The sequence below is a fragment of the Pseudomonadota bacterium genome (genome assembly GCA_026388255.1).
GTDB lineage: Bacteria > Desulfobacterota > Syntrophorhabdia > Syntrophorhabdales > Syntrophorhabdaceae > JAPLKB01.
Window position 1 is genome coordinate 1 of record JAPLKC010000096.1, and the last position, 51,852, is coordinate 51,852.

The window sequence follows — 51,852 nt, forward strand, 5'->3', positions numbered from 1 at the left end:
TTCTCCTTATCTATACCCACGGTTCAGTCTCTGCCCTTATCATCATGTACTCGATCAATGTCTTTCTCACCTTTTCTCTGTCCCAGTTTGGAATGGTCCGTTTCTTTATAAAAAACAAAGGGGTTGATCGGGGCTGGAAGAAACATATAGCTATTCATATTATAGGTCTCATCCTTTGCTTAACTATCCTTATAATAACCATCTATGAGAAATTCGGAGAAGGCGGATGGGTTACGCTCTTTGTTACATCACTGGTAATAGGCTTATGTTACATAATTCGTAACCACTACAAGAGAGTGCAGGTGGCTATGCGCAAACTCGGAGATATATTGACGGATATACCACCTTCCGGCCCGTTCAATAATGACCCAGTAAACCCGAAAGACATGACAGCCATTCTGCTTGTAAGCGGATTCAGCGGGTTTGGCCTCCATACGCTGCTTTCTATAGTCCGGAATTTTCCCAACGTATACAAAAACTATATCTTTGTCTCTGTTGCAGAGGTTGATTCCGGCACATTTAAAGGCATCGCCGAGATAGAAGCCTTAAAGAAGTCAGTTGAACAAGATCTGATTAAATATGTTAAAACAACCCGTCAACATGGATTTCCTGCTGACTACGCTACTGATTTAGGAGCTGACGTAATAGAAACCGTAACTGATCTCGTTGAAGCTACAGTTAATAAATTTCCGAGGTCGACGGTTTTTACCGGAAAACTCGTATTCCAACATGAGCATCCATTTCAAAAGCTGCTGCACAATGAAACTGCGCATGCTATTCAGAGGCGTCTGCAATGGGATGGGATCACTACCGTCATACTGCCGATTCGGGTAACCATTTAACATAACTTCTTTCGGAATGATAAATAATGGCGGGTTTTTACGAGAGGTATATCGGGTATGGTGATACGGGCGGACATGCAGAGAACTAACTATCAAGGTGACCCCGTATCCACATACCATGCCATATATAATCTGATCAATCCAAGTTGATCAGCGATCAAGCATTAACGGTCAGGGGCATCGTGTCACGGTCATCTGCATTCCAATCCGGAAAGGGTTCTCTATTGATTCTCCTTATATCCTTGCCAATCTCAAGTTTTATTGCGTTGCCATCCACCAGAGAGCTGCATCCGAATATTTCTATAAGCATAGTCTCCATGGCATTTCCGGCCAGGTAAAATTCTGTTTCGATCCCTTTTATCCGGCTGATTGAATGGATTTTGGCTACCCTCTTATCGGGAGAGGTGCAACCGAATATTTCTATAAGCACTTCTTCCATTGTTTTGTTGTTTATATCAGATTCCAGATTCCATTTCATAGCCATGGCACCCTCCTTATATTCTGACTTCATTATCATACATTACTCAATAAGCAAGGATTGTGCCAAATACCAATTAACTGTATGATCAATACGTTATGGATATAGAGACTATATATCTATCATATTTAACAGATGTTAACTGACACATATCTCAGTACTGATAATATCTGTTAAATATGATAGAATATTATTTACATAGTTATATGAAATCCTGTAAAATGCTAAATATGACAAGGTTCTTCTGGTAAAAGTTCTATGAAGATAGATGAAAACCTGTTTTTCAGAGAAACTACATTACGTATATGCGGGAGCCTCGAGATTGAAAAGGCACTCTGGCATTGTTTCCTTTACGTCCGTAACATCATACCCACTGACGAACTTATTCTGACCGAATATAACCACAGCACGGGAACATTAGATGTAGTTGCAACCGCGTATGAGGATGGCGGCATTTCAAGTACGGATAAAATCCCCATGCCCCCGCATCTTCAGAGACAACTGGAAGACCCCTTCAAATTCCCGCGGGTAAGGACATCGGACGATGTATACAAGGATGAAATACTTGCAATCGTTGCCGGAAAGTACCGTTGGACTGACTCCTCCATTATCGTTGGACGGCTTATTGTTGAAAATAAATTTGTCGGGTCTTTAATTGGCAGGGCAACCGGGAAAGGACGATACACGGAAGATGATGCAAAACTATGGTCACTTATAAATGAGCCTGCGGCAGTTGCCCTTGCCAATAGTCGTCGCTATATGGAATTGATGAAGCTTAAAGAGATGCTTGCAGACGACAGTAAATATTTTCAGAACGAATTACGACGTGGTTTCAGCGAAGAGATCATAGGCGCTGAATTCGGCCTGAAAGGGGTAATGGAACAAATCTTGAAAGTGGCGCCTCAGTCGAGTCCCGTATTACTTTATGGTGAGACAGGCACCGGTAAGGAACTTATTGCCAATGCAATTCACAATTATTCAACTATAAACAATGGACCTCTTATAAAGGTCAACTGCGGGGCCATACCCGAATCTCTTATCGACAGCGAGCTTTTCGGTCATGAAAAAGGCGCCTTCACCGGCGCCCTATCCCAACAAAGAGGCAGATTTGAACGTGCCGATGGAGGCACCATCTTTCTCGATGAAGTCAGCGAACTGCCTTTTCATGCCCAGGTTCGCCTGCTCAGAGTCCTTCAGGAGAAAGAAATAGAGCGCGTTGGCGGAACCCATTCCATAAAAGTCGAAATACGGATTATCTCTGCTACCAATAAGGACCTCAAGACACTTGTAAAAGAAAACCTTTTCAGGGACGATCTGTACTACCGCTTATGTGTGTTTCCCATATATATCCCGCCCCTCAGGGAACGCAAGGTTGATATCCCGGGCCTTATTGATTATTTCATGCGAAAAAAGGCAATTGAAATCGGCTTGCATTTTAAACCGGCCCTTTTGCCCGGCACCATGGAACTACTTGTTGATTATGACTGGCCGGGCAACGTAAGGGAGTTGAGCAATGTCCTCGAGCGCGCGATTATTATTCACGGCGGGAGACCACTGAGCTTCGAAGACATTGTCGGCATACAGATACACAGCAATGAGCAGTCGGAATACATGGGGTACAGCCAGGAAAACAATGATCTGTCACTCAACAACATTGAAACACAGCATATCAGAATGGCTTTGAAAATGGCCGGGGGAAGGGTGGAGGGACAAAAAGGGGCAGCCGCCATCCTGGGGATAAATCCCGGTACCTTGCGGCACAGGATGAGGAAGTTGAGTATCCCATTCGGCAGGGCAGCAAAAACATAGTCCGGAAAACCTCATCGCAATCAATGAAGAAAAACGGGATATCGTATGATCCCGATAAATAATGGGGGTGAATTATGGATATGGAATTTCATTATTACATTACTTGCATCATCGCACGCAGGGCTGGTTTCAAGCCGGAAGATGCCCGGATAATCGCATACTCATCACAGTACACCGATGACAATGATACAATATATAAAATTCACAAAGGCCACCCGGATGAATATTTAAACTATATCAGCCAAACAATGGATATCTTTAATCCGCAGAAAGAATATATGAGGATCTACCCGGTTTTTCATTTCATGCCGGGAACATTAACAGAGATTACCGGCAATACTGCCCATCGACGCGACGGCAAGCTTCATATAATGAATACCATACCCGATAATCTTAACAGCAAACAACTGCTTCAAGCTGCCCTTTATTCTCGTAACCCTTACAGCATAGGTATAGCCACACATATGTATGCAGACACCTTTGCTCATCAGAATTTTGTCGGATTTAATGAAGGCTTCAATGAAATGAAAGGCATTATTGAAAACCTTATTCCCAATATCGGACACGCCGATGCCAAACATAAACCGGATGTGCCGGGCTTAATTTGGGAAGATGAACGCCTTGTTCCAAGTCACTCGGAAATAGACAACAAGAAACGTTTCCTTGACGCAGCTCGATGCATCTATGAAAAATACACCAATTTTCTCAACACTCCTGATGATAGCAGCTATTTAATAGCCCAGATAGATGAAGCAATCGGCACATATGACAACAGCAAGGAAGATCGTATTAATCAATATAAGGCCTTGATCGGCAACGATTTTATTGAATACGATAAAAAACAATGGTTTAAAGAGGCAATTGATTTTGTGAATGATGAAATCCTGTATTCAGGTGGTGAATATAATGTTCCTACAAGTGAAACAGGGTGGGTCTGGAAGGGAAATTACAAAGAAACAGACTGGTACAGATTTCAGGAAGCCGTAAAAACTTACCAATGGTTGGCAATGGATACAGTGATCGGCCCGATTTTCGCTAAAATGGAATTTAAGGGAATATAAATAGACCATCCAGTTGCAAGCAGCGGGTTGTTCTTACGGGCATAATGAGGTAACAGATTATGAAAAAGTTGCTCAGGTTGTTTTTATATTTATTGTGTTTCTCTATGCTGTTTGCCGGCTGTGCGGGACATTCAAACGAGGTCAGCAAAATAGCCGCTGATATTTACTCCGGAAGCAACATAAAGGAACCGCTTCCTTCTCATGCCTTTAAATCCGACGGCTGCTCATGTTTCCCTGACGGCAACTGGGTGGAATGTTGTATCAAGCACGATCTGGCATACTGGGCAGGCGGCACCCGTGAGGAAAGATTGAATGCCGATGGAGAGTTGAAAAAGTGCGTATCGGAGAAAGGCCATCCAATAACAGCTTTTTTTATGTACTACGGTGTCAGGGCAGGCGGCGTATGGTGGCTGCCGACTCCTTTCCGGTGGGGTTTCGGCTGGGATTACCCGCAGTCAGGACCTCCGAACAAGCCATACTGAGATCAATGGGCTTCAACTTAAATTCCCGTCTCTCATTTATACTGTATATCCCCAAGCCTCGGATGCATCCTGTATTGAAACCCGAACTCGACAGGAACATCCCCCGATAATTTCTTGACAATTTCTTCGATATTTTTCTTGTCGTCTATGTTGTGCACGACACCACCTGCAACCAACCCGTATTCCACAAGACCTTCTTCTTTAAATCCTACCTCAAGTGTTGATACGGACAGGTCAGAGTTTATTGCGATTTCCGCCCTTATTTTTGCTGCAAGGGCCTTTAACTGTAGCACTTTGCCTGTCTTTTCCGTATATACTTTATCTCTTTTTTCAAGCTCTTCTTTTACAATATTGATAATTTCATCATATGTTTTAGTGCTTGTATCAAAAACAAAATCGTATTGTTCAGGGTCATCCCAGGCACTTCCATAAATCAGATAGACAGCGCCTGCCATCTCTTTATCAGCCTTTTCTATGAGAAATCGGGCGTCTTCACTGTTATTGATTTCCTGCCATCGCATTACATTTTCAATCCTCTTTTTAATTGGCGCTGTCGTCCGTATCCTCAAAGCATGTGGCATCCCGTTCAAAAGGAAATTGCCGCCTCTTCCCATAATCACAACCCTGTCATGCAAAGCATAATTAAGAATGTGACTTTGATTTAAAGCCACAAAACCCCTGTAAGACCATTCATATCTCTCGATAACAGTCGGTTGATTTTCGTCAAGATATTTTGTCAGCTCCTCCCAACTGGCGCCCACCTTCTTCATATCCTCAAGAATCAGTTTTCTGTCAACATATCCATAATCCAAGAGCCCGGCTATGCTTTTGCCGATCTCTTTGCCACCGCTTCCGTATTCCCTTGCTATCGTCAGTATGGCCATAGCCCCTCCTTGTAAATGTCTTTTTTGGAAGAATCTATTTCTGAAATGGGATCACCCAGACCAGCATTGCCGGGATATAACAAAAAATCAGCGATATAATAACATAGGGCACTGTAATGCCCAGAAATTCTTTTAAACCGACCTTTCTCTGGTCTTCTTTCTCACCCATGCTTTTGGCTACAAATAATGCAGGGGCACCTGCAACAGTCAGGTTACTGCCCAACGTACCGGCCCATAATAACATCCAGTACAACGGCCAGGGGTTCATCCCCGTATCTTTTGCGAGGTCTCTGATGACATAGAGCATGGTAAGGATATAGGCATCATGCTCCACAATACCCACGATTGGGGCCGTTACCCAGTAGAGAGCTGTTGCGCCCCCTATCAGGCTTTTCTGGATCAATGGAGTAATTGCATTGGATACGAGTTTTATCACCCCGGCATGTTCCAGACCGCCAACCAAAGCAAAAAGAGAAACGTAAAAGAATATGGCCCTCCAGTCCAACTCTGAAAATACCTGTTCAACATTGGGAATTTCCAGGGTAAAACGGTCCTTAAAAACTTCAAATATAAGCATGATTGCCATAGCGCCCCACATGGCAATAAACCCGAGGGTATAACCGAATATTGGTCTTAAGGCCATAGCAACGATTGTGAGCACAAAGATGCTGCAAGTGATTATGGCAAAGGGTTTATCCTTTATATGGTCAAGGGGTTTTTCCTCAGACATGGATGCAACATCCATGCGTATATCCTTGTACTTTTTTGAAAATATCCAGTAAAAAGATCCGCATGTAATAATGTATGAGATACAGAGGATAAAAAATGATGAGGGCCGCCCCAGATACCACAGGAAACCGCTGAATTCTATGCCTGAAACACTGTGGAGCATCTGTGGAGGCAAATCACCCAACAGCATTGCCGTACCCATGAAGTTTGCGCATAAACCGACGAACATGACAGGCGCAAAAGCAGGAAAATTGAATCGTCGACATGCATGAAACACAACAGGCGCGAACATGAGGACAACTACTACATTGTCGATCAGCATTGATACAAATCCGGCAAGCATACCAAGGACTGTTACAAAAATTGCCACGTTTCCCTTGGACATCTTTAAGATAATAGCAGCCAGAAAGTCCGGCACACCGGATTTACCGAAATAGCCCGATATAATCCATATGCTCAGGAGTATGGCTATGACATTCCAGTCAACAATCTTAAAGGCATCAATATCGCTGTAAATGCCGACAAAGATCATCAGAATGATCCCTGAGAGCGCAGCGATGACGCTGTCAATCCAACCGGTGATTACAAGGATGATACTGGCGAGGAAGATAACGCTTGCTGCAATTTGTATAAAATCCATGTCTCATTACCCCCTGTTAATTGTGATACAAAAAAGGCGGGAAATAAACCCGCCTTTATTTGTATCAAATATTTTAATTAATGTATACAATTTTTTTTAAATCAAATTACTCCCATGGCTTTCAGTACGGACAGCATAACCGCTGCTGCCATAACAGAACCGACCTGGCCGCCTGCATTGGCGCCCATGGCATGCATAAGAAGATAATTCTTTCTGTTGTACTTCTGACCTTCTTTCTGGACTACACGGGCAGACATGGGGAATGCCGAGATGCCGGCTGCGCCGATCAAGGGGTTAACCTTTCCGCCTGTCACGTAATAGAGTATCTTTCCGAAGAGTACGCCGCCAACCGTATCAAGGCATATAGCCAAAAGACCCAGTGCAAGAATAATTAAGGTTGTAGGTTTAACAAATAACGGTCCGTTCATTGTAGCACCGATTGATAATCCGAGAAATAAGGTAACGATGTTGGCTATCTCATTTTCAGATGCTTTGGTAAGTCTGGCAACTGCGCCTGACTCCTTCATGAAATTGCCGAGCATAATCGTTGCAAGAAGCGGTAATCCCATTGGTGCAATAAGACCACCAACTATTGTGATGACAATCGGGAAAAGCAGCGCTGTGGTATCCGACACTGTCTTCTTGTGTGTCTTCATGATAGTCACACGTTCTTTCTTTGTGGTAAGCATCCTCATAATCGGCGGCTGAAGCACCGGTACTAATGACATATATGAATATGCCGCAACCGTGCAGGGACCAAGCAGCTCCTTTGCATATTTGGATGCAACAAAGATAACTGTCGGCCCGTCGCAGGCGCCTATAATACCGATAGTAACAGCTTCGTTATAGGGAAAACCCATCCAAAGGGCAAGAAGAAGTACCAGAAATATACCGAGCTGCCCTGCTGCCCCGAGAAGAAAAGTATAGGGGCTTTCCAGTACAGGCCTGAAATCTGTCATAGCCCCGATACCGACAAAGATGAGTAAGGGGAACAATTCCGTTATAACGCCCATATCATAGAGGGTCCTGAGAAAGCCTTCTTTTTCCATAAGATCTGCAAGGGGAATATTCACGATAATACAACCGAAACCAATGGGAACAAGAAGCAACGGCTCAAAATCCTTTTTAATTCCCAGATAAAGGAGGATTCCACCTATTATCATCATCACCACATTTGACCAGTGCAGGGCTGAAAAACCTGCTATAAGTCCTGATAAACCACCTAATATTGCTTCAGTCATCTAATTTTCCTCCTTTCCTATTCTTCATCTTTTCTGTACGGAAATATCTTTTTCAAAGCACTCATTATAAAACTGAATAAAATGAGTGTAGCAATTGTTCCGCCCATGCCTACTACAAGCAAGGTTAAACCGAATGTCCATTTATCCATCATAAGCCTGCCTCCTCGGGGTTTGATATTTTGTCTTGTTATTCATAAATAATTAACTAATATATTGTCAAGAGAATTATTTCACAAATCGCCACATGTCTATAATCTTTATCTTTTGTCGGTCTGCAGTTTAACACTGCATCCGTTCCCTGACAATCAGGGTATTCCTGATTTTATGATTCGAAAAACCTGATTTTCCTGGTTCTAAAACTCGCAGACCATGGGCCTCATCGTTACGTACATAGCGCACAGACAGGCAACGCCTTCCCATTGCATCACTATGTGCAGAGGCCGGGTAGGAAAAACTCAGGAAACTCCGGGCCCCTCCCCTCTTGTTTTTTTGTTTAATCTATAATAAGATTTCAAACGGGCAATTATGGAGAAGCTTTTCCCCAAGGGTAAAATACAAAAACTGATGTTCTGGTGTTTGCTGCTGGCTACCCTATTCAGCTTTTTTCTCTCTATTTTTCTTATCTATAATCATATTTCCTATAAAAACACCATTGCAAAAAAAGTTAAAAACCAGGTGGTTCACCATACCATGGAGGGCGCAAGAGCAATAGACAATATTCTTAAAAAACGTATGTCTATTGCTCAAAATATTGCTGATGATTTAACAGCCAACAAACTCAGCATGAAAGAGATTTTAAAGAAAATCAGGGATATTGTTGATGAGAACCTGCACATTCACGGTATTGCCATTGCTTATAGGCCTTATGCATACAATCCAAAGGTCAGGCTCCATGCGTCTTACTATGCGAGAAAATACGGGAAACCGCAATTAATTCAGGTAGAATCAGTCTATGACTATACTAAATCGGAACACGAGTGGTATACCCTTCCAATGGAAAAAGGGGCCATGTGGGTCGGGCCTTATTCCGGACAGGCAGGCGGTGTCCTGATGACCACATATTCTGTCCCCTTTTACAAGGTTGACTCTGCAACAAAGGAAAAAATCGCTCTTGGCGTGGTAGCCCTTGATATTTCCCTGGATTGGGTGAAAAATATAGTGGACTCCCTTGATTTTGGCCATAGCGGTTACGGCGCGGTCATATCAAAAAAAGGTGTGTATCTTTATCACCCCAACAGGGAGTATGTTCAAAAATCAAAAACAATCTTTGACGTGGCAGGGGAATCGAAAGATACGGGGAGGGAAATAGCAGGCATAAAATCATTGAGAGGCGAAAAAGGGGTTGTAGAACATACCGGTGTTACCACGGGACTCCCTTCGTGGCTTATTTTTGAGCCAATACCTTCCGCTGGATGGTCATTACATCTCACATTTATCAAAGATGATATTCCGGTAAACCTTGATATTCTCAGGCGACAACTTATGGTGATTGTCCTTGTCTTAACAATTTTTGGTCTGTCGTTCTCATCGCTTGTTTTCCGCGCTTATGAAGGTGACAACGGGAATCTCTGGAGGATTTGCACCATTGTTTTCATTGTGCTTCTATCAGGGATAGGTATTCTCTGGCACATTGCATTGTCATTTGATACAGACTTGAAAAGTAGAGGTGTAAAGATTATCGGAAAGGCCGGTCTGGATAGTTTTATGCATTCATATAGCAAGGAATTTATTCAAAGAGGTGCCGGCGAACCGAAATATGTACCAACCGGAATCTTTATACGGTCGGCTGAGTTCTCCGGGGCAAATAAGATATTAATGAGCGGATATATCTGGCAGAAATATAACAACAAGACCCACAAAGATATTTCCCGGGGGTTTATCCTTCCCGATGCCATAGGTGATATAAAAATCAGCGAAGCCTATTCCTTTATGCAAAAAGACATGAGGGTAATTGGCTGGTATTTTCAGGCTACGCTGTATGGACGTCTTGATTATTCCAGATACCCTGTTGATTACGAAAGACTTGGGATACAGATTCGTCATCAGGATCTCGGTAAAAATGTGATTCTTATTCCTGACCTCGAGGCATATAAATTTATCAATCCGAGTACCTTGCCGGGCCTGGGGAAAGATTTTGTTATTCCTGACTGGGAAGTAAAAAATACCTTTTTCGAATTTATAATGAAAAATTATGACACAAATTTCGGGATTCAAGATTACTCAGGCCAGGATAATTTTCCTGAACTATATTTTAACATAATGATAAAAAGGAATCTGGTTGATGCATTCATTCGAAATATGACCCCCCTTATCATTGTGGCGTTGCTCTTGTTTGCCGTTATGTTTATTATGGCTGAAGAGAAAATGTCAAAAAAGTTTGCCATGGACATTGGGGAAAATCTGGTTTTTATAGGGTCAATGTGTTTTGTTATTATTTTTTCACATATCAACACCAGGGGTAGAATCCCTACACAGGAAATATTCTATCTTGAGTATTTTTATTTCGTTATCTACATTGCCCTTTTATGGGTTCCGATAAGCGCCATCCTGTTTGTAGGCGGAAACAAGTCATCTTTTATTCAATATAAGGGGAATCTTTTTTCAAAGTTACTATACTGGCCGGTAATACTGGGGGCGTTATTTACAATTACCATGATCACTTTCTATTAACGTCTTCAATACTTGCTGTTGCTATAACAAAAAAAAGTGTGCGACTGAAACAGACTATTTACAAGACAATACCAAACACTAAACAAGGGGGGTCAAGATGGCAACAAAGAAAACAGTTGAAAGTCCGGAATTTTTGTATTTGCCTCTGGAAAATATTATCGTGGAAGAACAGATTCGGTCAGGCATAGATACAGAAAGCGAGTCTTTTAAATCCCTCATGGAGTCGATTAAAGATCGGGGTGTTCTTGAACCTGTGCTTGTGACGCCTAAAGACGGCAAATACCTGCTGCTCTGCGGAGAACGCCGATATCTGGCTGTACAAAAGCTTGATCTGGAATCCATTCCGGCGCGTGTTGTTAATACAATGACCCAGAAAGATGAGATACTTGCTTATCAGTTGACTGAAAACCTCCAGCGGGAAGACCTGAATCCTATTGATCAGGCAAAGGGGATATTGGCGTATATCCAAGCAAAACTTCCCGATAAAAATTATGATGTGGATGGGGTGATGAACGATTTGGTCAGCGTAATGAGATCGTCCGACTACATTGCAGAGGGGTTCTCAGCAAATGTTGCTGAGATATTAGAAATCACCGGAAAATCAATAAAGACGGTGTATAACGGGCTATCACTTTTAAAACTTCCTCCTGAGATTCAGGCCGAAATCAGGTCGGGAAACCTCCCTGTTTCCCAGGGGTACCTATTCGCTGCCAACCTTGAATGTCCCGATCGTATGAAGATATTTACCGATATTTTGAAAACGCCGGTTACTTATATTATTCTGGAAAGAATGCTCACCGCATACAAAAAAGTTAAACCTGACCCTGCCGATACAAAGCCCATAACCGTGAAAAAACAGGTTAAGGGTATTTTATCCATAAAAACAGTCTTTGAGAAGGGTCTTGCAACCTATATACGGGAAGACGTTGAAAAACTCCTCTATGAACTACAGGTTTTCTGTGATTATGTCCAACAACATGCGCCTATGATCCCATACGGAAAGAAAAGACCGCCACAGGTGTGAGAAGGGCAGTGAATAGTGAATAGTAGAAAAGATAGGCGGACTTGTGAAGCTGGTAAAGCCATGAAGCGAGATGAAGGCAGTGAAATAGGTAAAAAGGCAGAAAATGTGATGAAGGAAGTTAGAAGTTAATAGTAAATATGTTTTTAACTATTCACTAACGACTATTCACTGGAGTTATCTAAGGTTTTTCGAAGGGGAAAATCAGGATTGCCCTGATTGACAGGAAAGAGACCTGTGGGTTATAAAATAGCACGATTATTATTTTGACCTTTAAAATCAAATAAGTATATCGTATAATGTTTAATTAAGAGGTGAATATCATGGATTTCGGAAGTTTTGGTTATTTTAATTTTACGTGGGAATTTATCAGTGGTTTTTTAATGATTATACTTATCGACCTTGTCCTGGCAGGAGACAATGCGGTTGTTATTGCAATGGCTGTCCGTAATCTGGCGCCCAAACAAAGGGTTAGAGGCATTATGTTAGGCGCAGGCGGAGCGATTATATTAAGGATTTTACTGACAATCGTAGTTGCCCAGCTTCTCGGTATAAAGGGACTGAAGTTCTGTGGCGGCGCCCTTATTATGTGGATAGCGTTGAAACTTTTTATAGAGGGAGCGCCGGAAGAGGGCGTCAAAAAGGAGCCGAAGACCATATGGCAGGCCATGATAACCGTCATAATTGCCGATATTGTCATGAGTCTCGATAACATGCTTGCCGTAGCAGGCGCGTCCCACGGCAATAATTTTCTGATTATCTTCGGATTGGTGTTAAGTATCCCCTTTATAGTATTTACGAGCAACCTTCTTGCCATGTTGATGGATAAATATCCCATTATTGTGTATCTTGGGGCCATGGTACTTGGAAAGGTTTCAGGAGAGATGATAATCACAGATCCCTTTGTACAGTCATTCCTCCACACAGGCAAGACCACCCAGTATATTGTAGAGGTTGTAGGCGCAATTGCTGTGGTTGTGGTAGGCAAACTCTGGATGAAGTGGAAGATAAGTAAGCAAAACAAAGAGGGGAACGAAACCCAAACTAACTGAAAAAAGGAGGTTTTATCATGGCAACCTTAACCATATCAAGGCAGCACGGAAGCAGCGGCAGACAGATAGGACAGGAAATAGCCCACGAAATCGGGTATGAATACATCGACAGAGAACAAATTCTCACAGATATCAGGGAAAAAGGTCAGGAATGGGAAAAATGGGAAAAGGAATTTGAAGAACATCACCCCACAATATGGGAAAGATATGACTGGTCTTTTAGAGGGTTTGTGGCGCTGCAACAGAGCCTTATATTTGATTACGCATTGAAGGATAATGTGGTAATCATGGGCAGAGGCGCAAATTTTCTCCTTAAGGACATTTCTTATGTTCTAAAAGTCCGTTTTGAAGCACCTCTTGATAAGCGAATCGAGATGGTCCAGAATCGTGAGAATACAGACAGGGCAACAGCTCAGTGGATGATAAAGAAACTTGACAAAGAGAGCAAAGGCTTTATCGGCACGGTATACGGCGCAGATTGGAATGTCCACACCTACTACGATATTATCTTCAATACAGCCGTTCAGTCTACAGATATGATCATGGCCTCTCTAAAGACTACTCTTGCAGAAAAAGATCAGCTCAAAACTGAGGACGCAAAAAATATACTCAGGATGAAGGCTGCTGCATTTCGTGTAAAAGCCGGCATTTTGACAAATTCAAAATTCTTTGTCCCGACCCTTAATATATTCCCGAGCAATGACACGATTGTCCTTAAGGGGGTAGTCCATAATCCTAAAGAGTATAAGAATCTTGAGGATGAAGCAAGGCGTCTTGCCGGCAACATACCGGTAAAATGTGAACTGAATTACCGTTGAAAACCTGTAATAATAGAGTATGGGATAAGCATAACGGCCAGACTAACTCTGGCCGTTATGCTATGAGACTCAGCCGGAGGTCATAACTTATAGCGAGGTAAGCCCTTCCCTTATTGCATATTTTGTCAATTCGGCGATACTATGCATGTTTAACTTCTCCATAACCTGCTGCCGATGGGTTTCGATAGTCTTAACACTGATATTTAAATGAGCTGCTATCTGCCTGGTCGTTTTGCCTTCTGCAAGAAGCTGAAGCACTTCCCGTTCCCTTGCGGTTAACGGTGTAAAGGCTGTAGCCTCATTTGCCGGTATATTATGAATATATTCCTTTATCACCACATCCGTTATCTTCGGGCTCAGATAGGGCTGGCCGGACATAACGGTCATGATGTCCAGTTCAAGCTCTTCAAAGGCGCTGTCCTTCAAAAGATATCCTGATGCGCCGGCTTTTAACATCTGTAGTACAAACCTCCTGTCCGAATGCATTGAAAGGGCAATTACCCTGATACCTTTTGTCTCTGAAATAATCTGGCCGGTTGCATTAATCCCGTTCATATCCGGCATGCCGATATCCATAATCACGATATCCGGCAAAAGTTTTTTGGCAAGACGCACCGCTGTTAATCCATCCTGTGCTTCTGCAACAACCTCCATGTTCGGATTCTTTTCGAGCAGGGCGTGTAATCCTTCCCTTATAATTTTATGGTCATCTGCCAGAAGAATTTTTATACCCATGGCAATCTCTCCTTTTACCTATTCGCTAACTCTTCAACGGTGCATTAAGGACAATCCTTGTCCCTCGCCCCTTTTGCGACCTTATTTCCACCTGGCCTCCAAGATGATGTAAACGCTCCCGGATACTGAAAAGTCCGAACCCCTTATTTTCATCAAAATAAAAATTCATCTTTGCTGCATTAAACCCGACACCGTCATCCACAACATGAATGGATATATTGTTTTCAATTTTTCGTACAGTCACTTTTACCTTCCATGCCCGGGCATGTTTTGCCACATTTACCAGAAGCTCGCGTACTGCCATAAAAAGAAAAATACGGATTTCATCGTTAACAGGCTTTAAATAGTTATCATTTTCGAATTCATAATCAAGGCCATGCTGTTCATGAATCTGCTCAGTCAGCCATTCAAGCGCCGCCTCAAGACCAAGATCGTAAAGAATGGGCGGGCTCAGTTCAAAGGTCAATGAACGGGTATAACGGATTGCCTGTTCTATGTATTCCCTGATTTCCTCTAATTTGTCACCGGGTGCATTCGTTTTTGCATATTCCATCAAGGCGCCCAGCTTGATCTTGGAAACGGCAAGTACCTGGCCGATATGGTCATGAAGCATGGTGGCTATGCGCCGTCTCTCCTTCTCCTCTGCCAGCGAGAGATCTGAGGCCAGAGACCTGAGCTGTTTCTGGTAAGATTGTATCTTTTCTTCTGCCTTTTTCTGCTCGGTTATATCTTCTACGGTTCCTTCATAGTAAAGAATTGTGCCATCTGTTCCACGGACAACCTTGGCGTTTTCACGAACAAAAATTAAAGGACTGCCGCGCCTGACCCATTTAGTCTCAAACCCTCTCACCTTTTCTTCTTTTTCAAGGCGCTTCTTGAGTCTCTTTTTCAGATACGTAGGTTCGTAATCCCCTCTTTTCAATTGACTCGATGCCATCTCATTAATGGAGTTATATCCGAGCATCCTTAACAGGGTAGGATTGGCCATAAATATCCTTCCATCGGGATTCGTCCGGTAAATGCCTATAGGGGAATTTTCAAAAAGATTTCTGTAACGCTCCGCGCCTTTGTGAAGCATGTCTACAATACTTTTACGCCTGTTAAGTTCAAGGGTGAGACGTTCGTTTGCATCCATCAATTCTGCCGTACGTTCCTTTACCCGTTGCTCAAGCTCATCTTTTGCCATCTGGATTGTCTCTTCGACCTGTTTATGCTTTGTAATATCGTTGTTTATCTCCACTATTCCGACGGGGTTGCCCTTGTTGTCCCTCCTTAAAGCCCACCTGCTCTCTACAATGATTCGCCCTCCGTCCCGCTTTGTATGGATAAGCTCGCCGTCCCATCGTCCATTGCCGAATACATCCGCCTTGATCTCTTCAAACGGTTTAGAAAATTCAGTACGCAGGAGCTTATGTATGTTTTTGCCTATAGCTTCTTCCTTTGTCCATCCGTAACGCTCTATCGCCCCGTTGTTCCAGAATGTAATCTCTCCATCAAGATTGCCGACAATGATTGCATCCTCTGCAATTTCAAGAAGTTCTGCCTGGTCTCTCAATTTATCAGATTGTCGCTGCAATTCTTTTTCAGTATTTTCCCGCGAGGATTGCTTCATTAAAGACCGGCATTGTTTCTCGCTTTCCTTTAGAACTTTTTGAATATGCTTTAACTTTGGTTGTAAATGCTCAAGCCGGGCAACTTTATTCCGTAGCATAACAAGTTCTTTTTCCATACTGTTGCAGCTTTCTTTTTTATCCATTTGCTTCTCCATTCTACAACCCGTGATAATTTATAATATATCCGGTCTTATTGTCTATTAATTAAGAAAATAACTTTTTTTAAGAATATTCTGTCATTGACAAAAACCGGAGGCAAGGTATAATATTGGTCAAACATTTAAAAATAAAATGAGTAAATGACTATCAGAAACGGTCATCAACTCTTCGACGGGTCAGAGATGAAAAGGAAAATAACAAGAAAAATAAAAATCGGTAATATTCCTATTGGCGGCGGTAGTCCGATTATTGTTCAATCAATGCTCAAAACTCATCCCGAAAATCCTCAGGAAACATTAAATCAGGCAATGGCCCTTAAAAAAGCGGGGTGCGAGCTGATAAGGATAGCATTACCCCAGGAAGATACCTGTAATATTATCCCCTTTCTAAAAAATGGAATTGATACGCCCATTATAGGAGATGTTCACTTTAATCATAAAATTGCCATAAAGGCCATGGAACTCGGAATTGACGCGATACGGATAAATCCCGGAACTATCAATAATGTCCGAAAAGTAAAGGAGGTTGTTCTTGTTGCCAAAGAGACAAAAACTCCAATACGTATCGGCTTGAATACCGGCTCGATTGAGAAAAGAATACTTAAAAAATACTCCCGGCCATGCGCGGACGCAATGGTTGAAAGCGCGCTTTACTATGTAAAATTCTTCGAAGATCTCGGCTGGAGGGAGTTGAAGGTTTCTCTGAAGGCTTCAGATATATACCAGACAGTTGACGCATATAAAAAATTTTCAGAACAGTGCGATTATCCCCTTCACGTTGGCATCACAGAAGCCGGTCCGATATTTTCGGGCGCGATAAAATCTGCTATAGGCATCGGTATACTGCTTTATGAGGGTATCGGGGACACCATCAGGGTATCTCTGACAGGCAACCCGGTTTATGAAGTTACCGCTGCTTACCATATTCTCAGGGACCTCGGCCTTAGAAAAAGAGGCATCAACATCATATCGTGTCCTACCTGCGGAAGATGTAAAACCAATATATTCGATATTGTTGCAGATTTTGAAAAAGAAGTCGATCACTTCGAGACAAACCTGAATGTTGCCATAATGGGCTGTGAAGTTAACGGCCCCGGAGAAGCAAAAGAAGCTGATATCGGCATAGCATTCGGCGCCAACAAAGCTGTTCTATTTTCAAAAGGGGCTATTATTAAAACAGGCATACCTAAAGAAATTGCAAAGGGCATCCTCATGGAAGCAATCTATAATATGACAACTTGAATGCTGCCTGCCCTATAGCCTTCCATAATCATCTTCAATTCTCACTATATCATCTTCTCCAAAATATTCGCCCATTTGAACTTCTATAAATATGAGCGTTTCCTTCCCGATATTCTCGATCCTGTGAAATGCTTCTTTCCCTATATTAATACAATCACCGGGTACTAAAAGATATTCTCTTCCGTCTATTGTGACCTTCCCTTCGCCTCTAACAATCTGCCAGTGCTCCCCTCTCTTAAGATGTTTCTGATAACTCAGCCTTTTACCCGGAAACACTTCAATCCTTTTTACCTTAAAATCCATCTCATCCTGAATAACAAACCATCTCCCCCAGGGAGGCATGCCTTTATGCCCGTCGTCCATTTCCATGGGTGTCTCCTCATTAAAATTATTTGGACTTATTATCTTTTTATACTTCTTCATGTAAGTATAGTCAACTGTCATCAGATATGGAGCGGCAGTTTTAAAAGTTTTTTTGAACTATACTCGATTGAGTACCGGATAAAAATATTGTATAGTTAGACAATTGCTTATGAAAAAAATAGTAGTCGGCACAGCCGGACATATAGATCACGGTAAAACCACCCTTATCAAAGCCATTACAGGCATCGACTGCGACAGGTTGAAAGAGGAAAAAGACAGGGGTATTACCACGGAACTCGGCTTTGCACATTACAAGTTCGGCAACGATTTACTCCTCGGCATAGTTGATGTACCAGGGCATGAAAAGTTTATCAGACACATGGTTGCAGGGGCCTGGGGTATTGACATGGTGCTCCTTATAGTTGCAGCAGATGAAGGAGTAATGCCCCAGACAAGAGAACACATAGATATTTGCGAACTCCTCGGATTGTCGAAGGGCATCGTCGTAATTACCAAAAAAGACCTTGTTGATGATGTTATGGTGGAGCTTGTTACCGAAGATGTGCAGGACCTGCTTAAAGGGAGACTGCTCGAAGGCGCAACTGTTATACCCGTATCTTCAACTACAGGTGAAAACCTGGAACAGCTAAAAAACGCAATTAAAGAAATTGCCGTTGAAATACAGGAACGGTCCGGCAGAGGCATATTCAGATTACCTGTGGACAGGGTTTTTACTTTAAAAGGGCTCGGCACAATAGTAACGGGAACATGCATCTCAGGCTCCATCAAAACAGGTGAAGAGATTGAGATATATCCTCTAAACAAACGGGCAAAAATAAGGAATATCCAGACATACCATGAAGATACAGCAGAGGCAATTGCAGGGGAAAGGGTCGCTTTAAACTTGCAGGGTGTTGAGAAACAGGACATAGACAGAGGAACCATCATCGGCAGGCCGGGCACCTTAGCATTATCCAACAGGATAGATGTATCATTAAAATATTTGAAACTCCCCTTCAACCCCATAAAAACCGACACAATTTTAAGGTTCCATATAGCCACAACCCAGGAAGAAGGAAGGCTGATCTTATTAGACAAAGATACTATTGAACCGGGCGAGGAGGCTTTTGCCCAGTTTGTTTTTTCAAATCCGGTCGTTTCTCTGCCTGATGACAGGTTTATTATCCGTGGTTCATACATGATTCAGACCATCGGCGGCGGAAAGATTCTTGATATTGCACCGACAAAACATAAACGGAAGGCCGCAGAACTGGATTCCCTGTACAGTCTCTTGAAAGAAGGCACTTACAATGACAAAGCCGAATACCATATTCTGAAAGGCGGGTATAAAGGCATTGACAGATCATTGCTTCCCGTATTTATAGGCAAAGATGCACCTTATGCTGTAAATATAGTGGAAACGTTAACACAACTCGGCAAAATAAAATCTATCGGAAAAACAATAGTACATATGGATTATTTCACAGGCTACAAAAAAAGCCTCAAACAGATACTCGCCGATTTTCACGAAAAGAACCCTTTAAAAATAGGTATATCAAAAGAAGAATTGCGTATGAGACTGCCTGCTGTTGAACCCCAGGTATTTCAGACAGCCCTGGATGAATGTATTAATGAAGGGGTAGTTGAAACCGAAAAAGATAAAGTAAGGGCAAAAAATACCGGAAAATCGATTGACACAGAAGTTGAACGCCTTGAAAACAACATATTAAAAATGCTTTTTAGCGCAGGCCCTACACCTCCTGCATTAAAAGAACTCTCCATTGAACTGAAGAAAAGTGAAAATCAGATAAAAGACATCATGGAAAAATTGACATACAGGGGTAAGGTAATAAAAGTAAAAGGAGAACTCTACTTCCACAATGATGTTATGGAGACTATAAAGGTAAAGGTAGTCACACATTTAAAAGAAAAAAAAGAGATGACGCCTGTAGATTTCAGATCATTTTTTGATATATCAAGAAAATATATGATACCGATACTTGAATATCTTGACGAAATCAAACTGACAATAAGGGTGGGTGATAAGAGGGTTTTGCGGAACTGACCCGCTACCGGCTAAAGCCGGTGGTTGCCCGCTGGGCTTATCCGTTAAAATCTATCTGACTGACACCACAGCTTCCGATATCCAGCCATCTTTATTGCCGTATAAATGAAAACTGTACCATCTCTTTCCGGCACTATCCGTTTTTTCGTCAATAATCTTTACCGTTTCGCCTTCAAAAATCAAACCTATTCTTGCAGCATTAATATCAGGCGCGCTTCTTACATTCGCACTGCTTGCTTTGATTGAGGCCTCTCTTTCATGTTTCCTTGGACTTTCAACCTGCGGCGACTCTTCACGCTTTGCCGGCTCTGCCTGTTGTGCCTTGTTTTCCTGTGTTTCCTGTGCCGGTTTATCATCAGCCTTAATCGTAACTTCCTTTTTTACCGGCGCCATGCTGCCGGCCTCTTTCCCACCAAAAGTAAAATAATAACCTGCAGCAAAACCGGCGATTATTACGAATAGAACAGCCAGCACAGCAAAAAATGGTCTTACATGGTCTATTTTTGTCTCATATTTCACATCTTCCTTCAGGCTTACAGGGGCGACGTTGGGTATCTTTTTTTCTACAATTTCCTTTCTCTCATTAAGTCCGGCAGAACTATCCGATACAGGTTCCTTTTTTGTCTCTCCCTCATTAATATACGCGAGGCTTTCTCCCTTGCCTGACATTGCATTTATAACCTTTGACATCTCCTTAAAACCAATCTTGCTTGAACGGTCGGTAAAACCTATCAACAAAGAAAGATCCGACATGGCAATGATCGTTCTCGGAGAGCCCATGGAATATCTCTGAATAATTTCCAGGGCATCATCGGTAAAAATTTCCCTTTCATCGTTGAGGCCGGCTCTCATAAGCCTGTGTTTAATAAGATCCCTTGTTTCTTTAAGCTGCAAAGGAACAAAGTAATATCTCACAGGTAATCTTTGCCAGAATTCCGGTATGGATTTAACTTCGTTCCACAGCGGTCTCTGCCCGGAAAGAATGAATGTATGCAGATATTCGTTGTTGTATGTAAGGTTTATAAGAATCCTCAGTTCCTGTAATATATCCTGCGCCCCGCATAACATCTGACCCTCATCAACAATTATGATGCTTTTACCGCCTTGTTGCTTTATCTCAATGAGAGCTTCTTTTAAGATCATAAGATTCTTCAGCTTATCCTGGTTATGACTTAAATCGGAAACAATCTGCATTCTGTTATGGATAAAATCAATCGTCAGGTTTCTTGGCTTGTTCTCTTCGTCAGGCGTGGAATCGGTGAAACATCCTGCTATATAGGCTATTAATTGATTAGATGTTAAGGTCGGGTGGTCAACAAAGGCATATTTAAATGCATCGCCATATAATCCTTTCATTTCGTTAATAAGTTTTAAAAGAATGGTCGTCTTTCCAAGCCCGGCATCCTCCGATACTACGAGCGCACCGCCCTTGTTTGTGTTTACTGCATATTTCAACCGTTCAAGGCATTCGTAATACTGTCCGGCCATATGCATCATATTGCTGTCAGGCGCTAAAAGGAATGGATGCTGTTTCAGTCCCCAATACTCTATGTAATTTTCACTCATGGCTGGCATTGCTTGCAGGGAGAATACCCTATTTTTATTGCATCAAAACGGCTTCGGAAAACAATTTTATTTTTGGCGGACATTTTGTCCGCTAATGTGCATGAAGGCCTGTGCAGAGAATATGTCCTTTTATTTCCTACATAGGAAGCTTCTGTCTCCCTCTTTTTCTCCTGCCACAGTCCTCTTTCCTCATTCATTGCTTTCTTCTGGTGATTTAAAAGCAGATCACTATATTTTGTATTGGGCGGCTTAATCATTACTTTTGCATAACCGAGTCTTACAAGCTCGGCATTTACAAATAAATTCTTTACAAAAACATAAGCAAGCAGTCTTCCGTAATGATCTTTTCTTTCAGCATCAAATTCAAGCTTTATTTTCTTCATAAAAACAAGCTTTTTATTGTACCTTGCAGCCTCTCTTGCATAAAATTCAGCTCCGCCTCCCTTTATAAACAACTCAGGCGTATCTATCCCCAAATACCTGACGATTTCGCCTGTATCCAACTGAACCGTATCTCCGTCAATAATTTTATTTACCACATATTCCTTGGCAAAGGAATATCCTGCTAAAACCATTATCAAGCAAAGTAGTATTGCAAGGGCTCCAATTTTTTTCATAAAAACGATTCTACAATATTTTGCTTTCATGTTAAACAACAAAAGTCTGCTCAAAACCGGTTTTCACCTGAAAATCCCTTCATCTTTGTTAATATTGCTGTAAAACATTTATTTGCGGTTCACTACAAAAATATCTTGCAAAAAATAGTTATTTGCCGGAAAATGATGCATGTCGGCTTTTCAAACAACCATGTATGTTGCGATGAGAAATAAATAGATCTTTCTTTTTATACTTGCTTTTGTCCCTGGTATAAATACAAACATAGAGGGGATAAATGATAATTTACGGACTAATAACACGATTCGGCATTGCAAAAAGTGCATTTTTTATGAGCGTTCTTTGCGTCCTCGTTTCTCTTCTTTTATTCTTTATCATCGCCTTTTTTGCTGGTGGCTACACTGTCCGCCCTGTTGACATTTTCGCATCCCTTATTATTCCTGCCTTTATTGCGCCCCCTGTTTGCATTATTCTTTTGAGGATAGTTAATTTACTCTATCAGGCAAGAGCAGACCTCTTAAAGGCACAGGAGGAACTTGAAAAAAAAGTGGCGGAGCGGACAAGGGAACTTACAAATACAAACGAACTGTTGAGAGAGGAGATAGAAGAGCGAAAGAGAATGGAAGAGGAGCGAAACCAGATGGAAGCATTGCTTATACGTGCAAAGAAAATGGAAGTCGTAGGCATGCTTGCTGGCGGTGTGGCGCACGATCTCAACAATATCCTTGGCGGCCTTGTGACCTATCCGGATTTCCTCATAATGCAGTTGCCTCCGGACAGCCCCATGCGCAAGCCTCTCCTGACGATTAAAAACTCGGGAGAGAGGGCTGCCGCAATTGTACAGGACCTTCTCGCCCTGACAAGAAGAGGGGTCGTTACTAAAGAGCCATTGAATCTGAATGAAATCATTTCTGAATACCTGGCAACCCCGGAACATCAAAATATGCTTAAACAACATCCGGATATACAGGTTGAGGAACATCTCGATAAGCATCTCCTGAATATTCTGGGCTCACCGGGTCATCTTCTGAAAACATTAACAAACCTCCTGTCAAATGCTGTTGAAAGTATGCCTGCCGGTGGAGTTATCTCCATCGCTACCGGCAACCGGCACATGGACAGGCCTGTTAAAGGCTACGACTACATAAAACAAGGGGATTATGTAACTTTAATTGTCTCCGATACCGGGACAGGAATCCCTCCTGAACACAGTGAAAGGATATTTGAACCATTTTTTACAAAAAAAGTTATGGGAATAAGCGGAACAGGACTCGGGTTAACTCTGGTGTGGGGAACAGTTAAAGACCACGAAGGATATATCAGTGTAGATAGCGTTATGGAAAAAGGAACAACTTTTACCCTCTACTTCCCTGTTACCCGCCAGGCACAGGAAGGCAAAGATCATGCGATATCTATTCAAGAACTCATTGGTCAGGGAGAAAAGATTCTGGTTATCGACGATATGGAAGACCAGAGAGAGATTGCCGCAAAAATACTCACCAGTCTTGGCTACTCTCCCGCAACTGTTCCAAGCGGTGAAGAAGCGATAGAATACCTGAAAGGTCATTCCGTGGACCTGATATTGATCGATATGATTATGTATCCGGGTATGGACGGACTTGAAACCTATAAGGAAATACTAAAAATTCATCCTGGCCAGAAAGCCATTATTGTAAGCGGTTTCTCTGAAACAGACCACGTGAAGGATGCCCTACGGCTGGGAGTCGGGGAATATGTCAAAAAACCCTATCAAATTGATAAAATCGGCCTTGCAATAAAGACTGAGTTGAAAAAACCCCCGACAAACTGATACGGAAACAAGAGAAAAGTTTTGATAACCGTATAGATTTGTGGGCAACAACCCTTTAATCAATCGTTATCTTTATGTAAACATGTTCCCCATCAGCCGGTTCAGCATGTGAGTCCCTTTTACCTCGGTTTCAAATAACGGCACAACCGCCCTTACCCTGTCTCCGAATATATTCCAGATTGTAGCCATATGCTCATCCTGCATCTTAACACGGTTACGCACAAACTCTGCAGCATTTGCTGCTACCTGATCTTTCTGGATAATACCATTAACCAGCACACCGCCGACAGGGATGCCGAACTCGTAGAACCAGTTGATAAACCTCGTAATAACAGCTATTGGAAGGGCTTCAGGCAGAGTAGCAAAAAAGAAGGCGGTGAGGTTATTGTCTGTCAGGAGACTTTGCGCCTTTGCCATCCGTTCTTTAAAACTTAAGAGATAATCCATAAGCGGATCTTTCTCTTTTTTCTTTGAAAATGAAAGGGCTTCCCTCAATGTTGTTGCTTCATCCCTGCTTTTCAGCATCTTTTCAACCCATAGAGAATAGACCTTCGACATGCCAAGTAGTCGCCTTGCATTTGCAGTAGGCGCGGTATCAAAGACATAGAAATCATATTCGTCTTTAAACATAATATCCGTCATATTTTCAAACATGGCAGATTCTTCGAAGGCAGGGTTCATAGTGGCAGACTCTACAAATTCATCTGCCTTTGTCGAAAGGTCTGCAAATCTTAAAAACCAGTTGATTTTTTCACGGATTTCATTTTTTGACCGTTCAATCGTATCGTGTGTGTCAATCTCAAAGGCATAGCAGAGTTTCTCGTCGCATACGTTCACAGCCTTCCCGAAAACGTCCTGTCCAAATAAGTTTGAGAGACTATGGACAGGATTGGTAGAGGCAAGAAGCGTCTTTTTCCCCTGTTTAGCTGCCCAAAGCGCAGCAGCCCCTGCCATAACCGTCTTCCCTACCCCTCCTTTGCCGCCAAAAAATATATACTTCAAGTTCGGGTGGTCCTTCATATATTTGGTCATGCTCGTTGTTATTTGATCCATTTTGAGGCTCCTTATTGCCTGTTTTCGGGCTTAGTCAAACATGCGTTCTGCCAGCTTTTCAATCATCTGCAAACCTGTCACATCACGCTCCATCTCAGGCACATAGGCAAGAATCTGGTTTTTAAAGGTATCGTCAATAACCTTCAGGTAATGTTCCTGCATGGTGAGACGATTTTTCAGATACTCAGGAATCTGTTGATTTTTCAGTTCCTCCGGCAAAACACGGTTCACAATGTAACCGCTTAAAGGCACATCGAATTTCGCGAAAAGACCCGCGGCCTTCAAGGTATCATTAATTACCATCTCCTCGGCAGTTACCACGAAAAAAAACGCTGTCCGCTCTTTATCGGTAAGTATCCCCGATGATTTGTTAATACGGTCTTTGATATATAGCAGTTCATTCAATATGGCATCTTCCTCTGCATTTTTCTCGTGACGCATTACGGCAGCTACCTGGTCATATTCACGCATCTCCTGGCGGAGGCCGGTAATCTTATCAATCCATTCGTCATAAACAGATGCCATACTGAGATAATATAATGCATGACCCAAGGGCACAAGGTCATATATGTAGTAGTCAAAACCGCCCTTTACTACAATATCCACAACCTCGTCGAAAATGGCGCTCTCTTCCATAGCCGGTTCTGCCGCTGCCGCCTGTATATAGCTTTCAATCTCTTCAGGGATCTTGTCCATACCGTACATATCGAGTATTTTCTGCCTGATTTCCTGCTGATATTCCTTTACACGCTGGTCTGCGTCTATTTCCTGCGCATAGAGGTTCGGCATGATCTCTGTGGGGCCTTTTCCAAAAATGTCCTTCTGGAAAATATCACTTAACGAAGCTTGAGGATCAACAGAAAAAACAAGAACGCGCTTACCCTGTTTTGCCAGATAATAGGCAGTTGCAGCAGAAAATGTTGTCTTGCCGAGGCCGCCCTTGCCGCCGAACATAATGTAACGTCTGTCCGGGTACTGTTCAAATATCTTTGTTAGCGAAATGGGAACCACCCCCTTTATTAATTTAGGATTTAGAATGTAAAAATTAGAATTTCAGATTTATCAACTGAAACTCTTCACTTCAAACATGGAGCCACTATTTTAAGCCAGTGCGTCGGTTAAATCTTTTTCCCTCAACATTCTTCTCTTCCAGGTTGAAATCTGGGGAACAACATAGGGAAGCAGTCTCAGAGAATAATATGGCGGCAGAATAGGAACACCAAGCATATCGCCCATGGTAATAAGTATGAAAAGATGCTCCATGCTTGCCCGTGTTTTCAGTGCAAATCTCGCCGAGTCATGTGCAGCCACCCCGTATACAAATTCTTTAACAGCCTGAAAGAAACCGCCTTTCTTTTTTTCATCATCGCTCATGGTGCCATCTCCTCTATTAATTTTTAGAATCCATAATTGATACTATGCCTTTGCTGATATTGCCCGGGCTTTTATTAGCCTGTACCGGTTCAACGCTTTAATGCCTTCCACACCAAGAATCAGGGCTGCAACAACAAGAAAAAGACCGACAAGCCCCATGAGGGTGTTGCCTACAAGAGCCTCTCCCGTTACCTTCCCTGAAATAACCTTCTGCAGCAGGCTGTAAGATGTGTAAAGAAGTGCTGCAATGGTTGTAATAAACATAAAGATCATCGGATAGAATGTCCATGCGGCAGGTTTGCCTTCAGACATTAACCAGGCCGTTACCAGTAAAAGCGCAAGGGAAGCCATAAGCTGGTTTGCCCCTCCAAAGAGAACCCATAAATATTGCCACCACCCTGTTAAGACAAGTATCATGCCGAGGGCACATGCTATGAAGGTTCCCACATGGGCATTTCTGAATACAGGACTTATGTCGCTTAACAATTCCGAAGTTGCCACTCTCATAAAGCGAATAACAAGCTGCATAATAGTAACGGCCAGAACAACCATCATAACGCTGCCATAGGAATTGCCCAGATTTAAAGGCATCCCGAGGGCGCCCATGAATTTCGCGACCCCTCCCGCAAAGATGACTCCAGGTCCCTTTGAAATTGCAGCCCCGTATTCAGCAGGGGACGCATAAATAGTTCCGGCAATAATAAGTGCAAATAATGCAAGCATCATTTCGACAAACATAACCCCGGCAGTGACAGGCCGTGCATCCAACTCGTTTTCAAGTTGCCTCGCAGTCCCGGAACTTGATACGATGCTGTGCCATCCGGAAACAGCTCCGCAGGCGATGGTAACAAACATAATGGGCCAAAGAGGACCGATCTTTATCGAAAAATCCGTATATGCAGGCAGGGTGAAATTAGGATGAATGATAAAAACACCGATGATCCCGAAAAATAATCCGAGAAAAACAATGTATGACGCAACATAATTAACAGGGAGTGCGAACCTCCAAATGGGAAGCACTGCTGCAAAATAGCAAAAAACAAAGGCTGCAATCGCCCATAAGACCCTGCTGTTAGAGAGGTCCGTACCGAGTATCCTGTCGGAAGGAGCGATTGTACCAAGCCATATTCCAAGAAGGGCAATAACTACCGTAACAACGGTTGTCAGGATAATATCGCTCCTCCACCGGTAAATCATCTGGCCTGCAAGGACGCCGGCAATAGTTAAAAACAGCCATGCCATAGGAGCTGCCTTAAGCCCGATGGCAGTACTCACCACAACATTGCCGAATGCCCCGGCGATGAGAAGCAGATAGAAATAAATGAATGCGAGAAGGATAACCCGTGCTCTCGGTGAAATAAGTTTATGGCTTAGCCCTCCGAAAGAAGCACCTTCATTTCGCATTGATATTGCTGCGCTTGAATAATCCTGAACCCAGCCGATAAAGAATGCTCCGGCAAGTATCCATATCAACGCGGGAAGCCAACCCCACTGGATTGCGATAATGGGCCCGATAATCGGAGCTGCGCCGGCAATAGACTTGAACTGATATCCGAAAAGAATATTTTTGCTGGTAGGCATAAATTCCACGCCATCCATGTACATTTTTGCAGGGGTCGTCCTTTTCGGATCAGCTTTGATAATCTTTGAATCAATATACTTTGCATAATAACGATAGCCGACAAAGGCAACAACAAAACCCATAACAAGAACAGTAACTGCGTTCATGCTTACCTCCCCTTTTAAGCTTCACGTCAATGTTTCTTCAGAAACAATCATGCCTTAATGACATTATAAGTAAAGTGAAGCAGTTTCAAGTTATTCTATAGATTATAGTTATATTTTTATAATCCGGAAGACCACAAAGTCAAATAAAAAATATATTATCAGCAACCAGATAAAAACAATCACAGAACCGGCAATCCATCCGATTCTTTTTGCGATTTTCCGTTGAGATCCGGCCCTTTCGCGGCATTCATCCATTACTTCTTTCGGGATCATTTTCGTGAGCAGTATGATTCCGGCAGGGATCAATACAAGATCGTCAAGATAACCTATAATAGGTACAAAATCCGGGATAAGATCAACAGGGCTTAAGGCATAGGCAATAATAATGAGGGCGAAAGCTTTAGCATACCACGGAACCCTGGGGTCTTTTGAAGCCAGGAAGAGTGCATGCACCTCGCTTCGTAATCTTTTTGCCTTCTTCTTCCATGACTTTATGTCCACATTATACCTTAAGAACTCTAAGAAGAGATTGTACCCCTTTCAGACCTACATTACCGGCCTGTCCTAAAAGATATTGTATTATTTATTCCATTGTCAGAAACAGGTTTTTTACTCTGCATCGAGCTTCTTTCTGATATCGTTCCAGAAATTCATAATCTCTCTTTTGGAAGGGGGTTTCTTCATATCAAACCCTTTTTCTCCAATATAGCTATCAAAGTGTTTTGTGATGAATGTATCGGGGATACTATCAATAATCGTGTACAGATCCTTTTTGCCTGCTGACTGAATTTTTATTATTGCGGCAGACCTGTCCATTTTCTCATCTATCCCGTAAGCGGTCTTCACGTCCTGTGGCAACCCCTTCATGTCACTGTAAATGGCTGTATACTTGTTTGCGAATTCCTGATCATCCATCTTTTTGAGCTTAGCTATATTGGTCTCCTTTATTTTGTCAATATCAGTTACCGCAATGTAGCCCTTTGCAAAGAGCTTAACCACTGTACCGACAATAAATTCTTTTGTCTTCTGTACATCAAAGTCATTATCATCTTTCCCTTCCGTAGTACAGAATGCTTCACATATCAGGAATAGTCCGAGGATGATTGCCGTAAAACCGATAATGCATACCTTTGTCCTGTTCATATCGGATAAGTTTACGCTGCTGTTGAACCACTGTCAATGCCTTTGATCCCTGTTAATTTTATCGTTTTAGGCAATGGTTTTGTAAAGTCATCCACTGGAAAATATATTGCAAACTTTTTTCAAAAAGTTTACTGTTTACCAAGGAGCTGCTGAATATGAAAATGATAACTTTGATATTCGCTATATTACTTATGATAACCGGCAATGGATATGCCTCGAATGGCGCATTCGACAAAGCTGATGTAAACAAAGACGGCAAAATTGATGAAAAGGAATTTGATACGGCTGTTAATAATAAATTTAAGCAATATGATAAAAATAATGACGGTGTTATTGACTATAAAGAGCTTAATATTGCGAAAGATGCTGATGCAGCCAAAGAATTCAAGTTTATGGACAAAAATAAAGATGGAAAAGTAAACAAAGAAGAATTCAAGGCTGCTGCATTTGAGAGATTCAAACTTTTTGATAAGAGTAAAGACGGTACACTCAGCACGCCTGAGTATAAAGCTGAACGGGCGCTTCCTATTCTAAAATTCTATTTTTAATCAACAGCCGCATGAGGTTTTCAGGAATACGTCAGCCAAACCCCTGAAGCCAACCCGGCAAAGTCGGGTGGTTACGGGCAACAAGCCCCAAGTTATATTGCAGGAACGCACATACAATCCCCTCTTGACATGGCATAGAGTATAAAGCATAATTTACCCGATGAAAAAATACACCCTGCATAGGGATACTGCACCGAAAACACCCCTTATTGAATATGAAAAAGAACTGAATGAGGAACAATTAAATGTAGTAATGTGCGGAAATGGGCCTATTCTTGTCATAGCAGGCGCCGGAAGCGGCAAGACACGGGTTGTCACATACCGGGTTGCAAGACTTCTCGAACAGGGAGCGTCACCAAACAGCATACTGCTCCTCACATTTACCAACAAGGCTGCACGGGAAATGCTCCACCGCGTGGAACACCTGATAAAAATAGACACCAGGTATATATGGGGCGGTACGTTCCACCACATCGGGAATATGATATTAAGACAACATTGCGAACTGCTCGGTTTCAAAAAAAACTTCACGATCCTCGACAATGAAGATGCAAAAGACATGATCGAGCTTGCAGTGAAAGACCTGAAGATAGACAAAAAGGAAAGGAGATTCCCGAAAAGCACATTGATAAAAAAGATACTGAGTTATTCCGTAAATACAATGGATAATGTAGAAGCATGCATTAAAGAAAGATATCCCTTCTTCATTGACATAATCGATGAAATATCGGCAGTAGAAAAAAAATATACTGAAAAGAAAAAGGTTACGAATTCAATGGATTTCGATGATCTGCTTTTTTTCTGGCACAAGATACTATTGGAAAATGAACATTTGAGGGCGCATTATGCCCAGGTTTTTTCTCACATTCTCGTAGATGAGTATCAGGATACAAACAGGATACAGGCACAGACCGTTGACTTCATGGGGCTTATAAACAGAAACGTAATGGTTGTAGGTGACGACGCCCAGAGTATTTACTCTTTCAGGGGCGCAAACTTTCAAAACATCCTTGAATTTCCGAAAAAATATGAAGAAACCAGGATGTTTAAGCTTGAGACTAATTACAGGAGCACCCCTGAGATACTGGAGCTTGCAAATGACTCCATATCGCAAAATAAAAAGCAATTTTTAAAAAACCTGAAGAGCATAAGGGGCAGCGGCGTAATTCCGGTTGTAACGCATTTAAGAGATGTTATGCAGCAGGCGGAATTTGTTGCGCAGAGAGTACTCGAATTGAGAGACGAGGGCGTGCCTCTGAATCAAATAGCTGTCCTCTACAGGGCACACTACCATGCCATGGAGCTGCAGATGGAGCTTACCCGCAGAGACATCCCCTTTGAAATAAGAAGCGGACTGCGTTTCTTTGAACAGGCCCACATAAAAGATGTTGTTTCGTTTTTAAGGATTATGAACAACATATATGATGAAGTCTCATGGAAAAGGATGTTGAAGCTATTCCCCAGGGTAGGCAACAGAACTGCAGATCACATCTATGAATATATCAAAACCTGTCCTGATCCGGTTCATTCATTTATCTCAAAGGATATTGTTGAACATTTTAAGGGTATACAAAAGGAAAACATTGAAATATGGTCAAAACTATTCAATGAACTTTCCGTACTGTTGGAAGAAGAAGCATTATCCGACATGATCTCCGCTGTCCTGAAGCATGGCTATTCGGAATATCTTAAATATAACTACCCCAACTCTGATTCAAGGCTTGAAGATATCGGACAACTGATGAACTTTTCCACCCAGTATCAGTCTCTTGAAGCCTTTTTAAGCGAGTTATCCCTGTTAAGCGGCGTCAGTGGTGAAGAGGTTGTAAGCGCCGCCATGGATGATGAAAAAATGATCTTAAGCACCATTCATCAGGCAAAGGGGCTTGAGTGGAAAGCAGTATTCCTCATATGGTGTGCTGAAGGGAGATTCCCGAACCCGAAGGCCATAGAAGAAGGCAACGATGAGGAAGAAAGAAGGCTTTTCTATGTGGCTTCTACACGGGCTATGGACGAATTGTATCTGTGTTATCCACTTCTGACTTTCGATAAACAGGCAGGCCATATCATCCTTAAACCTTCAAGATTTATCTCGGAATTAAAAGGCAGCACATACGACGAATGGCATGTATCGGAGTAACAACGCCTCTTTCTGGCTCTCCCTGTTTGTCTCCAGGAATAAGAGATTTCTGGGATATTTATCGTCTTCTTTATCCTGAATTTCATACCATCATCCAAGACTTTTACAAAACTTCATAAACACCGTCATATCAGTAAAACCGGTAGCGAAAGTAATTGAACCTCCCCGCAGCAGAGCTGCGAGGTATCAGAGGAATGGGGAACATGACTCTTCCCCCTCACCCTGCCCTCTCCCTCAAGGGGCGAGGGAATATGGTTACCCCTAAGCAGAGCTTCGAGGAATCAATTGATTGAATATACCGGATATCTCACCTCCCTGGGATTACTGCCTGCTTCATTTTACTTATTCATTTACGCGGGAATAACAATAAAGAACATCATAGTGTTTTTGCAAAGGTCTCTTCTGTATAATGCTCCGATACAAAATATATTATTCATTTCTTTACTTATGGATTTGTATTATATAATTAAAAGTCATGGGCAGGATCCTCCTTATATCTACTCTGATTATAGTTACACTTCAGGCATGGACCACAACATCAGCAATATCCTTAGAAGACGCAAAAAAATTAACCGCTTCTATGACAGACGAAGAGGTCTTTGTACCCCCGCCACGGCGCATTGACGATATAACCAATATACTGAACCAGCCCGGCAAGTTTAATAAAAGCGCCACTATGAAATTTAAAAGTAAAGCTGACTCGGTTCCGCCGGCAGGAGAAAGCAAACAAGGTCTGGCAGCCTTTTATAGAGATAGAGCTATTGCCGCATGGCAATTAGGCCGCTACAATCAGACAATAGAAGATAGTGCCATGGCAGAGCAATATGCCGAAGAGGCAGGGATCATGGATCCGGATTTGAAACATCGACTTGCAGTTGCAGAGATGGATACCGGTAAATATCGGCGTGCCATACAGTTACTGGAAGAAAACATTAAAAAATCAAACTACATTGCCAGTTATCAGATGCTTGTATCTGCCTATACCCTCACAGGAGACATTGATGCTGCAAAAAAAACAAAACAGGACGCCATCAAAAGCTGTGAGACAAAACAGACTGGCAGAGGGGGTGCAAAAAGGGCTAGAAGGTCAGAACTATGTGAAATTATGAAAGTCGATATAGAAGCAAGAATACTCGAATCCCAGGGCAAATATGCCGAGGCAGAGCAGTACATTCATGAAACAATTAGAAGAACTATGGCGCTTCAATTTGAAGATACTTCTCCTGGAACCATACTTCGCCGGAAATTATGGCTTGCACGAAATCTGTTTTTGCAGGAACGATTCTTCGAATCCGAGATAGCAACCCGTGATGTTCTCAATGCATCGCTCGGTCATGGCGGACAAGAATCTTCACAGACACTCAGTTCGCTTCTCTCACTATCTTCCTGTCTTGCCGTACAGGGAAGAATAGAGGAGGCGGAGAAATTGTTCTCCTTAGCCGTTAATATCCTTGAATCATCCGGATTTTCAAACGATTCACGGATAGCGGGTCAGATAAGGAGTAATTACGGGGTATTGCTTACCGCTAAAAGTGATTTTAAAGGCGCAATGGAACAGTTTAACCTTATAAAATCAGGTTTGCAGGAAAATCATTACATTTACGAGAAAATTTTTGCAAAAAATCCGTCGCTCCTCCTTTCTCTCTTGATGACCGGCCATGCCGAAGAGGCAATGAGTTTAATAAAGCGCAGATATGAGAATCTAAAAACAGTTCTTGGTGAAAGAAACTTCAATACCGCCCTGATGCTGGCTCTTCGCGGAATGGCATATTCCCGCATGGGAAATATAGAACAGGCCGTAAAAGACCTCTCAGGTTCTGTTGATACCTTGATGGAGTATAGCACTGAAAAGGGCAGTTATCTAAAAAACCAGCAGGTAAAGATTATCATCCAGGACTATATGCAGCTTCTTGAAAAGATTTACGGAACCCATTTTGAGACGGAACTTCAGCTTGATGCTGCCGGATTAATGTTTAAGCTCTCTGAGATGATGCGCGGTCAAACTGTACAGAACGCTCTTTTGGCAAGCAGTGCAAGGGGGGCAGAAACAGATCCTGAAATTATCAATATGATCCGCCAGGAACAGGACTCTTTGAAACAGATAGACGTTATAGAGGCGGCAATACTTGAAAATATCGCGGCGCCTTCTGACCAGCAGAATCCGCAATTAATCAAGAGCCTCCATGCAAAGCTGAATACCCTCCGGCAGGCAAGGATTGCCATACTGGAGGAGCTTAAAAAGCGTTCTAAAAAATATGCATATTTTGTCAGTCCTCAGTTTCCTCTCCCCTCTTCAATACAAAAGCATCTCCATCATCGTGAAGCATTGGTCTCGATCTATACTACAGATAATCGAACCTATATATGGGCAATTCCCCAGACAGGCCATGTACGGTATGCTTCTGTGCCAGTATCTCAAAAGGGACTTGAGAAGATTGTTGCTTCGCTGAGGGAATCCCTTGACTCGAATCCTCTCACACTAAAAGATATTCCATTATTCAACACTGACTCTGCATATGAATTATATCGTACACTTCTTCTCCCGGTAAAGGATGGGTGGAAAGATGCCCAAAATGTGCTCTTTATTGTAAATGAACCGCTTAGCCGGATACCCCTTGCTGTCATCACCACAGAGCCTTTTAAATCCACAGAACAGGAAAAAATTCCCTTCGAACAATACAAAAAAACCCCCTGGTTCATTCGCCATGCATCGATAACCATGGCGCCCTCTGCATCCTCATTCATCGCCCTTCGCATTTTGCCCATGGGTAAACCACACAAGAAGATGTTTGTCGGATTTGGCGACCCCATTTTTAGCCTTGATCAGTTTGCAATGTCTGAGAAAGAAAGCAGTGCAGTACAAGTACGGAGCGTACGCCTCACAAACAGGGGTGGGCTTGATAACGCTGCGATCAACTCAAGCCGGCTCGAAAACCTTCAGCGCCTTCCTGATACCGCTGAAGAGCTCAAAGCTATTGCCGCAATATTAAAAGCCGATGCTCTCCATGATGTCTTTTTAGGTAAAAATGCATCGAGAAGCACGGTGAAGACAATGGACCTTTCTGACCGCCAGATTGTTGCATTTGCCACCCATGCACTTGTCCCCGGCGAGCTGGATGGACTGGACCAGCCGGCCCTTGCCCTCTCATCTCCTGCCGTTACCGGAAAGAAAGAGGATGGCTTACTTACTATGGGCGACATTATGAAGCTTAAGCTAAATGCTGATTGGATCGTTCTATCTGCCTGTAACACAGGCGCCGCAGAAGGTTCCGGCGCCGAGGCTCTCTCCGGGCTTGGAAAGGCATTCTTTTATGCAGGAACGCGGGCTGTCCTTGCAACAATGTATCCTGTTGAAACAACATCGGCGAAGAAACTCACCATAGATCTCTTCCGTAATCGGATTAACCACAAAGAACATACCCGTGCACAGGCACTCCAGAAGGCGATGCTTGACCTCATTAATGACCCTGGATATATCGACCCTGGCTCCAAAAAAATTGGAGCAAGTTATGCCCATCCGCTATTCTGGGCGCCTTTTGTCCTGTACGGCGAAGGGGGAGATTGATGGATTATCAACTTTATGCTGTTACAGATAATAATCCGACCTTGTCTTATTTTTCTTCACATTTGTATTTTCACCTGACATTTTCCCCTGATTGTGCAGATTCCTTTGTTTTCTTTTGTGGCGTATGCTACTTTTTGTGAGCGTTACAGATAACTTTTCCGATTTTTATCCTTCAGGACTTAACGGAGCAGCAACAAATGGATGGAGAAAATATTTATAAAAAACTGCTCAGTGCTATATCTCTTTTTTTAGCTAAGATAAGACTTTTCCCCCACTATTTAGACTGGCGGTGGTGGGAGAGGGAGCAAAAACTATCTTTTCTTATCAATATATGTATCGGATTTGCCTTGGGAATCGCTTTCTTTTTTATGACTCACTTACAGTACATGGAAAATGTCTTCAATTCCACAGTAGACAAACTTATAAAGAAGGAAGCCGCTGCATTTTTAAAAACATCCGAAAAATGCTTTAAGCAACCGTCTCAATATAAAGAATGCAAAAATATACGTAACAAGATATCAAACCATATAGTATTCATCGATATCGACAGCGATACATATAGTAGATGGGGAGAGCCCTTATTCATCCCAAGAAAACAAATAGCAAAATTCTTAAGATTAGCAGACAAGAATAGAGCTAAGGTTGTGTACCTTGATACCATATTTGACTACCCTTCGAATTATCCGGAGGAAGACGCTGAACTAAGAAAATGCTTAGAGAACATAACAAAAAGAAAATCAGAACTCAAAATTATATTCCCGACAATTAAAGGCATCATCAATAATAAAATTAAAAAAAATATTTTTGATGATGTGATAAACAAAAATCCTAATTTTTATCGGGGGTTTCCATATGCATCTTTTTCAAAATCCGACAGGGTTGTTCGCTATATACGCTATTATGATATAGCGAAGGGCACTGATGGTGAGAATACTGTTTTATGGGGAGTGCCCGTTTTATCTGTTGCCCTGTTTACCAACGATTTCCCCAGATTAAAGGCATTAGAATCAAAAATTCTCGACGACTTTAAGTATGAGAGGACAAAAAAACATATTGTTGGATTATCAAATAATGGTCTTATAGAAATAGGAAACAATGAGCTTTTTTCAAACAGGATACGATTTGCTTTTTTACCGCCAGGTACATTAAATAGTGAAGGGAATCTGTTCGCTGAAAGGATCCTGCCGGATGAAGTTGAGGCATTGCAGCAGGACTTAAATGACAAAATAGTCATCATCGGTACATCAAGTCCGGATAAAGAGGGTTGGTATCGAACACCTGTTGGAGATATGGCGGGAATATATATTATCGGAAATGCAATGAATGTCTTACTGGGGAATTGGCAGGTTCGTGATGCACCGTTATGGGTTGGCTTTTTAATCAATTTATTGGTTGTCATATTTGCATGCTATATGTTCGTGCATTTTCCTCCATCGACTGCCAGAATAATTACCGTACTTTTTGCTTCTATACTATTGACACCGATAACATACTATTTTTATGTGGAATACGGGATTTTTATAAATACAATTTTTCTTTTTATGAATTTGGTTATTCCTGTTATGGCTATGGGATGGTACAGGATTCAGAAAACTATAAAGAAAATTGTTCCAAACACAATATTAAGGTTCTTATCTCGATATTAATGCAATATAAAATGGAATGTCTCGTTTATTATTATTTTCTGTAATGATTGTAATATCGCTTTTCCAATTCTCGAATTATATCCCCCTGATCTTTTGTAAATTGTGAGGTGTTTTCTTTTAATAATTGATGACTCAACCAATACAGGTCTATTTTATCGGGGTTCGCATCACTGATAAGCTGAAAATACACCGCTTTCCTGATCAAGCTGTCAGGTATAGCAATATTCTCATTATCAATAACCATTAATCCTTTGAGGACTTCCTCTTGAGTAGCTTCATCCATCAAAACAATATCGAGCCTTCGTTTTACGGTATCCTTATTTATGTAGACTGTGTAGCTTTCAAGTGGCTCAACCCCTATCTCTGATGGAACAAGGGATATCGCCTCCTTGCTTTTAATCGGTTTTTCATAGACCTTTTGGCCTTTTGTGTTGATAATTGCAATTGATTTGACGTCTTCATTTGCGCCGGAGATTATTATCGGGTAATTCCGCATTAAAGTTGCCTGTAATGGAAATTGTTCTTTTTGTTTCCGACCTCTTGTTACCAGCGGAACTGCCACATGTTCTACGGGTTTGACAAAATCGTTAATATATTGTTTCAAACCAGCCGTATATGTACTGGCTTTAAATTTCTCAGTCTGGCTTGACACAATCTCCATTGATGTTTCACTCCTGGGTACTCCGTTCGCATATGGCGCCCATTTTATCTTCAACATGTTTACTGATGGTTTTTTATTTATAATATCGCCAATGTATAACTGCTTCCTATCACCACACAGATATGTCTTGCCTGTATGAGTAAGCTGACAATCTTTCTCGTATCCACTAAGTATAATGCCTACATGGTTTTGGGCATAGATTGTTCCCATTGGGAAGAATATGATACAGCCAAAGATAAAAATGATAAATTTTTTCATTTTAACTTCTCCAATTATTATATATTCTAATCATAGATGATATTATTAAAACGTTTTGTTTTCAACTATATTCAGAGATAAACGGTTACATTTAAAAGTAAAAGTTTGGTATGCCTCATCCTGCTTACTTTATGGGTCACTGCATCCATTTGCATTGCATCTGATTCACCGGTGGGCGTTGTGATAATATATGGAAAGGGTGGATCCCCCAGTCATTTGTCTCTAATGTGTCTTACAGGGAAACTCAGAGGTAATGGTTTCAATATAATAGCCCCGGAAATGCCCTATTCTAAAAGTCGGGCCCCTTGAGGGGGACATAGTTCAGTTGATTCCGTTGACATCCTTTTTTAATCGGGTAGAATTTATCCATGCCACGAGGGCCGGGATTCGACATGGAATGAGCACTCCGTCATGTCATGGTAAGGGGAAAAACAGGACAGGCTGCTTTTCGGGTCGGCAAAACATCCATCTCGTGAGTTTAATATTCATTATTTACAACCTGGGACCGCCACTTCAAGACATTTGCGTTCACATTGGACGCAACTTCTTAAATCGTCTCAAATCCATTACAGAAGCCATTTTGCACGAATTAACTTTTAACGGCAAAGACTATGGGGTCAAATCTTTATTCTTGACAGTGCCCTTTTATCGATATCGTCGCCTTACCGGGAGAGGTGGTGCTGCGCCTCCGGTTTTGGCAGCGGCTCCATGTGACGGCTGGGTGGGGCGTGTCTTGGGCCGGGTGCCCGCATCCGTGCGTGCACCGGTCTGCGTCGCTTTCGGCTGTGTCCGGTGGCGCTGCGGCTCGCGTGGTTGGCGTGCAAATTCGGCATCGCGTGACGGCGCTGATTTCTTATAATCAAAATCCTTCAGTATGCGGCGTTCGATTTTTTCGCCGAGCACACGCTCAATACTCTTGACCAGAGGCTCGTCCTCACGGCTGACGAAAGTGAAGGCGTCGCCGGTCTTTGCAACGCGGCCAGTACGGCCGATGCGGTGCGTATAAGCATCCGTTGTATCCGGGATGTCATAGTTGATTACATGGGATATGCTCAAGACATCAATGCCACGGGCCGCGATATCGGTGGCCACCAAAATCTGGTACGAGCCGTTGCGGAAGCCGTCAAGCGCGTCCTGGCGTTTGTTCTGCGACAGGTTCCCCTGGAGTGAGGCAGCCTTATACCCTGCCTTCACAAGCTCTTGTCCGATGCGTTTGGCCCGGTGCTTGGTGCGTGTAAAAATAAGGATGGATTCCGTATCAGTTTGCTTCAGTATCTCCATGAGGAGTCCGGTTTTCAGATGCTGCTCGACCGGGTAAAGGGCATGGGACACGGTGTTTGCCGGGCCTGTATGACCGACCTTCACTGTGACCGGATCATGCAGCACTTCGTCCGTCAGTTTTCGGATATTATCGGCCATGGTGGCAGAGAACATCAGCGTCTGGCGCTTTAAGGGCAATTGTTTGACGATACGCCGGATATCGGGCAGGAAGCCCATGTCGAACATACGATCCGCCTCATCAAGAACAAGGACCTCCAAGCCGGCAAGGTTGATCGTCCTCTGGTTAAGGTGATCGAGTAACCGGCCAGGACAGGCGACGACGATATCGACGCCGGCGCGCAGTTTCTGGATCTGCGGGTTCACACCCACACCGCCGTAAATTGTGCAGCTCCTCAGGTGTGTGTTACGTCCCAGTTCTCCAATCGATACGTGGATTTGCTCCGCCAGTTCGCGCGTGGGCGCGATAATCAGGGTGCGGACCTTGCCTCGTGGACCCCGCAGCAAACGATCCAAAATCGGCAGCACAAAAGCCGCTGTTTTGCCGGTTCCGGTCTGGGCAAGGCCCATAACGTCTTTACCTGCAAGGACCGGCGGGATTGCCTGCACCTGGATAGGAGTCGGAATTTCGTAGCCGAGCGCCTTGACGCCTGCCGTTATTTGCGGATGAAGCTTAAACGAACTAAAACTCATAGTTATCTTCCTTATAAAGAGAAATTAGTAGCTGAAGCAGGGTATGACCGAAGATTATCGTTTTACAGGAAAGTTTTTTGGACGAACTTTAAAATGACTCTCTAACACGGCTTTTAGTCAGTACTTCATTACTTAACCCATAGTATAAGCTTATTCGGCAGCCCCGTCAAGCGACTTCCAACAACCTTCCGGGAATGAGTGTTATGCGCCCCCGGCAGAGCCAGAGGTTTTCCTGATAAATACACCAATTCGGATTCATACATAGCACCCAGAGGGTACCCGGGTAACGAAGTTACCTGTCCGTCATAGCCAAGGGACAGGCGGGAATGAACCTCCCCGCAGTAGAGCTGCGAGGTATCAGCGGATTGGGGAACATGATTACTCCCCCCTCACCCTACCCTCTCCCGCAAGAAGCGAGGGAATGTGGTTGCCTCAAAGCAGAGCTTCGAGGAATCTATTGATTGAAGGCAAATTGGTATTATCCCCCGCCAAGCAGGATTAGAGAAACTGTTATTGTATCCCCGTCCTGGAGTCCGGTATCCAGGCCTTGTGGAAGGGTATAATAAAGTACATCGTTCAGGCGTACCTCGAAAAGGTCGTCAAGCCTTAGTTCCCCTGTACGGGAGTCGATGATTTCCTTAACAAAATGGGTATCCGCGAGGACCTTATTAAGGAAATCCCTCAACGTGCCGGTTTCCATTTTCACTTCATCCGGTATTTCAGGGATATTTATCATCTTCTTTACTTTTAGCTTCATGCCGGCATCCGGAACTTATACCAATTCGGATTCATACATAGCACCCAGAGGGTACCCGGGCAACGAGGAACACCCGCAAGCGGGTACCCGGGCGGGGCATACAAGGGTTTATTTAGCTCACACAGTGAGCGAGAAGGGAAGGCTCCGACAGCTTTGCTGCGGGAGGGGGCGACGTAAGCCCCAGAAATAGCGGAGCACGACGACGAGGTAACGAAGTTATATGATTGAAGGCGAATTGGTATTATATTTTCCTCTCGTATCTCTGCCAGTATTTTTCCCTTATCTGCCGCTTAAGTATCTTCCCCTGGGGGTTCTTGGGCAGAGATTCGACAAATTCCACTGATCTCGGGGCTTTGTACCGGGCAAGGTGTTCCTTGCAGAAAGCGATGATTTCATCGCTCCCCACCTCTTGCCCTTCTTTCAAAGTCACCACTGCATGTACCCGCTCCACCCATCTCTCGTCGGGTACACCAATGACAGCAGCTTCCAACACTGCTTGGTGTCTGTAAAGGACTTCTTCAATTTCCCTGGGAAAGACATTCTCCCCGCCTGTGATGATCATGTCTTTCTTCCTGTCCACGATATAGATGAAGCCTTTTTCGTCATAATAACCCATATCACCGGTATGGAGCCATCCATCGATCATAACATTATGTGTTTCATCAGGCTTGCGCCAGTAGCCCATCATCACAGATTTGCTCTGTACCACAATTTCTCCCACCACGTGAGGCTTTACATCATTACCATCCTCATCCACAATTCTTGCATGGACCCAGATGCAAGGCTGCCCGCAGGAAGCAAGCACTTTTTGTTCTTCAGGAGACATATCCGGAACCTGATGGAATTCCAGTGAAAGAATGGCTATATCAGGCCCGGATTCTGACTGTCCGTAACCCTGTCCGAAAATCGGCCCGAATCGGGTAATGCCTTTCTGCAGAAGTTCTAACGGCATGGGGGAGGCTGCATACCATATCTGCTTGAGACTTGTCAGATTGTACTTATTAATGTCGGGCAAAGCCAGCATGCCTACAAGCTGAGTGGGAACAATATGTATATCCGTTGCCCGCTCATCCTGAATGGTCTGAAGGGTAGCTGCGGGATCAAAAGACCTCTGAGTCATTATCACGTTACTTGCACCCACATAAAAGAAGGCCCAGAAATGGGACCAGCCGCCGATATGGAACAGGGGCAGGATCATGACGTGTTTGTTGTTCGGTTGAAGACCCGCTGTGAGCACCTTGGTACGTGCCTCTTCCAGCTTACGGAAATGGTTGTAGATTGCACCACGGGGAACACCGGTGGTTCCACTGGTATAAAAGATTACGAAGGGGTCGTCCTCTTCAACCTGTACATCCGGCTCTTCTTTTGAAAATGTTTCGATCAGTGTATTATAGGTAAGCATTCCCGGAACAATCCCCTCAAGGGAGATATAATGTCTCACCCCTTGCAGGCGGGGTCTCAACTGATCAATTATTTCCACCAACTCCGGGCCTAAAAAAAGAACTTTGACCTCGGAATAATTAATTATATAATCGAGTTCATCTGCCTGCATCCTTGGGCTGAAGGGGGATACAATGAATCCGCCCTTCATTCCTGCCCCGTAGACGTCAGTATACTCGAGACAGTTCCAGGAAAGGATGCCTATACCATCACCCTTCTTGAGTCCCAGTTCCTGAAGTGCGTGGATGAGGCTATTCACGCGGATATTATATTGAGAAAAGCTAATCCTTTGAGCGCCGTATATAAACGCATTTCTGTCAGGGCGGAGAAGCGCATTTCTGTAAATAATGTCTGCATAGGTACCTATCGGGTATCGACTGAGCTCTTTGAGTATTAATGTTTCCGGCATCTGGACCTCCCGTGGAGCTTCCTCTTCTCACTCAATGTGTGAGCAGCAGAGCAGCCCTTTATTTCTACCATTTTCCTTTCTCTTTCAGCGCCCTCACTATCTTCTCCGGTGTAACAGGAAGTTCCTTGAACCATATACCCGTGGCATCGTGGATGGCGCTGACAACTGAAGGAGGAGTGCTCACATGACTTCCTTCAGAAGCTTCCTTTGCCCCGAATGGACCGTCAGGGTCGTCAGTAATAATATCTATTACCTTTATGTCGGGTACATCGGTAGAGCGGGGCATCTTGTAATCAAGGAAGGTAGGGTTAAGCGTCTTGCCCCTGTTCATGATAAAATCTTCATAAATAGCCTGTCCCATACCCTGTACAGCACCGCCTTCGTTCTGGCTCTCAGCTCCGATGGGATTCAGCGGCCTCCCACAGTCGTGGGCAATCGTAAAATCGGTAACCGTAACATGTCCGGTCTCCATATCCACGCCGGCGCGGGTCGTCTGTGCGGTAAAACTGAAAGCCGTACCGGAATTGCCTCTACCCGTCTCGAAATCGAGCGGCTCGATTCCATAGCCTGAGTACCCCTTCCCCATAATAACGGCGCCGGAACCGGAATAACAAGCAATCTTGGCCAGTTGCTCAAAAGATATCTGTCTTGACAGATTGGATTTAAGACTAACTATTGAGTTCCTGATTTCAATCTCCTCCGGCTTCACCTTCCACAGGGGGCCCAGTATATCAAGGAGCTGTTTTCTTGCATCAGCAGCGGCTATTTGAACGGCCTGACCGGCAAGGACCGTTACGCGGCTCCCGTAACTTCCAGCATCAACAGGAGTATAGAACGAGTCAACCCGCTTAAAATCAATATCCTGGAGTTTTACCCCCAATTCCTCTGCAGCAATCATGGCAAGCACCGTGTCGGACCCCTGTCCGCAGTCAGTAGCGCCGGTGATCAGATTCACGGTACCGTCTTCGCATATTCTGACAATCGCTCCGCAGGATTGGTGGCCAAGCTGACGAGCCCCGCTCATATAAGCGGTGGCCGACATTCCCACTCCATAGGAGATGCTGCCGCTTTGTTTCGGGGCCTTGTCTTTTTCTGCCCAGAGCGGGTCTCCGGCAAGGGTCTGGATCGCTTCCTTAATCCCGCAGGTCTTAATGGTTATATCGTTGATTGTCCTGTACACTGTACCAGGTTCCGGATTGTCGATTGCATTGCGCATGCGGATATCCATTGGGTCAATACCGAGTTCCTCGGCCATCATTTCCATCTGGATCTCACAGGCAAAGCGTGTGTGTGTTACACCGTGACCCCGCATTGCAGCGCAAATAGGGTTATTTGTAAATGCCCTGTAGGCTTCATGCTTAAAGTTGGGAAGTTTATAAGGCAGGGGTGTGGCACATCCGGTAAGATACATGGTGAGGGGACTCACAGCGGTATAGCCGCCACCGTCAGCTACAACACGGCTTTGAATGGCAGTGATAAGTCCATCTTTTGTCATACCCATCTTGTTGTAAACAAGCATGGAATGTCTCCTTTTGGAAACGGTCAGTTCCTCTTCCTGTGTGTAAACGAACTTAACCGGTTTCCCTGTCTTTTTAGAAAGCATTACTGCACAGAAATCACCGGCTACAGAGTCATTCTTTGTACCTCCGAAACCGCCGCCGATGAAAGGCTGGATCACCCTTATCTTTGACAGGGGAAGTCCGAAACAGGCTGCAAGGTGCCGGTAATGGAAGTAGGGGCTCTGCTTTGCCGCCCATACAGTAATGGAACCGGAAGGATCATACCAGGCCAGCGATGCAGGCGGTTCCAGATAGCCCTTTGTTGCCCTGGAGGTCCTGAAGCGATCTTCTTTAACCAGATATGATTCTGCAAAGGCTTTTTCCACGTCGCCGAAGTTCCAGTGGTACTCCACGCTCACATTATTGGGCCGATAACTATGGATAACCGGAGCACCTTCCTGCATTGCCTCCTCGGGGTCAAATACCCCCGGAAGTTCTTCATATTCCACATCTATAAGATCACATGCCTCTTCAGCAATATCCTCATCGATGGCTGCAACACCGGCGACACCCTCCATATAATAACGAACCTTATCCATGGCTAATGGCGGTTCATCTCTGGTGGTTGCCATGAAACCCCAGGTCCATCCGTTAAAATCTTTTGCAGTAACAACAGCTTTTACACCGGGAAGGCGTTCTGCCTTGCTCGTATCGATGTTAACAATTTTTGCATGAGCATAGGGTGAGCGTACCACTTTACTCCAGAGCATGCCGGGCAGGGAATAGTCGGCAGCATACTTTGCCTGGCCCATAACCTTTTCTCTGCCGTCAACCCTTGGGACACGTTTACCGATTACATTATATTCCTTCATACCTCACCCCCGCCTTGCCGAACCTTCTCGGCAGCTACTTTCACCGACTCGATAATCTTGGTGTAGCCTGTACAGCGGCAAAAATTGCCTTCCAATCCTTTGCGTATCTCTTCATCGGTAGGGTTATTATTCGCATCAAGGAGCACCTTTGCGGAAAGGATCATGCCGGGAGTGCAAAAGCCGCACTGCATGCCGCCCATTTCAAGAAACGCCTCCTGTATCGGGTGAAGTGTCGCCCCATCGGCAAGGCCTTCTATAGTTGTAATCTCTTTGCCGTCGGCTTCCGCTGCCAATACCAGACAGGCGTTAACCGCCTTGCCTTCCATGATTACCGTGCAGGCCCCGCATTCTCCTGCATTGCAGCCTTCCTTTGTTCCTGTTAATCCCAAATCATCCCGTAAGATTTCAAGGAGTGTTGACCATGGTTTAACCTGGAGTTCATAATCTCTTTTGTTAACGATTATATATATATGTTCCATCTGTTCCATCGCTTCCTCCTTACCGAACAAGGACCTGCTTAAGAGCACGTTTCGTCAGGATATACACCATATCGCAACGGTATTCAGCCGATGCCCGATGGTCATCTATGGGATTGCACTCTGTAACGGCTGTCCGGGCTGCCTCTTCAATGATTTCAAGCGTTGGTTTCTGACCCCGGAGAACAGCTTCAGCCTTTCTCCAATCCTGATATCTTTACATATACCATCAACATATGCACCATGGGCAGCTACACCCACAATCGCCAAATCCATTGAGTGCCGTGGTGCAAGCTTCAGATAAACCCCGCGGCTCCTCGGGGGCGACTTTGGAACTACGATTTCAAGGAGCATTTCCTCTTTTTCAAGGATTGTTTCGCAGGGGCCGGTAAAGAATTGATCAATGGGAACTATACATTCTCCCTTTGGACCTTTAATCTTTACAAATGCCTCAAGCGTCAGCAGCGCCGGGGCGCTGTCGGCAGAGGGGACAGCATTGCAGATATTGCCGGCAAAGGTTCCCCTGTTCCTTATTTGAGGAGCGGCCATACCCGATGCAGCCTGTGCGATGGATGGAAAGTGTTCCCGGATAACAGGCGACTGCTCTATGGCGCTGATTGTGGTCAGAGGGCCGATCCTCAGACCGGACTGCTCATCATAGGAAATAGCGTTCAGTCCCTTTATTGCTTTCAAGTCAATCAAATGTCGAGGTACATTAATCGCCCGTTGTTTTAACTGTGGAATCAGATCAGTGCCGCCGGCAAGGAGCCTTGCCGTCCCTTTGTGCTCGTTTAGAAGCGCTAAGGCATCATCAAGTGTCTTCGGCATAACGTAATCAAATCTTGGCAATTTTCGGTAAAACACAGCCATGATAGACTCCTTTAAAAATATATTTGACCGGCATAAATTTATAACATAAGACCTTTGTAAAACTCCACAAACACCGTCATACCGGCAAACACCGGTATTTTCTCTTGCGCAGGCAACATCCAGTGAATTTAAATAGTTCTGGACTCCTGCTTTCGCAGGGGTGACGGTTTTTTAGAGTTTTGCAAAGGTCTTCTTAACTTTATACTTCCAGGCTGCCCTCCAGAACATTTAGAGGAAGGAGGATGCTTCTTTCGGGCAGCCTGTACTGCTTGCCTCTATAAAAAATTTACTTTGCTTTCTTCGGCCATTCAGGTTTCGGGAATTCAGGTTTTGCTGTACGTTTTTTTCCTGTATCTATAATTTCCCAGGCGCCATTTTGCCACTGACCTATATGACCGGGGAAAGTCATATTGAAATGTATTTTATCAAATTTCATAGGTCCCATAGCTGTATCAAATGTCTTTGTTGCCATGACATCCCGTATCTTGGTCTGATCCAGAGTCCCTGCCTCTTCAATCGCTTTTTCAAAGAACTGCATTGAAGAATAATAAATCAGTTGTCCCCAGTACTCGATGCCTTTGTATTTGCTCATTAATTTTTCAGCAAGTATTTTAGCACCGGGAGAGGTTTTTTCATTCCAGGCACCGCCGCCCATAATACCTTCAACACCGGCTGCAGTAAAGGCGTCTCTATACTGTGTCAGCATGGGTCCCACAGTTAAAAAGAAAGCTTTGGGATTGAAACCGGCTTCTATTGTCTGCCCTGTAACAAGAAAGGCTTCGTCAGGATAGAGAAAACCTAAAAATGCATCAACATTTGCTGACTTGGCTTCTTTGATCAATGGGGTAAGATCCTTTGTTCCATGGGGGAAGCTTTTCGCTGATACGATTTTGATTCCCTTTTTCTTGAATTCCTTAAGCGCCATATCGCGGTACTCTATCCCATGAAGATCTTGGATGTATATGATCGCTGCCGTTTTTACTTTGTTTTCAGCAAGAATTTCCGCAAGCTGCGGCATCTGCGTTTCTGCCGTGTTGAGCACCGTGAAGACGTAAGGCAGTTTGGGCATAATTTCTTTAAGTTTTATGCATCCACCGGCATTCCCAAGAAGTATATATTTATATTTGTTGGCAACCGGTGCTGCCGCATAGAGCATTGCCGTGCCCCAGGGGGCAAGTACAAAATCAACTTTATCTTCTAAAATAACCTTCTCCATCAGTTTTGTCATGGTACCAACATCGCTTTTATCGTCATATTTGATAAGTTCAATAGGTAATTTCTTACCGTATTCCTTTACGTATATTCCTCCTTTTGCGTTAACTTCCTCAAGCCATATATCGTAGGAAGCTCCGGTTGTTGCTGCTACAGAGGCGGATAACATGCCTGAGAGTGAAGTAACCCAGCCTATACGTATCTTATCCTTAGGCTGCGCCGCGCTGACATCAGCAATTAATAAAAATACGACAACCGGAATAAATACCAGTAAAGCAAAAAACACCTTTTTCTTCATTGTATACCCTCCTTTTTTTGATTTTGGTTCCAATAACACTTCTTGCCTGTATCATATACACCCCCTGGCGAAAGATTCATGCCCGGGTGAATATTTCTTTTTGCCTGTTAAGGATTTTCAGACTCCTTGATCAAATCGACAAGTATTTCTTCAAATTCCGCCAGATACTCCGCCTTGCTCTCATGAAAAACCATCTTTATCTCCCGCAGATTTTGCGCCACAGTTTGCAGCCATTGATAGGGAATGGAAACCAATACAGTGTTCGGCTCAAACAACTCTCTTCCATTCATGCCATGAATCATTTCAGGTATAAGGTAATTCATTTTACCGCTCTCAAAAGGATAAATGTAAATCCATGAGCATCCCATGAAAATAGTAGTTTTTGAGTAATAGGGCTCACCCGTTGAATAGGTCATTGCTCTCATTACAATCTCTGCCTGTTTGGTTGTCGCAGTGACGATTAGGACATCCGGCTCGAATGTTAATTTGTCTATGGGGGCAAATGCCACGTAATTAACTATACCCTTAGACAATCTTGGAACATGATGATAAAAGTTGTGGTTAACCCTTGCTTCCTGAACCATGCCCAATCTGGGTCCGATTTGCCCGGCTTCGGCAAAGGGTTCCATATCCGTCATGCCCAACAATATCTTGCCCACACAGGTCTCATTATTCTCTCTGCTGAAATAAAAGGGTGCATCTGCAAATTGTGCTTCTTTCAGCATTTCACAGAATGCGAGATTCTTGTCCAGCGACAACTGTTCCATCCCTTCGGGCTTGAAAAACAAGTACTTGACGCCTACCGGCGGCCTCTCAAGATTAAGCCTGCCGAAACCGGATAAGTCTGTTTGAAGAGGTCTTATCTTCATTGTATTCCTCCTGTCGTTCGTTTGGGTTGCTGCATATCGGTCTTCCTATTCGGTTACACCCCACTTCACACCGGACATGGTTAGCGCCGCTCCGGCAACATCAACGTTCGCCGCCCCTCCGTCGATTAACAGAACGGAGCCGGTCATAAAGGATGAGTCATCGCTCGCCAGGTAAGCGCAAATACCCGGGATCTCTTCGGGATTGGCAAAACGACGCAGAGGCATACCTGATGATACAAGGTCCAGTACTCCATCCACATCCTTTCCGAGGGCATTGGCAAGAGGACTAAGCGAGTTCTCAATCATAGCCGTCCTCACACCGCCGGGACAAACCGCATTGCACCGGACATTGAACGGACCGTAGTCCGTAGCGGCCTGCTGAGTAAGCATGATAAGACCTGCCTTAGATGAACAGTAGGCGGGCATGCCGGGCAAACAGCGCACTCCGCCAAGGGAAGAGATATTGATTATAGATCCGCCGCCTGCCTTGATCATATGTGGTATTGAAGCCTTCATGAGCAGGAATGGACCGGTCAAATTCACGTCGAGGACTTTGCGCCAGACGTCGGGATCAATATCAACAACGGTCCCTCCGGGATCGATTCCCGCGTTGTTTATGAGGACATCAATTTTCCCTCCGAAGGTAAGCGTTTTCTCGACCATTTGTTGTGCATCTTCATATTTCGATACGTCCCCGGGGCAGGTTGCCACCGTACCCGCAGGGAGTGAACGGGCCACATTATCAAGCATCTCCTGACGACGGCCCGTAATACAGACCTTTGCACCCTCGCGGACAAACCGTTCTGCGATTGCCGTACCGATGCCGGTTCCTCCTCCGGTAATAAGCACCACTTTTCCTTCCAATTTCATATTATTGCCTCCTTATAAATTTCATAGTCCCAGATAAGCCTTTCTCACATGGTCTTGCTCAATAAGATCACAGCACTTTCCTGTGAGAACGAGATGCCCGTTCTCCATTACACAGGCGCGATCACTCATTTCGAGCGCCTGCTTTACGTTCTGCTCGATAAGCAGGACCGTAATCCCCTGAGTGGGTAATAGCTTGATCACCTTGAATATCTCCGATACCGCCTTGGGCGCCAGACCGTACGAAGGTTCATCGAGCATGAGAAGCTTGGGTCTGGACATAAGTCCGCGACCAATTGCTACCATCTGCTTCTCGCCGCCGCTCAATGTGCTAACGATCTGGGAAGCCCTCTCTTCAAGCCTCGGGAATATCTCGTAAACATCCTTAAGAGTCTCTCTTCTATGCTTCCAGGCATTACGTTGATATGCACCCATCTCCAGGTTTTCAAGCACGGACATGTCAGGAAAAAGTCTTCCCTCCTGAGGGACCTGCAACAGACCCTGTTCTACAATGGAGGCAGCGGAATCACGGTTTATTCTCCTGCCCTGAAACTCGATTGTCCCCGATGAGGACTTTACAATACCCGATATGGTATTGAGCAGAGTCGTCTTGCCGGCTCCATTTGCGCCGACAAGGGCAACGATCTCCCCTTCCTTAACCTCGAAACTCACATTCCACAGGGCCTGTATCTTACGATAAAAGGTGTTTACGTTATTAATGGCAAGCATAGTGCTATTCTCCCAGATAGACTTCGATGACGGTTTTGTTACAGGTGATCTCCTCAGGTGTACCTTCGGCGATCTTTTCACCGTGATGGAGTACTACTATTCTGTCGCATATAGTCATGATGGCCTTCATAACGTGCTCGATCATCATGATGGTTATGCCTCTGTCCCGTATCTTCTTAACAAGTTCCATGGCCTGGGCAACCTCCGTAGGGGTGAGGCCTGCCATCACTTCGTCAAGGAGAAGCAGATCGGGTTTTGTGGCGAGGGCTCGGGCTACCTCAAGCCGTTTCTGATTGGCAAGAGTCAAATCAACAGCACGTCGATCGCCTAATCCGGACAACCCGACAAAATCAAGGATCGCGTCCGCATCTCCCAGATCTGCCTTGTCTTCCTTGACCTTTGTACTCCCGAACAAATCTCCCAATCGGGTATTATCCAGGACCGACAACCTGGAAAAGATTTTAACGGACTGAAAGGTCCGTGCAATACCCATCCGTGCAATCTTGTGGGGTTTAAGGCCTGTAATGTCGACACCCTTGAAGGTGATAGACCCCGTGTCAGGTTTCAATGCACCCGACACCAGATTAAACAGGGTTGTTTTGCCTGCCCCGTTGGGACCGATGAGGCCGAGTATCTCACCCTGTCGTATATCCCCATCCACGTTAGTTGTAGCTGCTAATCCTCCAAAATGTTTGTTCAGACCCTTTGCTTCAAGTATGTTCATGACTTCTCCGCATATCCTGTTTTTTTTCTTTTCAGCAAGCGTTCTATGACCCCCTCTATGCCGAGGGGCATGAACCTGACAACAAGAAGCATGGTCAAACCGAAAAGGAGCATATAGTAGTAAGGAAATTTAGTCGTAAATATCTCCTCAAGAATGGAAAAGATAGATGCTCCGGCAATAGGTGCATAGAGGTGGCCCATACCTCCGAATATTGCCATTAGAACAGGCATAAAGGAACGGCTGATGTCAAAGGCCATAGTCGGATCGACATAGGACCACCTCAGGCTCATGGCTGCTCCGGTAAGCCCCATGAAGAAGGCGCTGATGGCAAATATCACGGATTTTACCCTCGTTACGTTTATGCCCGTATGGGCCGCTGCCTCCTCCGATTCTCCTATCCCCTGCAAGGCCAGACCGAACCTGGAGCGTTTGATGAGATAGGATGTGAGAAGAACCGCGAGAAATATACAGACCATCGTATAGTAGATGGTGGTTGCATCCGGCGAGATGACCATTCTCCCGACAGTCCCGGTGATATTGACCTCATACCAATGCAGCAGGTTCCTGATAAGCTCAACCAGACCAAAGGTGAACATCGTGAAATACATGCCCTTCAACCTCAAGGTGACAGAACCCACCAGATAAGCAAGGCAAAAGCTTGCTATACCACCAATGAGAACCACAAGAATAAGAGGCAGTTCCGCGCTCAGGAGGGCTGTTGAATAGACACCCACACCAAAAAAGGCCGACGTGGCAAGGGATATATAGCCCGTAGGCCCCGAGAACATCGCCCAGCTCACCGTGAGAACCACATACATGAGAATATTCGCCACGAATATGAGTTTGTAC

44 protein-coding genes are annotated in these 51,852 nt (G+C 43.9%); 15 read left to right on the forward strand and 29 right to left on the reverse strand.

Annotation, left to right across the window (positions count from 1 at the left end; all coding sequences use genetic code 11):
- The coding region (locus NT178_14940; GenBank protein MCX5813823.1) for a KUP/HAK/KT family potassium transporter at nucleotides 1-842 on the forward strand (842 nt) is incomplete at its 5' end.
- Between the two features lie 157 nt (nucleotides 843-999).
- On the opposite strand, the gene NT178_14945 is transcribed toward NT178_14940, so the two are convergent.
- Nucleotides 1,000-1,326: a hypothetical protein gene (locus NT178_14945; GenBank protein ID MCX5813824.1), complete on the reverse strand. Its 327-nt coding sequence runs from the start codon at nucleotides 1,324-1,326 to the stop codon at nucleotides 1,000-1,002.
- 252 nt (nucleotides 1,327-1,578) lie between these two features.
- Here NT178_14945 and NT178_14950 point away from each other — a divergent pair, with 252 nt between their 5' ends.
- From NT178_14950 to NT178_14960, 3 genes are all read left to right on the forward strand, one after another.
- Nucleotides 1,579-3,129, forward strand: coding sequence for a sigma 54-interacting transcriptional regulator (locus tag NT178_14950; GenBank protein ID MCX5813825.1), 1,551 nt, complete (start codon nucleotides 1,579-1,581; stop codon nucleotides 3,127-3,129).
- Between the two features lie 74 nt (nucleotides 3,130-3,203).
- Nucleotides 3,204-4,190: a hypothetical protein gene (locus NT178_14955; GenBank protein MCX5813826.1), complete on the forward strand. Its 987-nt coding sequence runs from the start codon at nucleotides 3,204-3,206 to the stop codon at nucleotides 4,188-4,190.
- Between the two features lie 59 nt (nucleotides 4,191-4,249).
- Nucleotides 4,250-4,672 (forward strand): hypothetical protein, encoded by a 423-nt coding sequence (locus NT178_14960; GenBank protein MCX5813827.1) that lies wholly within the window; start codon nucleotides 4,250-4,252, stop codon nucleotides 4,670-4,672.
- A 32-nt stretch (nucleotides 4,673-4,704) separates the two neighbouring features.
- Here NT178_14960 and NT178_14965 read toward each other — a convergent pair whose 3' ends face one another.
- The 4 genes from NT178_14965 to NT178_14980 all read right to left on the reverse strand — a co-directional run bounded on the left by NT178_14965 (nucleotide 4,705) and on the right by NT178_14980 (nucleotide 8,318).
- Nucleotides 4,705-5,556, reverse strand: coding sequence for a cytidylate kinase-like family protein (locus tag NT178_14965; GenBank protein MCX5813828.1), 852 nt, complete (start codon nucleotides 5,554-5,556; stop codon nucleotides 4,705-4,707).
- A gap of 34 nt (nucleotides 5,557-5,590) precedes the next feature.
- The gene (locus NT178_14970) at nucleotides 5,591-6,925 is read right to left on the reverse strand and encodes an SLC13 family permease (protein ID MCX5813829.1); all 1,335 of its coding nucleotides are present in this window, start codon (nucleotides 6,923-6,925) and stop codon (nucleotides 5,591-5,593) included.
- Nucleotides 6,926-7,026: 101 nt separating this feature from the next.
- The gene (locus tag NT178_14975) at nucleotides 7,027-8,166 is read right to left on the reverse strand and encodes a sodium ion-translocating decarboxylase subunit beta (GenBank protein ID MCX5813830.1); all 1,140 of its coding nucleotides are present in this window, start codon (nucleotides 8,164-8,166) and stop codon (nucleotides 7,027-7,029) included.
- Between the two features lie 17 nt (nucleotides 8,167-8,183).
- A complete protein-coding gene (locus NT178_14980) occupies nucleotides 8,184-8,318 on the reverse strand; it encodes an OadG family protein (GenBank protein ID MCX5813831.1) in 135 nt (44 codons plus the stop codon).
- 373 nt (nucleotides 8,319-8,691) lie between these two features.
- Here NT178_14980 and NT178_14985 point away from each other — a divergent pair, with 373 nt between their 5' ends.
- The 4 genes from NT178_14985 (at nucleotide 8,692) to NT178_15000 (ending at nucleotide 13,727) form a co-directional block, all read left to right on the forward strand.
- Nucleotides 8,692-10,836, forward strand: coding sequence for a cache domain-containing protein (locus tag NT178_14985; GenBank protein ID MCX5813832.1), 2,145 nt, complete (start codon nucleotides 8,692-8,694; stop codon nucleotides 10,834-10,836).
- A gap of 97 nt (nucleotides 10,837-10,933) precedes the next feature.
- A complete protein-coding gene (locus tag NT178_14990; protein MCX5813833.1) occupies nucleotides 10,934-11,860 on the forward strand; it encodes a ParB/RepB/Spo0J family partition protein in 927 nt (308 codons plus the stop codon).
- Between the two features lie 320 nt (nucleotides 11,861-12,180).
- The gene (locus tag NT178_14995) at nucleotides 12,181-12,909 is read left to right on the forward strand and encodes a TerC family protein (protein MCX5813834.1); all 729 of its coding nucleotides are present in this window, start codon (nucleotides 12,181-12,183) and stop codon (nucleotides 12,907-12,909) included.
- 17 nt (nucleotides 12,910-12,926) lie between these two features.
- Nucleotides 12,927-13,727, forward strand: a complete 801-nt coding sequence (locus NT178_15000; GenBank protein MCX5813835.1) for a cytidylate kinase-like family protein — start codon at nucleotides 12,927-12,929, stop codon at nucleotides 13,725-13,727.
- Between the two features lie 87 nt (nucleotides 13,728-13,814).
- Here the strand turns inward: NT178_15000 and NT178_15005 are convergent, their stop codons facing one another.
- Entirely contained in the window at nucleotides 13,815-14,462 is a 648-nt protein-coding gene (locus tag NT178_15005) for a response regulator transcription factor (protein ID MCX5813836.1), read from the reverse strand.
- A 25-nt stretch (nucleotides 14,463-14,487) separates the two neighbouring features.
- Complete coding sequence (locus NT178_15010) at nucleotides 14,488-16,218, reverse strand: PAS domain S-box protein (GenBank protein MCX5813837.1); 1,731 nt, start codon at nucleotides 16,216-16,218, stop codon at nucleotides 14,488-14,490.
- Between the two features lie 156 nt (nucleotides 16,219-16,374).
- Between NT178_15010 and ispG the strand changes: the two genes are divergently transcribed.
- Nucleotides 16,375-17,475: a flavodoxin-dependent (E)-4-hydroxy-3-methylbut-2-enyl-diphosphate synthase gene (ispG, locus tag NT178_15015; protein ID MCX5813838.1), complete on the forward strand. Its 1,101-nt coding sequence runs from the start codon at nucleotides 16,375-16,377 to the stop codon at nucleotides 17,473-17,475.
- 12 nt (nucleotides 17,476-17,487) lie between these two features.
- Here the strand turns inward: ispG and NT178_15020 are convergent, their stop codons facing one another.
- The gene (locus tag NT178_15020; protein MCX5813839.1) at nucleotides 17,488-17,919 is read right to left on the reverse strand and encodes a phosphomannose isomerase type II C-terminal cupin domain; all 432 of its coding nucleotides are present in this window, start codon (nucleotides 17,917-17,919) and stop codon (nucleotides 17,488-17,490) included.
- A gap of 88 nt (nucleotides 17,920-18,007) precedes the next feature.
- On the opposite strand from NT178_15020, the gene selB reads away from it, so the two are divergent.
- Complete coding sequence (gene selB / locus NT178_15025) at nucleotides 18,008-19,903, forward strand: selenocysteine-specific translation elongation factor (protein MCX5813840.1); 1,896 nt, start codon at nucleotides 18,008-18,010, stop codon at nucleotides 19,901-19,903.
- 51 nt (nucleotides 19,904-19,954) lie between these two features.
- Here selB and NT178_15030 read toward each other — a convergent pair whose 3' ends face one another.
- Nucleotides 19,955-21,469, reverse strand: coding sequence for an SH3 domain-containing protein (locus NT178_15030; GenBank protein MCX5813841.1), 1,515 nt, complete (start codon nucleotides 21,467-21,469; stop codon nucleotides 19,955-19,957).
- A complete protein-coding gene (locus NT178_15035; protein ID MCX5813842.1) occupies nucleotides 21,466-22,086 on the reverse strand; it encodes a thermonuclease family protein in 621 nt (206 codons plus the stop codon). The genes NT178_15030 and NT178_15035 overlap by 4 nt, the downstream gene beginning before the upstream one ends.
- 275 nt (nucleotides 22,087-22,361) lie before the next feature.
- Here NT178_15035 and NT178_15040 point away from each other — a divergent pair, with 275 nt between their 5' ends.
- Nucleotides 22,362-23,894: a response regulator gene (locus NT178_15040; GenBank protein MCX5813843.1), complete on the forward strand. Its 1,533-nt coding sequence runs from the start codon at nucleotides 22,362-22,364 to the stop codon at nucleotides 23,892-23,894.
- Nucleotides 23,895-23,966: 72 nt separating this feature from the next.
- On the opposite strand, the gene NT178_15045 is transcribed toward NT178_15040, so the two are convergent.
- The 6 genes from NT178_15045 to NT178_15070 all read right to left on the reverse strand — a co-directional run bounded on the left by NT178_15045 (nucleotide 23,967) and on the right by NT178_15070 (nucleotide 29,192).
- Entirely contained in the window at nucleotides 23,967-24,947 is a 981-nt protein-coding gene (locus NT178_15045) for a TRC40/GET3/ArsA family transport-energizing ATPase (GenBank protein MCX5813844.1), read from the reverse strand.
- 30 nt (nucleotides 24,948-24,977) lie between these two features.
- Nucleotides 24,978-25,958, reverse strand: coding sequence for a TRC40/GET3/ArsA family transport-energizing ATPase (locus NT178_15050; protein MCX5813845.1), 981 nt, complete (start codon nucleotides 25,956-25,958; stop codon nucleotides 24,978-24,980).
- Nucleotides 25,959-26,048: 90 nt separating this feature from the next.
- Nucleotides 26,049-26,321, reverse strand: a complete 273-nt coding sequence (locus NT178_15055; GenBank protein MCX5813846.1) for a hypothetical protein — start codon at nucleotides 26,319-26,321, stop codon at nucleotides 26,049-26,051.
- Between the two features lie 42 nt (nucleotides 26,322-26,363).
- Nucleotides 26,364-28,049 (reverse strand): hypothetical protein, encoded by a 1,686-nt coding sequence (locus tag NT178_15060; GenBank protein MCX5813847.1) that lies wholly within the window; start codon nucleotides 28,047-28,049, stop codon nucleotides 26,364-26,366.
- A 108-nt stretch (nucleotides 28,050-28,157) separates the two neighbouring features.
- Nucleotides 28,158-28,544, reverse strand: a complete 387-nt coding sequence (locus tag NT178_15065; protein ID MCX5813848.1) for a YkvA family protein — start codon at nucleotides 28,542-28,544, stop codon at nucleotides 28,158-28,160.
- Nucleotides 28,545-28,658: 114 nt separating this feature from the next.
- Nucleotides 28,659-29,192, reverse strand: a complete 534-nt coding sequence (locus tag NT178_15070; protein MCX5813849.1) for a hypothetical protein — start codon at nucleotides 29,190-29,192, stop codon at nucleotides 28,659-28,661.
- A gap of 155 nt (nucleotides 29,193-29,347) precedes the next feature.
- On the opposite strand from NT178_15070, the gene NT178_15075 reads away from it, so the two are divergent.
- From NT178_15075 to NT178_15090, 4 genes are all read left to right on the forward strand, one after another.
- A complete protein-coding gene (locus tag NT178_15075; protein MCX5813850.1) occupies nucleotides 29,348-29,740 on the forward strand; it encodes an EF-hand domain-containing protein in 393 nt (130 codons plus the stop codon).
- 160 nt (nucleotides 29,741-29,900) lie between these two features.
- Nucleotides 29,901-31,880 (forward strand): ATP-dependent helicase, encoded by a 1,980-nt coding sequence (locus NT178_15080; GenBank protein ID MCX5813851.1) that lies wholly within the window; start codon nucleotides 29,901-29,903, stop codon nucleotides 31,878-31,880.
- Between the two features lie 475 nt (nucleotides 31,881-32,355).
- A complete protein-coding gene (locus NT178_15085; GenBank protein ID MCX5813852.1) occupies nucleotides 32,356-35,445 on the forward strand; it encodes a CHAT domain-containing protein in 3,090 nt (1,029 codons plus the stop codon).
- A gap of 197 nt (nucleotides 35,446-35,642) precedes the next feature.
- Nucleotides 35,643-37,091, forward strand: a complete 1,449-nt coding sequence (locus NT178_15090; GenBank protein MCX5813853.1) for a CHASE2 domain-containing protein — start codon at nucleotides 35,643-35,645, stop codon at nucleotides 37,089-37,091.
- A 31-nt stretch (nucleotides 37,092-37,122) separates the two neighbouring features.
- Here NT178_15090 and NT178_15095 read toward each other — a convergent pair whose 3' ends face one another.
- The 13 genes from NT178_15095 to NT178_15155 all read right to left on the reverse strand — a co-directional run.
- The gene (locus tag NT178_15095) at nucleotides 37,123-38,010 is read right to left on the reverse strand and encodes a hypothetical protein (protein MCX5813854.1); all 888 of its coding nucleotides are present in this window, start codon (nucleotides 38,008-38,010) and stop codon (nucleotides 37,123-37,125) included.
- 645 nt (nucleotides 38,011-38,655) lie between these two features.
- Nucleotides 38,656-39,981 carry a DEAD/DEAH box helicase gene (locus NT178_15100; protein ID MCX5813855.1) on the reverse strand — a complete coding sequence of 442 codons (1,326 nt, stop codon included), beginning with the start codon at nucleotides 39,979-39,981 and terminating at the stop codon, nucleotides 38,656-38,658.
- A 478-nt stretch (nucleotides 39,982-40,459) separates the two neighbouring features.
- Entirely contained in the window at nucleotides 40,460-40,738 is a 279-nt protein-coding gene (locus NT178_15105) for a hypothetical protein (GenBank protein ID MCX5813856.1), read from the reverse strand.
- 241 nt (nucleotides 40,739-40,979) lie between these two features.
- Nucleotides 40,980-42,587, reverse strand: coding sequence for a long-chain-fatty-acid--CoA ligase (locus NT178_15110; GenBank protein ID MCX5813857.1), 1,608 nt, complete (start codon nucleotides 42,585-42,587; stop codon nucleotides 40,980-40,982).
- Nucleotides 42,588-42,651: 64 nt separating this feature from the next.
- A complete protein-coding gene (locus NT178_15115) occupies nucleotides 42,652-44,958 on the reverse strand; it encodes a xanthine dehydrogenase family protein molybdopterin-binding subunit (GenBank protein MCX5813858.1) in 2,307 nt (768 codons plus the stop codon).
- Nucleotides 44,955-45,437, reverse strand: coding sequence for a (2Fe-2S)-binding protein (locus NT178_15120; protein ID MCX5813859.1), 483 nt, complete (start codon nucleotides 45,435-45,437; stop codon nucleotides 44,955-44,957). The genes NT178_15115 and NT178_15120 overlap by 4 nt, the downstream gene beginning before the upstream one ends.
- Nucleotides 45,438-45,542: 105 nt before the next feature.
- Entirely contained in the window at nucleotides 45,543-46,304 is a 762-nt protein-coding gene (locus NT178_15125) for a xanthine dehydrogenase family protein subunit M (protein MCX5813860.1), read from the reverse strand.
- A gap of 286 nt (nucleotides 46,305-46,590) precedes the next feature.
- The gene (locus NT178_15130; protein ID MCX5813861.1) at nucleotides 46,591-47,814 is read right to left on the reverse strand and encodes an amino acid ABC transporter substrate-binding protein; all 1,224 of its coding nucleotides are present in this window, start codon (nucleotides 47,812-47,814) and stop codon (nucleotides 46,591-46,593) included.
- 107 nt (nucleotides 47,815-47,921) lie between these two features.
- Nucleotides 47,922-48,683, reverse strand: coding sequence for a DUF169 domain-containing protein (locus NT178_15135; GenBank protein ID MCX5813862.1), 762 nt, complete (start codon nucleotides 48,681-48,683; stop codon nucleotides 47,922-47,924).
- A gap of 45 nt (nucleotides 48,684-48,728) precedes the next feature.
- Complete coding sequence (locus NT178_15140; GenBank protein MCX5813863.1) at nucleotides 48,729-49,553, reverse strand: SDR family NAD(P)-dependent oxidoreductase; 825 nt, start codon at nucleotides 49,551-49,553, stop codon at nucleotides 48,729-48,731.
- A gap of 21 nt (nucleotides 49,554-49,574) precedes the next feature.
- The gene (locus NT178_15145; GenBank protein ID MCX5813864.1) at nucleotides 49,575-50,279 is read right to left on the reverse strand and encodes an ABC transporter ATP-binding protein; all 705 of its coding nucleotides are present in this window, start codon (nucleotides 50,277-50,279) and stop codon (nucleotides 49,575-49,577) included.
- Nucleotides 50,280-50,283: 4 nt separating this feature from the next.
- Entirely contained in the window at nucleotides 50,284-51,003 is a 720-nt protein-coding gene (locus NT178_15150; protein ID MCX5813865.1) for an ABC transporter ATP-binding protein, read from the reverse strand.
- On the reverse strand, nucleotides 51,000-51,852 hold an 853-nt coding region (locus NT178_15155), incomplete at its 5' end, for a branched-chain amino acid ABC transporter permease (protein ID MCX5813866.1). The genes NT178_15155 and NT178_15150, both read right to left, overlap by 4 nt.

Bases quoted from the DNA above. Each gene is read 5' to 3' on its own strand.
- NT178_15100 (MCX5813855.1), bottom strand. From the start codon at position 39,981: ATGAGTTTTAGTTCGTTTAAGCTTCATCCGCAAATAACGGCAGGCGTC.
- NT178_15055 (MCX5813846.1), bottom strand. From the start codon at position 26,321: ATGAGCGATGATGAAAAAAAGAAAGGCGGTTTCTTTCAGGCTGTTAAA.
- NT178_14970 (MCX5813829.1), bottom strand. From the start codon at position 6,925: ATGGATTTTATACAAATTGCAGCAAGCGTTATCTTCCTCGCCAGTATC.
- NT178_15085 (MCX5813852.1), top strand. From the start codon at position 32,356: ATGGGCAGGATCCTCCTTATATCTACTCTGATTATAGTTACACTTCAG.
- NT178_15005 (MCX5813836.1), bottom strand. From the start codon at position 14,462: ATGGGTATAAAAATTCTTCTGGCAGATGACCATAAAATTATAAGGGAA.
- ispG (MCX5813838.1), top strand. From the start codon at position 16,375: ATGACTATCAGAAACGGTCATCAACTCTTCGACGGGTCAGAGATGAAA.
- NT178_15150 (MCX5813865.1), bottom strand. From the start codon at position 51,003: ATGAACATACTTGAAGCAAAGGGTCTGAACAAACATTTTGGAGGATTA.
- NT178_14945 (MCX5813824.1), bottom strand. From the start codon at position 1,326: ATGGCTATGAAATGGAATCTGGAATCTGATATAAACAACAAAACAATG.
- NT178_15115 (MCX5813858.1), bottom strand. From the start codon at position 44,958: ATGAAGGAATATAATGTAATCGGTAAACGTGTCCCAAGGGTTGACGGC.
- NT178_15095 (MCX5813854.1), bottom strand. From the start codon at position 38,010: ATGAAAAAATTTATCATTTTTATCTTTGGCTGTATCATATTCTTCCCA.
- NT178_14980 (MCX5813831.1), bottom strand. From the start codon at position 8,318: ATGATGGATAAATGGACATTCGGTTTAACCTTGCTTGTAGTAGGCATG.
- NT178_15045 (MCX5813844.1), bottom strand. From the start codon at position 24,947: ATGGATCAAATAACAACGAGCATGACCAAATATATGAAGGACCACCCG.
- NT178_15040 (MCX5813843.1), top strand. From the start codon at position 22,362: ATGATAATTTACGGACTAATAACACGATTCGGCATTGCAAAAAGTGCA.
- NT178_15125 (MCX5813860.1), bottom strand. From the start codon at position 46,304: ATGGCTGTGTTTTACCGAAAATTGCCAAGATTTGATTACGTTATGCCG.
- NT178_15070 (MCX5813849.1), bottom strand. From the start codon at position 29,192: ATGAACAGGACAAAGGTATGCATTATCGGTTTTACGGCAATCATCCTC.
- NT178_15090 (MCX5813853.1), top strand. From the start codon at position 35,643: ATGGATGGAGAAAATATTTATAAAAAACTGCTCAGTGCTATATCTCTT.
- NT178_14950 (MCX5813825.1), top strand. From the start codon at position 1,579: ATGAAGATAGATGAAAACCTGTTTTTCAGAGAAACTACATTACGTATA.
- NT178_14990 (MCX5813833.1), top strand. From the start codon at position 10,934: ATGGCAACAAAGAAAACAGTTGAAAGTCCGGAATTTTTGTATTTGCCT.
- NT178_15035 (MCX5813842.1), bottom strand. From the start codon at position 22,086: ATGAAAAAAATTGGAGCCCTTGCAATACTACTTTGCTTGATAATGGTT.
- NT178_15030 (MCX5813841.1), bottom strand. From the start codon at position 21,469: ATGAGTGAAAATTACATAGAGTATTGGGGACTGAAACAGCATCCATTC.
- NT178_15080 (MCX5813851.1), top strand. From the start codon at position 29,901: ATGAAAAAATACACCCTGCATAGGGATACTGCACCGAAAACACCCCTT.
- NT178_15110 (MCX5813857.1), bottom strand. From the start codon at position 42,587: ATGCCGGAAACATTAATACTCAAAGAGCTCAGTCGATACCCGATAGGT.
- NT178_14960 (MCX5813827.1), top strand. From the start codon at position 4,250: ATGAAAAAGTTGCTCAGGTTGTTTTTATATTTATTGTGTTTCTCTATG.
- NT178_15145 (MCX5813864.1), bottom strand. From the start codon at position 50,279: ATGCTTGCCATTAATAACGTAAACACCTTTTATCGTAAGATACAGGCC.
- NT178_15140 (MCX5813863.1), bottom strand. From the start codon at position 49,553: ATGAAATTGGAAGGAAAAGTGGTGCTTATTACCGGAGGAGGAACCGGC.
- selB (MCX5813840.1), top strand. From the start codon at position 18,008: ATGAAAAAAATAGTAGTCGGCACAGCCGGACATATAGATCACGGTAAA.
- NT178_14985 (MCX5813832.1), top strand. From the start codon at position 8,692: ATGGAGAAGCTTTTCCCCAAGGGTAAAATACAAAAACTGATGTTCTGG.
- NT178_15135 (MCX5813862.1), bottom strand. From the start codon at position 48,683: ATGAAGATAAGACCTCTTCAAACAGACTTATCCGGTTTCGGCAGGCTT.
- NT178_15130 (MCX5813861.1), bottom strand. From the start codon at position 47,814: ATGAAGAAAAAGGTGTTTTTTGCTTTACTGGTATTTATTCCGGTTGTC.
- NT178_15060 (MCX5813847.1), bottom strand. From the start codon at position 28,049: ATGAACGCAGTTACTGTTCTTGTTATGGGTTTTGTTGTTGCCTTTGTC.
- NT178_15075 (MCX5813850.1), top strand. From the start codon at position 29,348: ATGAAAATGATAACTTTGATATTCGCTATATTACTTATGATAACCGGC.
- NT178_14995 (MCX5813834.1), top strand. From the start codon at position 12,181: ATGGATTTCGGAAGTTTTGGTTATTTTAATTTTACGTGGGAATTTATC.
- NT178_15120 (MCX5813859.1), bottom strand. From the start codon at position 45,437: ATGGAACATATATATATAATCGTTAACAAAAGAGATTATGAACTCCAG.
- NT178_15010 (MCX5813837.1), bottom strand. From the start codon at position 16,218: ATGGATAAAAAAGAAAGCTGCAACAGTATGGAAAAAGAACTTGTTATG.
- NT178_15020 (MCX5813839.1), bottom strand. From the start codon at position 17,919: ATGACAGTTGACTATACTTACATGAAGAAGTATAAAAAGATAATAAGT.
- NT178_14955 (MCX5813826.1), top strand. From the start codon at position 3,204: ATGGATATGGAATTTCATTATTACATTACTTGCATCATCGCACGCAGG.
- NT178_15105 (MCX5813856.1), bottom strand. From the start codon at position 40,738: ATGAAGCTAAAAGTAAAGAAGATGATAAATATCCCTGAAATACCGGAT.
- NT178_15000 (MCX5813835.1), top strand. From the start codon at position 12,927: ATGGCAACCTTAACCATATCAAGGCAGCACGGAAGCAGCGGCAGACAG.
- NT178_14975 (MCX5813830.1), bottom strand. From the start codon at position 8,166: ATGACTGAAGCAATATTAGGTGGTTTATCAGGACTTATAGCAGGTTTT.
- NT178_14965 (MCX5813828.1), bottom strand. From the start codon at position 5,556: ATGGCCATACTGACGATAGCAAGGGAATACGGAAGCGGTGGCAAAGAG.